At 65.6% G+C, this 56,087-nt stretch carries 52 protein-coding genes, 2 pseudogenes and 2 riboswitches (1 of these 56 running past the window's edge); of the genes and pseudogenes, 29 read left to right on the forward strand and 25 right to left on the reverse strand.

What is annotated here, in order from left to right:
• Both ACTDI4_RS00515 and scpB read left to right on the forward strand, forming a co-directional pair.
• Positions 1-669: the 3' portion of a DUF1403 family protein gene (locus ACTDI4_RS00515; protein ID WP_442839459.1), read on the forward strand. 300 nt of this gene lie to the left of the window's left edge; the window shows 669 of its 969 coding nt (coding positions 301-969); its start codon lies beyond the left edge, outside the window; its stop codon occupies positions 667-669.
• 2 nt (positions 670-671) lie between these two features.
• A complete protein-coding gene (gene scpB / locus ACTDI4_RS00520) occupies positions 672-1,382 on the forward strand; it encodes an SMC-Scp complex subunit ScpB (protein ID WP_442839261.1) in 711 nt (236 codons plus the stop codon).
• A 120-nt stretch (positions 1,383-1,502) separates the two neighbouring features.
• Here scpB and ACTDI4_RS00525 read toward each other — a convergent pair whose 3' ends face one another.
• Both ACTDI4_RS00525 and ACTDI4_RS00530 read right to left on the reverse strand, forming a co-directional pair.
• On the reverse strand, positions 1,503-2,333 hold the full coding sequence (locus tag ACTDI4_RS00525; protein ID WP_442839262.1) for an aldo/keto reductase: 831 nt from the start codon (positions 2,331-2,333) through the stop codon (positions 1,503-1,505).
• A gap of 11 nt (positions 2,334-2,344) precedes the next feature.
• Positions 2,345-2,653 carry a putative quinol monooxygenase gene (locus ACTDI4_RS00530; RefSeq protein ID WP_442839263.1) on the reverse strand — a complete coding sequence of 103 codons (309 nt, stop codon included), beginning with the start codon at positions 2,651-2,653 and terminating at the stop codon, positions 2,345-2,347.
• Positions 2,654-3,067: 414 nt separating this feature from the next.
• Here ACTDI4_RS00530 and ACTDI4_RS00535 point away from each other — a divergent pair, with 414 nt between their 5' ends.
• The 4 genes from ACTDI4_RS00535 (at position 3,068) to ACTDI4_RS00550 (ending at position 7,683) form a co-directional block, all read left to right on the forward strand.
• Positions 3,068-4,075, forward strand: a complete 1,008-nt coding sequence (locus ACTDI4_RS00535) for an ABC transporter substrate-binding protein (RefSeq protein WP_442839264.1) — start codon at positions 3,068-3,070, stop codon at positions 4,073-4,075.
• A 114-nt stretch (positions 4,076-4,189) separates the two neighbouring features.
• Positions 4,190-5,197, forward strand: a complete 1,008-nt coding sequence (locus ACTDI4_RS00540) for an ABC transporter ATP-binding protein (RefSeq protein ID WP_442839265.1) — start codon at positions 4,190-4,192, stop codon at positions 5,195-5,197.
• 24 nt (positions 5,198-5,221) lie between these two features.
• Positions 5,222-6,922 (forward strand): ABC transporter permease subunit, encoded by a 1,701-nt coding sequence (locus ACTDI4_RS00545; protein ID WP_442839266.1) that lies wholly within the window; start codon positions 5,222-5,224, stop codon positions 6,920-6,922.
• Positions 6,922-7,683 (forward strand): DeoR/GlpR family DNA-binding transcription regulator, encoded by a 762-nt coding sequence (locus tag ACTDI4_RS00550; RefSeq protein WP_442839267.1) that lies wholly within the window; start codon positions 6,922-6,924, stop codon positions 7,681-7,683. The genes ACTDI4_RS00545 and ACTDI4_RS00550 overlap by 1 nt, the downstream gene beginning before the upstream one ends.
• A gap of 14 nt (positions 7,684-7,697) precedes the next feature.
• Here the strand turns inward: ACTDI4_RS00550 and ACTDI4_RS00555 are convergent, their stop codons facing one another.
• The 10 genes from ACTDI4_RS00555 to ACTDI4_RS00600 all read right to left on the reverse strand — a co-directional run bounded on the left by ACTDI4_RS00555 (position 7,698) and on the right by ACTDI4_RS00600 (position 20,389).
• Positions 7,698-9,629: a helix-turn-helix domain-containing protein gene (locus ACTDI4_RS00555; RefSeq protein ID WP_442839268.1), complete on the reverse strand. Its 1,932-nt coding sequence runs from the start codon at positions 9,627-9,629 to the stop codon at positions 7,698-7,700.
• A 151-nt stretch (positions 9,630-9,780) separates the two neighbouring features.
• On the reverse strand, positions 9,781-11,277 hold the full coding sequence (locus tag ACTDI4_RS00560; RefSeq protein ID WP_442839269.1) for a sugar ABC transporter ATP-binding protein: 1,497 nt from the start codon (positions 11,275-11,277) through the stop codon (positions 9,781-9,783).
• Positions 11,274-12,323: a hypothetical protein gene (locus tag ACTDI4_RS00565; protein ID WP_442839270.1), complete on the reverse strand. Its 1,050-nt coding sequence runs from the start codon at positions 12,321-12,323 to the stop codon at positions 11,274-11,276. Before ACTDI4_RS00565 ends, ACTDI4_RS00560 begins: the two co-directional genes overlap by 4 nt.
• A gap of 9 nt (positions 12,324-12,332) precedes the next feature.
• On the reverse strand, positions 12,333-14,462 hold the full coding sequence (locus ACTDI4_RS00570) for an ABC transporter permease (protein ID WP_442839271.1): 2,130 nt from the start codon (positions 14,460-14,462) through the stop codon (positions 12,333-12,335).
• 79 nt (positions 14,463-14,541) lie between these two features.
• Positions 14,542-15,528, reverse strand: coding sequence for a sugar ABC transporter substrate-binding protein (locus ACTDI4_RS00575; RefSeq protein WP_442839272.1), 987 nt, complete (start codon positions 15,526-15,528; stop codon positions 14,542-14,544).
• A 31-nt stretch (positions 15,529-15,559) separates the two neighbouring features.
• Complete coding sequence (locus ACTDI4_RS00580) at positions 15,560-16,576, reverse strand: ABC transporter permease (RefSeq protein ID WP_442839273.1); 1,017 nt, start codon at positions 16,574-16,576, stop codon at positions 15,560-15,562.
• Entirely contained in the window at positions 16,560-17,531 is a 972-nt protein-coding gene (locus ACTDI4_RS00585; RefSeq protein ID WP_442839274.1) for a 3-keto-5-aminohexanoate cleavage protein, read from the reverse strand. The genes ACTDI4_RS00580 and ACTDI4_RS00585 overlap by 17 nt, the downstream gene beginning before the upstream one ends.
• Positions 17,531-18,328 (reverse strand): SDR family oxidoreductase, encoded by a 798-nt coding sequence (locus tag ACTDI4_RS00590; protein ID WP_442839275.1) that lies wholly within the window; start codon positions 18,326-18,328, stop codon positions 17,531-17,533. Before ACTDI4_RS00590 ends, ACTDI4_RS00585 begins: the two co-directional genes overlap by 1 nt.
• A gap of 236 nt (positions 18,329-18,564) precedes the next feature.
• Entirely contained in the window at positions 18,565-19,686 is a 1,122-nt protein-coding gene (locus ACTDI4_RS00595; RefSeq protein ID WP_442839276.1) for an NAD(P)/FAD-dependent oxidoreductase, read from the reverse strand.
• 1 nt (position 19,687) lies between these two features.
• Positions 19,688-20,389, reverse strand: coding sequence for a GntR family transcriptional regulator (locus ACTDI4_RS00600; RefSeq protein WP_442839277.1), 702 nt, complete (start codon positions 20,387-20,389; stop codon positions 19,688-19,690).
• Between the two features lie 135 nt (positions 20,390-20,524).
• Here ACTDI4_RS00600 and ACTDI4_RS00605 point away from each other — a divergent pair, with 135 nt between their 5' ends.
• Complete coding sequence (locus ACTDI4_RS00605) at positions 20,525-21,895, forward strand: aspartate aminotransferase family protein (RefSeq protein ID WP_442839278.1); 1,371 nt, start codon at positions 20,525-20,527, stop codon at positions 21,893-21,895.
• Between the two features lie 403 nt (positions 21,896-22,298).
• Here ACTDI4_RS00605 and ACTDI4_RS00610 read toward each other — a convergent pair whose 3' ends face one another.
• The gene (locus ACTDI4_RS00610) at positions 22,299-22,535 is read right to left on the reverse strand and encodes a hypothetical protein (RefSeq protein WP_442839279.1); all 237 of its coding nucleotides are present in this window, start codon (positions 22,533-22,535) and stop codon (positions 22,299-22,301) included.
• 378 nt (positions 22,536-22,913) lie between these two features.
• Complete coding sequence (locus ACTDI4_RS00615) at positions 22,914-23,147, reverse strand: WGR domain-containing protein (RefSeq protein WP_442839280.1); 234 nt, start codon at positions 23,145-23,147, stop codon at positions 22,914-22,916.
• Between the two features lie 448 nt (positions 23,148-23,595).
• Between ACTDI4_RS00615 and repA the strand changes: the two genes are divergently transcribed.
• The 3 genes from repA to repC all read left to right on the forward strand — a co-directional run bounded on the left by repA (position 23,596) and on the right by repC (position 27,511).
• Positions 23,596-24,837, forward strand: coding sequence for a plasmid partitioning protein RepA (gene repA / locus ACTDI4_RS00620; RefSeq protein WP_442839281.1), 1,242 nt, complete (start codon positions 23,596-23,598; stop codon positions 24,835-24,837).
• Positions 24,838-24,848: 11 nt separating this feature from the next.
• Positions 24,849-25,940, forward strand: a complete 1,092-nt coding sequence (repB, locus tag ACTDI4_RS00625) for a plasmid partitioning protein RepB (protein ID WP_442839282.1) — start codon at positions 24,849-24,851, stop codon at positions 25,938-25,940.
• Positions 25,941-26,305: 365 nt separating this feature from the next.
• Positions 26,306-27,511, forward strand: a complete 1,206-nt coding sequence (gene repC, locus ACTDI4_RS00630; RefSeq protein ID WP_442839283.1) for a plasmid replication protein RepC — start codon at positions 26,306-26,308, stop codon at positions 27,509-27,511.
• Between the two features lie 56 nt (positions 27,512-27,567).
• Here the strand turns inward: repC and ACTDI4_RS00635 are convergent, their stop codons facing one another.
• From ACTDI4_RS00635 to ACTDI4_RS00645, 3 genes are all read right to left on the reverse strand, one after another.
• Positions 27,568-28,587: an LLM class flavin-dependent oxidoreductase gene (locus ACTDI4_RS00635; protein ID WP_442839284.1), complete on the reverse strand. Its 1,020-nt coding sequence runs from the start codon at positions 28,585-28,587 to the stop codon at positions 27,568-27,570.
• Positions 28,588-28,810: 223 nt separating this feature from the next.
• Positions 28,811-29,152, reverse strand: a complete 342-nt coding sequence (locus ACTDI4_RS00640) for a zinc ribbon domain-containing protein YjdM (protein WP_442839285.1) — start codon at positions 29,150-29,152, stop codon at positions 28,811-28,813.
• Between the two features lie 186 nt (positions 29,153-29,338).
• A complete protein-coding gene (locus ACTDI4_RS00645; RefSeq protein ID WP_442839286.1) occupies positions 29,339-30,757 on the reverse strand; it encodes a tyrosine-type recombinase/integrase in 1,419 nt (472 codons plus the stop codon).
• A 313-nt stretch (positions 30,758-31,070) separates the two neighbouring features.
• On the opposite strand from ACTDI4_RS00645, the pseudogene ACTDI4_RS00650 reads away from it, so the two are divergent.
• A pseudogene (locus tag ACTDI4_RS00650) lies at positions 31,071-31,407 on the forward strand (DDE-type integrase/transposase/recombinase); the annotation flags it as partial.
• Between the two features lie 212 nt (positions 31,408-31,619).
• On the opposite strand, the gene istB reads toward ACTDI4_RS00650, so the two are convergent.
• Positions 31,620-32,354 carry an IS21-like element helper ATPase IstB gene (gene istB / locus ACTDI4_RS00655; protein ID WP_442839287.1) on the reverse strand — a complete coding sequence of 245 codons (735 nt, stop codon included), beginning with the start codon at positions 32,352-32,354 and terminating at the stop codon, positions 31,620-31,622.
• Positions 32,287-33,855, reverse strand: a complete 1,569-nt coding sequence (gene istA / locus ACTDI4_RS00660) for an IS21 family transposase (protein ID WP_442839288.1) — start codon at positions 33,853-33,855, stop codon at positions 32,287-32,289. The genes istB and istA overlap by 68 nt, the downstream gene beginning before the upstream one ends.
• Positions 33,856-33,930: 75 nt before the next feature.
• Between istA and ACTDI4_RS00665 the strand changes: the two genes are divergently transcribed.
• Positions 33,931-34,308, forward strand: coding sequence for an RNA pyrophosphohydrolase (locus ACTDI4_RS00665; protein ID WP_442839460.1), 378 nt, complete (start codon positions 33,931-33,933; stop codon positions 34,306-34,308).
• Positions 34,309-34,479: 171 nt separating this feature from the next.
• On the opposite strand, the gene ppa is transcribed toward ACTDI4_RS00665, so the two are convergent.
• Positions 34,480-35,013 carry an inorganic diphosphatase gene (gene ppa, locus ACTDI4_RS00670; protein ID WP_442839289.1) on the reverse strand — a complete coding sequence of 178 codons (534 nt, stop codon included), beginning with the start codon at positions 35,011-35,013 and terminating at the stop codon, positions 34,480-34,482.
• Between the two features lie 55 nt (positions 35,014-35,068).
• Positions 35,069-35,129: riboswitch (Fluoride riboswitch) on the reverse strand.
• 88 nt (positions 35,130-35,217) lie between these two features.
• Positions 35,218-35,278, forward strand: a riboswitch (Fluoride riboswitch).
• Between the two features lie 41 nt (positions 35,279-35,319).
• Between ppa and ACTDI4_RS00675 the strand changes: the two genes are divergently transcribed.
• The 10 genes and pseudogenes from ACTDI4_RS00675 to ACTDI4_RS00720 all read left to right on the forward strand — a co-directional run bounded on the left by ACTDI4_RS00675 (position 35,320) and on the right by ACTDI4_RS00720 (position 45,203).
• Positions 35,320-37,071 carry a dynamin family protein gene (locus ACTDI4_RS00675; protein ID WP_442839290.1) on the forward strand — a complete coding sequence of 584 codons (1,752 nt, stop codon included), beginning with the start codon at positions 35,320-35,322 and terminating at the stop codon, positions 37,069-37,071.
• A gap of 155 nt (positions 37,072-37,226) precedes the next feature.
• Positions 37,227-37,361: pseudogene (locus tag ACTDI4_RS00680) on the forward strand (3-oxoadipyl-CoA thiolase); the annotation flags it as partial.
• Between the two features lie 194 nt (positions 37,362-37,555).
• Positions 37,556-37,897 (forward strand): ArsR/SmtB family transcription factor, encoded by a 342-nt coding sequence (locus ACTDI4_RS00685; protein ID WP_442839291.1) that lies wholly within the window; start codon positions 37,556-37,558, stop codon positions 37,895-37,897.
• Positions 37,894-38,817 (forward strand): SRPBCC family protein, encoded by a 924-nt coding sequence (locus ACTDI4_RS00690; RefSeq protein WP_442839292.1) that lies wholly within the window; start codon positions 37,894-37,896, stop codon positions 38,815-38,817. Before ACTDI4_RS00685 ends, ACTDI4_RS00690 begins: the two co-directional genes overlap by 4 nt.
• A 365-nt stretch (positions 38,818-39,182) precedes the next feature.
• Positions 39,183-39,908, forward strand: coding sequence for an ABC transporter ATP-binding protein (locus ACTDI4_RS00695; RefSeq protein ID WP_442839293.1), 726 nt, complete (start codon positions 39,183-39,185; stop codon positions 39,906-39,908).
• 32 nt (positions 39,909-39,940) lie between these two features.
• On the forward strand, positions 39,941-41,095 hold the full coding sequence (locus ACTDI4_RS00700) for an ABC transporter substrate-binding protein (protein WP_442839294.1): 1,155 nt from the start codon (positions 39,941-39,943) through the stop codon (positions 41,093-41,095).
• Between the two features lie 13 nt (positions 41,096-41,108).
• Positions 41,109-41,807, forward strand: a complete 699-nt coding sequence (locus ACTDI4_RS00705) for an ABC transporter ATP-binding protein (protein WP_442839461.1) — start codon at positions 41,109-41,111, stop codon at positions 41,805-41,807.
• 4 nt (positions 41,808-41,811) lie between these two features.
• Positions 41,812-42,705 carry a branched-chain amino acid ABC transporter permease gene (locus ACTDI4_RS00710; RefSeq protein ID WP_442839295.1) on the forward strand — a complete coding sequence of 298 codons (894 nt, stop codon included), beginning with the start codon at positions 41,812-41,814 and terminating at the stop codon, positions 42,703-42,705.
• A 2-nt stretch (positions 42,706-42,707) separates the two neighbouring features.
• A complete protein-coding gene (locus ACTDI4_RS00715) occupies positions 42,708-43,790 on the forward strand; it encodes a branched-chain amino acid ABC transporter permease (protein WP_442839296.1) in 1,083 nt (360 codons plus the stop codon).
• Positions 43,791-43,811: 21 nt separating this feature from the next.
• Positions 43,812-45,203, forward strand: a complete 1,392-nt coding sequence (locus ACTDI4_RS00720) for a glutamine synthetase family protein (protein WP_442839297.1) — start codon at positions 43,812-43,814, stop codon at positions 45,201-45,203.
• Positions 45,204-45,240: 37 nt separating this feature from the next.
• Here ACTDI4_RS00720 and ACTDI4_RS00725 read toward each other — a convergent pair whose 3' ends face one another.
• The 4 genes from ACTDI4_RS00725 to ACTDI4_RS00740 form a co-directional block, all read right to left on the reverse strand.
• Complete coding sequence (locus ACTDI4_RS00725; RefSeq protein ID WP_442839298.1) at positions 45,241-45,978, reverse strand: glutamine amidotransferase; 738 nt, start codon at positions 45,976-45,978, stop codon at positions 45,241-45,243.
• Positions 45,953-46,546, reverse strand: coding sequence for a helix-turn-helix domain-containing protein (locus ACTDI4_RS00730; RefSeq protein WP_442839299.1), 594 nt, complete (start codon positions 46,544-46,546; stop codon positions 45,953-45,955). Before ACTDI4_RS00730 ends, ACTDI4_RS00725 begins: the two co-directional genes overlap by 26 nt.
• 85 nt (positions 46,547-46,631) lie before the next feature.
• Entirely contained in the window at positions 46,632-47,396 is a 765-nt protein-coding gene (locus ACTDI4_RS00735) for an N-formylglutamate amidohydrolase (protein ID WP_442839300.1), read from the reverse strand.
• A gap of 4 nt (positions 47,397-47,400) precedes the next feature.
• Entirely contained in the window at positions 47,401-48,789 is a 1,389-nt protein-coding gene (locus ACTDI4_RS00740) for an aldehyde dehydrogenase family protein (RefSeq protein ID WP_442839301.1), read from the reverse strand.
• A gap of 161 nt (positions 48,790-48,950) precedes the next feature.
• Between ACTDI4_RS00740 and ACTDI4_RS00745 the strand changes: the two genes are divergently transcribed.
• From ACTDI4_RS00745 to ACTDI4_RS00775, 7 genes are all read left to right on the forward strand, one after another.
• Complete coding sequence (locus tag ACTDI4_RS00745; RefSeq protein ID WP_442839302.1) at positions 48,951-49,709, forward strand: SDR family NAD(P)-dependent oxidoreductase; 759 nt, start codon at positions 48,951-48,953, stop codon at positions 49,707-49,709.
• A gap of 720 nt (positions 49,710-50,429) precedes the next feature.
• A complete protein-coding gene (locus tag ACTDI4_RS00750) occupies positions 50,430-51,269 on the forward strand; it encodes a transporter substrate-binding domain-containing protein (protein WP_442839462.1) in 840 nt (279 codons plus the stop codon).
• Between the two features lie 67 nt (positions 51,270-51,336).
• Positions 51,337-51,999 (forward strand): amino acid ABC transporter permease, encoded by a 663-nt coding sequence (locus tag ACTDI4_RS00755; RefSeq protein WP_442839303.1) that lies wholly within the window; start codon positions 51,337-51,339, stop codon positions 51,997-51,999.
• A 5-nt stretch (positions 52,000-52,004) separates the two neighbouring features.
• Positions 52,005-52,667: an amino acid ABC transporter permease gene (locus ACTDI4_RS00760; RefSeq protein ID WP_442839304.1), complete on the forward strand. Its 663-nt coding sequence runs from the start codon at positions 52,005-52,007 to the stop codon at positions 52,665-52,667.
• Between the two features lie 8 nt (positions 52,668-52,675).
• Complete coding sequence (locus tag ACTDI4_RS00765; RefSeq protein ID WP_442839305.1) at positions 52,676-53,446, forward strand: amino acid ABC transporter ATP-binding protein; 771 nt, start codon at positions 52,676-52,678, stop codon at positions 53,444-53,446.
• A 20-nt stretch (positions 53,447-53,466) separates the two neighbouring features.
• On the forward strand, positions 53,467-53,850 hold the full coding sequence (locus ACTDI4_RS00770) for a RidA family protein (RefSeq protein WP_442839306.1): 384 nt from the start codon (positions 53,467-53,469) through the stop codon (positions 53,848-53,850).
• 28 nt (positions 53,851-53,878) lie between these two features.
• Entirely contained in the window at positions 53,879-54,688 is an 810-nt protein-coding gene (locus tag ACTDI4_RS00775; protein WP_442839307.1) for an IclR family transcriptional regulator, read from the forward strand.
• A 118-nt stretch (positions 54,689-54,806) separates the two neighbouring features.
• Here the strand turns inward: ACTDI4_RS00775 and qhpR are convergent, their stop codons facing one another.
• Positions 54,807-56,045: an AraC-like transcriptional regulator QhpR gene (gene qhpR / locus ACTDI4_RS00780; protein ID WP_442839308.1), complete on the reverse strand. Its 1,239-nt coding sequence runs from the start codon at positions 56,043-56,045 to the stop codon at positions 54,807-54,809.
• Between the last annotated feature and the right edge of the window lie 42 nt (positions 56,046-56,087).

Genomic DNA, 56,087 nt, shown 5'->3' on the forward strand with positions numbered 1-56,087 from the left:
GGCGCGCTGCTCGCAGCCTGGCGGCTGCTGGCCTCACGCGCGCCGGGGCTGGATGCGGCCACGCTGGCCGCCGTTGCCGAACTGCTCGGCCTTGCCCGCGACGAGGCGCTGGAGGAGATCGCCCAATCCGTCTCCGCGCCGACGGCTTCACGGGACGGAAAACCGGCGCCCTTTGCCGCCGCTGCGGCAGCCGCGCAGGTCATGGCGCTGCGCCCCGACGCCGAACTGCTGGCCTGGTGGCTGGCCGATCTGGCCATGGCGCAAAGCCTGCACTGGCCGCGGCCGGTGCCGCTTTTGATGGCGCAGGCTTTTGGCCCGGCCTTCCGTGTCGAGGGCGGGCGCGGCCGGGGGGCCAGGCTGCGGCCGGGCGACGACGGCTTCGTGCGGGCGCTGAACCTGGCGCTGGCCGAGGGCGCGGCCGAAGCCTGCCGGCTGGCCGGCGAGATTTCGCGGCGCGCGGCGCGGCTTTGCGAGGTGACGCCGAAGCTGCGCGCCAAGGGCGCCCCGGATGCCGTCCGCCTGCTGCTGGACGACGATGCCGTGCCGGGCACGCTGACCACGAAGCGGCTGTCGCGCTTCGCCTCGCGGCGCCTGTTCGAGCGGCTGGAAGGGTTCGGCGCGGTGCGCGAGCTGACCGGCCGCACCAGCTTCCGGCTCTACGGGCTGTGACCATGGCCGGGCAGCAGGCGGAACCGGCAGCGGACGGGCAGGATCGGGCCCGGCGCGCCCGCGAGGCGGCGCAGCCGCATCTCATCGACACCGAACTGGAGCATCTGCCGCCGGAACTGCGCTGGCGCGAATGGATGGCCAGGGTGGAGGCGGTCATCTTCGCGGCCAGCGAGCCGGTGCCGCGCGAGGTGCTGGCCAGGGTGGTGGGCAAGGACTGCAACCTCGACCTGATCGTCGACGACATCCGCGCCGAACTGGCGGGGCGCCCCTACGAGCTAGTCTCGGTGGCCGGCGGCTGGCAGCACCGCACCCGCAAGGCCTATGCCGACATCATCCGCGTCGCGGCCGGGCAGGCAGCGGCGGAAAAAGCCCGGCCGTTGTCGCAGACCGAGGCGCTGGTGCTGCTGTGCATCGCCTATTTCCAGCCGATCACCCGCGCCGAACTGTCTTCCTTCTTCGGCAGGGAGGTCAGCCGCGACCTGATCGGCGCCCTGCGTTCCAACGACTTCATCGCCTCCGGCCCGCGCAGCCCTACCCCGGGCGCACCCTACACCTATGTCACCACCAGGACCTTCCTGTCGCATTTCGGCCTCGACACGCTGCGCGACCTGCCCAATTTCGAGGCGCTGGAGGATGCGGGCCTGCTGTCGAGGGAAAAGCTGCTGGCGGGAGACATCCCGGCCGGCCTGGCGGGCGGGGAAGACGAAGGCTGAACCCGTCGCAGCGGATTCGGCTTGGAGCGGGTGATCTCCGGAATCCCCGTTCCGATCCAAGCCTTTGTTTCTGGAGCACGATCTTGCCCGAAAAGCCTGCGGCTTTTCGGGGTCAGCCGCCTAAAACAGGAAAGACGCCGTCGCCGGGTCGGAACCGATGCGTCCGCCGGGGCTGTCCATGGCGGCGATCGTGCGCATGTCCTCGTCGTCAAGGGTAAAGTCGAACACGTCGAAATTCGCCGCGATACGGTCCTTGTGGACCGATTTCGGGATCACGATCAGGCCCTCCTGCAGGTGCCAGCGGATGATGGCCTGGGCCACGCTCTTGCCGTGCTTTGCGGCGATGGCCTCGAGCGTCGGGTCCTGAAGCAGGCGGCCGCTGCCGAGCGGGCTCCAGCTTTCGATCCGGATGCCGTGCCGGGCGTGGAACTCGCGCTTGTCGCGCTGCTGGAAGCGGGGGTGCAGCTCGATCTGGTTGACGACGGGCACGACCCCGGTTTCGCCGATGATCCGCTCCAGGTGATCCTGGTTGAAATTGGAGACGCCAATCGACCTGACGCGGCCCTGCGCACGCAGCTCGACCAGCGTTTTCCACGCTTCCACATATTTGTCCCGGCTCGGCACGGGCCAATGGATGAGAAACAGATCAAGCTGCTCGATGCCGAGGTTCTTCATCGTCTCGTCGAAGCTTGCAAGCGCCTTGTCACGCTCATGCGCGCCGTTGCGGAGCTTGGAGGTGATGAACAGCTCGGGGCGCGGCACGCCGGCCTCGCGGACCGCCTGGCCGACGCCCTGCTCGTTGTTGTAGCCTTCCGCGGTGTCGATCGACCGGTAGCCTGCCCGGATACCGTCGGTGACGACACGGGCGGTGATGCCGGGGTCAACCTGCCAGACCCCGAGACCGAGTTGGGGGATGCCGGCGCCGTCGTTGAGCTTGATCTGATCTACCATCGTTCTTCCTTTCAGTGCGGCAGCTTGTCCGCCAGGATTTCGATCTTGTGAATCTGCGGAGCCTTGGCGAACAGGTCGCCCCCCTTTGCCTTTTCCATGAGGGCGGCCGCCACCTTTCCGCTGAGGTGCGCCTCGCGGCCCGCTTCCTCGTCGAATGTGTCGAAAATGGCAAATTTCGACGGGCCTTCCTGCAGGGCGAACCAGGACACCGTGCCGGGTTCGGCATCGACCACCGGCACCGCCGAGCGCAGGAAGTCCGCCACCTCCTTTTCCTTGCCGGGCTTGGCTTCCAGCGGAACGTAAAGCGCGTATCTGGACATCTTCTTCTCCCTTGGCCGACGGCCGAATTGCCGATTGCATGCGCATAATAGCTAGGACGCCGTCGGGGCACAGAAAGACCCGCCCGCGCCGCCGCCCCTGGGGCGTGGCCTTTCCCGCATGCGAGGGCCGGATGGCGGCTTTGACGATTCGCGAAAGTCGAGGCTGGACAGAAATGCAGTTTTTTGCAAATCTGCACAAAATTACAACTTCGTCGGCTCGGCGGCCAGGCGACCAAGGGGAACATAAAAGGGTTCGCGCCTGGGCCAGGAGCGGTTTCTCAGACGGGCATGCGCGTGGCGACACCATGCGCCTGTCGGGGCGTTGGCGGCTGCCTGCAGGGCGGGCGCCGCGGCAGACGGCAGCCTGGCTGTGGCCGGGTCGATGTCGGGATTGGCACCAAAGGGGAGGAAGACATGAAGAAATTGGCAGGTTTCACCGCTGCCGCCGGCTTGCTGGCGGCATTTGCGGCCACCGCGCATGCGGGTTCGGTCACCGTCTACACCGCGCTCGAGGACGACGAGATCAGCGCCTACATGAAGGACGCCAAGGAAGCGCTACCCGACGTCGACATCAATGTCCTGCGCCTGTCGACCGGCGACCTCGGCGCGCGGCTTCTGGCCGAGGCGTCGAACCCCCAGGCCGATGTCGTCTGGGGCTTTGCCGTCACCAACATGCTCGATCCGCGCATCGAGGACCAACTCACCGCCTATGAGGCCAAGGACGAGGACAAGCTGCCGGCGCAATATCGCGATGCCGGCGGCAAGTGGTTCGCCGCCACCGGCTATATGGCGGCCTTCTGTGTCAACACCGAGCGGCTGGCTTCCAAGAACCTGCCCATGCCGGCCTCGTGGGAGGACCTGACTAAGCCCGAATACAAGGGCGAGGTGGTGATGCCGAGCCCGGCCTCGTCCGGCACGGGCTACCTTCAGATCGCCGCCATCCTGCAGGGCCTTGGCGACGAGAAGGGCTGGGACCTGCTCAAGCGCCTCAACGAGAACATCGCCCAATACACCGAATCCGGCTCCAAGCCCTGCAAGCAGGCGCGCGGCGGCGAATACACGATCGGCGTTTCCTTCGCCTTCCCGGCCATGCAGTCGATCGAGGCCGGCTATCCGATCAAGATGGTGATCCCGTCCGACTGGGTCGGCTACGAGCTGGAAGCGTCGGGCCTGATGAAGACGGCCAAGAGCCCCGACGACGCCAAGCGCTTCCTCGACTGGACGCTGTCGCCGGGCGTGGCCAAGATCTACGGCACCTACAAGGAGATCGTCACCATTCCGGGGACGGAGCCGTCCAAGGCCTCGATCGAGGCGGGCCTGCCGGCGGACCTGACCAAGGTTCTCTACCCGCTCGACTTCCCGGCCTCGGCCAAGACGCGCGGCGATACCCTCAAGACCTGGCAGGAGATGACCAAGCGCTGACGGGCAACCGGACGGGCGGCCGCGGCAGCGGCCGCCTCGATCCGGCCGCGGCCGGGACGGCCGGGCGTGCCCGGCCGCCGCCGTCACAGTTCACGTAAAGGGCATGGAACCGGCATGTATCTGAATATCGAGGGTATCCGCAAAACCTTCGGCGAGTTCGTCGCGCTCGACGATATCGACCTGGCCGTCGGCGAGCATGAGTTCGTGTGCCTGCTGGGGCCGAGCGGATGCGGCAAGACCACGCTTCTGCGCATCGTAGCCGGCCTGCTGGAGGCCGATGGCGGGCGCATGATGATGGGCGGCCGCGACCTTGCCGCCTTGCCGGCGCGCAAGCGCGGCTTCGGCATTGTCTTCCAGTCCTATTCGCTGTTTCCCAACATGACGGTGGCGCGCAACATCGGCTACGGCCTGAAGATCCGCGGCGAGGCGCCCGGCCGCATCGCCGAGCGCGTGGGCCATCTGCTGGAGCTGATCAGGCTGTCGCACCTGGCCGAGCGCTATCCGTGGCAATTGTCCGGCGGCCAGCAGCAGCGCGTGGCGCTGGCGCGCGCGCTCGCCGTGGACCCGGCGCTGATCCTGCTCGACGAGCCGCTGTCGGCGCTTGACGCGCGGGTGCGCGTGGAGATGCGGGCCGAAATCCACGAGGTGCAGCGCCGGCTCGCCATCCCCACCATCATGGTCACGCACGATCAGGAGGAGGCGCTGACGCTGGCCGACAAGATCGTGTGCATGAACGAGGGGCGCATCGTCCAGGTCGGCACGCCGAAGGACCTTTATCTGCGCCCGCGCACGCGGTTCGTCGCCGATTTCGTCGGCGTTAGCAACCTTCTGCCCACGCAATGGGTGCGCGAGGCGATGCCGCATCTTCTGGCCGGCAGACCGGACGGCGAGGAGGCCGGCTACGAGGCCTGCATCCGCCCGGAAAACCTCACCGTCAGCCGTGATGCCGGCGCCGACGGGCGTGTCCTGGACGTGACCTTCCTCGGCAATCTCAGCCAATTCCGCGTCGAGTGGCGCGGGCGTCAGCTCGTCGCCGAATGCCATCGCCTGGCCGACCTCAACCCCGGTGACGCCGTGCGCGTGGAGGCCGATGCGCGCGATTGCGCCTGGGTGGCGGCATGAGGGGCGAGGCATGAGGGGCGGGGCATGAGCGCGATAGAGGCTTCCGGCCGGCCGGCGGGCGGCGCCGAATGGCTGTCGGCGCGGGCTGCGCAGAAGCTGCTCACCACGGTCTCGGTCGTGGTGCCCATGGCGGGGCTGGTCCTGTTCTTCGGCTATCCGCTGCTGATGATCGCCTGGCAGAGCCTGCTGGCCAAGGACGGCACGGTGGGCCTTGCCAACTACGCGGCGATCGCCACCACGCCCGGCCTCATCACCGCCACCGTCAACAGCCTCGTCGTTTCCGCCGCCACCATGCTGGTCAGCGTCGTGCTCGGCTTCGTCATCGCCTATGCGCTGGAGCGCTCGGCGCTGCGCACCAAGAACCTGATGCGCGCCGCCCTGGTGCTGCCGCTGCTGGCGCCCTCGCTGGTGCAGGCGCTGGGCCTTTTGTTCATTCTCGGCCGCAACGGCCTGGTGCACAAATGGACCGGCTGGGACATCGACATCTACGGCTTCTGGGGCCTGCTCATCGCCAATGTGTTCTACGCCCTGCCGCAGGCGGTGATGATCCTGCAGGCGGCGCTGCGCAACGCCGATTCGCGCTACTACGACGCGGCCGAGGTGATGGGCGCCTCGGGCTGGCGCCAGTTCGTCGACATCACCTTGCCCAACACCAAGTTCGGCCTGCTCTCCGCCGCCTTCGTGGTCTTCGTCATCACCATCACCGATTTCGGCAACGCCATCGTCATCGGCGGCAACTACCGGGTGCTGGCCACCGAGATCTACAGCCAGGTTTCCGGCCAGATGGATTTCGGCATGGGCTCGGTGGTGGGCATGCTGCTGCTGCTTCCCTCGCTGGTGTCTATCTATATCGAGCGCGTCGCCTCGCAGCGCCAGTTCGGCGGCAGCTCGGAGAACCTGATCCCGGTAAGCCCGAAGCGCGCGCCGCTCAGGGATGCGCTGGTCGGCGGCGTGTGCCTGCTGGTCGCGGCGGCCATCGTCGCCATCGTGGCCGTGGTGGTGTTCGCCTCCTTCGTGAAGCTGTGGCCCTACAATCTGAGCTTCACGCTGAAGAACTACAATGTCGACACCAGCGACGGCTACGCTTCGCTGTGGACCACCCTGAAGATCTCGCTCATCGCGGCCGCCTTCGGCGTGGTGTCGCTGTTCATGCTGACCTTCGGGGTCAGGCGGCTGGGCGGCGGCATGGCCAAGGCCGTCTACCTGGTGGCGGTGCTGCCGGTCGGCGTGCCGGGGCTGGTGCTCGGCCTGTCCTACATCTTCGCCTTCAACATGCCCAATTCGCCGCTCTACATCCTGTATGGCAGCGCGATCCTCATCGCCATCTGCAACTTCTACCACTACCACACGCAGGGGTTCCTCACGATGATGACGGGCATGCGGGCCGTGCCGGCCGCGCTGGAGGAGGCGGTGAGCTGCTTCGGCGGCAACCTGCGCTGCGTGCTGCGCGATGCGGTGCTGCCCTTCATGGCGCCGACGGTGCTGTCGGTGTTCTTCTTCCTGTTCATGCGCTCCATGGTCACGCTGTCGGCGGTCATCTTCCTCGTCACGCCCAAGGTCAACGTCGCCTCGGTGGCGGTGATGCGGCTGGACCAGGCCGGCTTCGTCTCGCAGGCCGCCGCCTTCTCGACCTGGATCATGCTGATCGTCGGCGGCGCGCTGCTGGCCATGCGGCTGATCCTCGGCCGCGTTTCCCGGCGCCTCGGCTATCTCGGGCAATCGTGATGTGGCAGGAGGACCGGCACCAGCGCATCCGCGGCCTGCTGTCGACCTTCAAGCGGGTGACGACGGACCGCATCGCCGACGAACTCGGTGTGTCGCGCGAGACGGTGCGGCGCGACCTGATCGAGTTGGAGACGCTGGGCGAGCTGCGGCGGGTGCATGGCGGGGCGGTGAAGGTGCATGACGAGCCGCCGCTCGACAAGCGCTCGCATCTGCGCGTGCAGGCCAAGCGCGCGCTGGCGCGTGCGGCCGTGCGCGAGGTGGAAAGCGGCCAGATGCTGTTCATCGACGCCGGCAGCACCACCGCCATACTGGCCGACGAGCTTGCCCGGCTTTCCGGGCTCACCGTCATCACCAATTCCTTCGACGTGGCATTGCGCATGAACGGCGGCGCGCGCGCCAACCGCGTCGTCGTGCTGGGCGGCGAGCCGGGCGCCGACCTGCCAGCCACCTTCGGCGAGATCACCGTGGCGGAAATCCAGCGCTACCGCGCCGACCTGGCGCTGCTGTCGCCCGTCGGCATCGACGCCGTGCACGGCGCCACCAGCTTCGACCAGGGAGAGGCGGAGGTGGCGCGCGCCATGGTGGCGGGCGCGCGGCGCGTCGTCATCCTGGCCGACCACGGCAAGATCGGCATCGCCAGCCGGGTGAGCTATTGCCCGGTCTCGCGCATCGACCGGCTGGTGACCGACGCCAAGGCGGCCGCCAGTCCGGCCTTCGGCGAATTGCGCGCGTGCGTCGCCGACATCGTGCTGGCGGAATAGAGCCGCTTCGGAGGTCAGCGCAGGATCTCGTCCAGCCTGAGCGCGATGTGAAGCTCCAGCGCCTTGACGGGGTGGTCCCATCCGCCGGTGATCCCGCGCAGCGTTTCGAGCCGCTGGCGAACCGTGTTGATGTGCAGGCCGAGGCTTTCGGCCACGCGTTTGAGGTTGTGCTGGTTGTCGAAGTAGCAGAGCAGGGTCCGCTTCAGCTCGATCGCCTTCTTCGGCGTCTCGTCGTCGATCGGCCCCAGCGTCTCTTGCAAATAGCGCGCCAGCCGGGCGGAATCCCCCGCTTCGAAAATCTTTGCGAAGAGATTGACCTCGGACTGCTCGAGGAAACGGTCGAGCGGCTTCATCTTCCGTACGACCTGCATCGCCTTGCTGATGCGGGCGAACTGGCCCGGCGCCGCGTTCAGGTCGGCGAAGGGCTCGGACAATATGCCTCCGGCCACCCAGCCCGACCGGGCCTGGGCCAGGTCGCGCAGGAAGGCTCGCAACGCCGCTTCCGGGCCGATGAAGAGATAGGTGTCGTCGAACAGGTCGACCAGCAGGTCGAGCCCGGAAGCGCATTCGCGGATGGTCGCCGTCTGTGCCGCGCGGTCGAGCCCGGAAATCGCCGCCAGGCCCATCATGACGGGCTGCTCCACGCCCAGGTCCAGCCGGTCGCGGATGGCCGAGATCGTCGCCGGATCGGGCGGGGCGACCAGCGCGAGATGACGCAGCAGGGTGGACGAGGCGATCAGCTTTTCGGCTTCCCGCTTTTCGTTCCACAGCTTGGCGATCGAGAGCGCGACGGCGTTGCGCTCCAGATTGCGGATCTCTATGGCGTCGAGTTCGCCCTGGTGGCAGATGACCAGGCTTTCGCCCCGGCCGGTTCCGCCATGGAGCGTGATGGTGCGGCACTGTTCGTTGCGGGCGCTCACCATCACCACCGACCTGCCCGTGTGCCTGGATTGTGAGTTGGCCGTGATGAGCAGCGCCGGGTCGAGCCGGGCTGCCTTCAGCTCGTCGGCGAGCCTGCCGCGATACCGGTCGGAGGTGAATTCCTCGCGTATCCTCAACTCGTGGTCGTAGAGGAAGATCGCGCCGCTGATCTGATTGGCCATGCGCTGGAGGAAGTGCTGCAGCCGGGCGCCGGATGCGAGCAGCGAGGTCATTTCGTCGTGCGCGGCGGCCGAGGCCTCGACGCGCTGGATATGGTCGATCAGAGCCTTGCGGTTGCGCTGCGCCTCGTCCAGCGCTTCGGAGAGCAGCTTGAAGGCGTTGGCGTTGCGCATGGCCACGCCCGCATGGAGCGCGAACGAGCCGAGCACGGAAATCTCGCGGCCGCTCAGCTTGCGGCTGTAGCGGTCCGCCACGAACAGGAAGCCGTGGACAGCACCGTCGGCAAGCATGGGAAAGCCCGCCAGCGAGACGATGTTCTCGGTCTGGAAGACCCGGTCCAGATCCGGCAGGTGCCGGAAGCGCTTGTCGTTCAGATAGTCCTGGGTCGCGAAGAAGCTCTTCGACTTCATTATGAGGCTGACCGCGCCGTGATCGATATGGCTTTTCATGGTCGCAGTCTCGGGCGAGAGATAGCCTTGCGCCGTGACGGTGGTGAACTGCCCGCTCTCGTCGTCCAGTATGGTGACCCAGGCGACGTTGGCGCCCACCAGGTTCCTGGCGCGGGTGACGATGGTCTGCAGCAGATCGCTCAGTTGCAGGGTGCTCGACAGATCGTGCGTGGTGTCGATGAGCAGGTTCAGGCCCCTCTCCGCCACAGCGCTGCCTTGCATGCGCCGGGATATCTCGTCGACCTGTTGCCTGAACCGGGCGAGGCCCTCGTCGTCTTTCACCGCGTGCGGGATCGCCTCGACGGCCGCGATGGCGTCCTGCACCTCGCTGTCGCCGGCGCCCTGGGCGATCTTGCGCAGGACCGCGGTGGCGGCGGAGAGAACGTCTTGCGGCAAGGTCGGCCTCCTTCGCGGTCGCTGTGTCCGGACCCGTGCGGACGACGGCCGCCTGTTTGCGCGCCGGCTCCCCGTCCGGGAAGCGGCCCATCCTATCAGAGCTTTCGCCGGTGCGTATCTTGCCGTTCCGAAGGCCCCGGCAGGGCCCGCATCAATGGATCGCCGCGTGGAGGATCCTGGTGGCGCTTGCCTCCGACCGGGTGAAGTCGGCAACGATGGTTCCACTCTTGGCGACGAGGATGCGGTCCGAAAGGCTCAATATCTCGGGCAGGTAGGACGAGATCAGGATGACGCCTGCGCCGCTGTCGGCGAAGTCGCGGATGATCTGCCGGATTTCGGCGATCGCGCCGACGTCGACCCCGCGCGTTGGTTCGTCGAAGATCACCAACCTTGGCTTCTGCGCCAGCGACTTGGCGATGACGACCTTCTGCTGGTTGCCGCCGGAAAGGTAGAGCACCGACTGGTCGGCGCCGATGCGGCGGATCGACAGGGCCTCCTCCCATTCCTTCGCCACGTCGTGCATCTTGCGCCGCGGCGCCCACAACCGCCGCCTGCCGAATTTGGCGAGCCAGCCCAGGCCGATATTCTCGGCTATGCCGAGCGTGTCGAAGAAGCCGTCGAGCTTGCGGTCCTCGCTGACATAGGCGATGCCGTCGGCTACGGCTTGCGCAGGCAGGCCGTAGCGGATCTCACGGCCATCGAGCCAGATGCGGCCGCCGCCGAAATTGCGCTTGGTATGGCCCATGATGACCCTGGCCACCTCGCTGCGGCCGGAACCGATCAGCCCGGCCATGCCGGTGATCTCGCCCGGGAAGATCGAGAAGGACATGTTGTTGACCATGCTGCCCATGCGGATGTTCTCCACGCGAAGCACCGGCCGCGCCGATTTCGGCACCCGCCTAGCCGCGGCAGCGTCGGCCTGCTCCTTGAGATCCTCGCCGATCATGTGATGGATCAGCCGGGCGCGGTCGAAATCCTGCGCGGGTCCCGTCGTCATGATGCGGCCGTTGCGCAGCACGGTGATGCGGTCGGCGTGGTTGAGGGCCTCCTCCAGCGCATGGGAGATGAAGATCATGGCCACGCCGCTCTGCCGCAGCGACCGCATCAGGTCGAACAGGTGGTCGGTCTCCTCCGGGGTGAGCGCTGCGGTTGGCTCGTCGAAAATGATGACCCTGGCGCGGTTCAGCACCGCGCGGGCAATCTCCACCATCTGACGCTTGGCCGCCGAGAGCGATCCGGCGAGCTGCGAGGGGTCCACCTTGAAGTTCAGGCGCTGGAGCACCTGGCGGGCGGCGCTGCGCACCCGCCGGACCGAGTTGAACGCCCGCTCGTGGCCGAGCACGATGTTTTGCGCCACCGTGAGCTGCGGCACCAGGCTGGTTTCCTGGTAGACCATGGAGATGCCGTGCCGGCTGGCATCCTTGGGGGCCGAAAGCACCACCGGCTCGCCGTCGATCTTCAGCACTCCTTCCGAAATCGGGATGACGCCGGCGATCAGTTTGCACAGTGTGGACTTGCCCGCGCCGTTCTCGCCCACCAGTGCATGGATCTCGCCCGGATAGAGTTCGAAATCGGCCCCGGCGAGCGCCGGCACCCCGCTGTAGCGCTTCGTCACCTTCTCCAGGCCGATGATCGGCTGCACCGTCATGCCAGGCTCCCGCAACCCAGGTTCAGGATCTCGTGGCTGGCCGTGCTGACCGCCACCAGCGTGCCGTTCCACAGGACGATATCGCTTGCCGCATGCCGCCGGCCATTGGCGCGCGAGTGGGCCGAGCCGACAGGCGCCAGGTCATCGTCCAGTTCGATCGCGAGCCCGTAGGAGAAGGACGGCGCCCAGGGCTTGATCTCGCCGAACAGTCGCGTCGCGCCCAGCTCGATGGGAAAGTCGTGGCTGAACTCGGGCGTGCGGCGCGGCGAAATCCAGTGGTGCGGCTCGATCGTCGCCTTCATTTCCTCTACGAAGGCCCGCTCCGTCTTCAGGAATTCGATCAGCGGGTCGCGCCGCGCAAGGCATGCCATGACGTAGCCGGCCGCACCTTTGCGGATGCGGCCGAGATATCCCGGGTAGCCGGTCTGCCGCACCCCGCCCGACGCATCGACGATGCGCGCCTCTTCCATCTCGGTCACGATCAGGCTGCCGTCCGCGTGAAGGCACAGGCCCATGGGGCAGTTCAGGCCGCGCGCCAGGCTGCGCGAGGCGCCCGACCGCGTCACGGCGACGAGCTGGCCCTGCCCGTTCTTCTCCCAGGTGGCTCTGGCGAGCGCGTCCTCTTTCGAGGCATAGCCGCAGTCGAGGATGACCAACTGCTCGCCCGGGAGGAAGACGCAGTCCGCCACCGACTGGATATGGATGCCGGTGGGCGCCGCCCATCCCTCCACGGCCAGTCCGGCCGCGTCGAACACGGCAAGGCCGCCGCCGGCAAGGCCGGCAGCGACGAGGCCGCCCCCGCTGCAGAGCGCGGTCACCGGTCTTTCGCAGGCGGCCCACAATTGCGGCGTCTTTCCCCAGCCGTCGAGGCTGAATATCCGGTTTGCACTGGAGTAGAGCAGGCGCCCGTCGGCGGCCGCGCATAGCGCGTCGGGTGCCTCCACATGCATGCCTTCGGCGTCGTCGAGGCGGCTGTTGGCCGCCAGCACGCCTTCCAGCGTCATGCCCGGCGATTCCTGCGGCTTCGACCTGAACAGCGACTTCAACAGCATCGCCTACCTGTTCCACCAATAGCTGCGAGGCCCGCTCCAGCTCCTGTCCGCGCCGGTGAGCGCAAGCCGCCCGATCTTGTTGTTGGTGACGCCGCCGAGATAGAGGAACCCCTCGTGTTCGCGCATCGAGGTGATCATGTAGAGCGGCCCGTCCGGCGCATCCCACAGCGCGTCTGCGATCCTGCCCGAGCCGTCGATCTTGAGCACGCCGCCGATGTTGAGGTTGCCGAACAGCCAGTTCGTCGGCGGCACCTGCCGGGTCATGCGCCGCCGCAGGCCCGGATGCCGCATGGCCTGGTCGAACACGGGATTGCGCATGCCGGCAAGCGCCACCCAATAGCCTCCGTCGGAAGCCCGGTTGATGTTGTCGGGATAGCCCGGCAGGCCGCTCGCAAGGACGCGCGGCCCCGCCGACAGATTGGCGAGATCGAAGATCAGGATCGAGCAGTTCCAGGTGCTGGCCACCAGCAGGTGTCTTGCATCGTGCGCCAGGCAGACGCCGTTGGGAAATACGAGGTTGTCGCACACGGTGCGGGTCTTGCCCGCCTTCGGGTCGTAGCTCAGCAGCCGGCCGTTGGGGCGCCCCTCCAGCAGGTCCATCCCCCAGTTCTCGATGTCGTAGCGCTTGGTCGCGTCGGTGAAGAAGATCGTCCCGTCGGGCGCGATGTCGAGGTCGTCGGCCATGCGGATCGTGGTGTCGTCCTGGACGCTGAAGACGCTGCGCGCGGTCTGGTCGGTCAGTAGCTCGACGGCGCCGTCCATCGTCACCCGCAGCAGGCCCATGCCGGCAACGCAGGTCACGAGGCGTCCCTGCGGGTCGAATGCGAGGCCGAGCGGGCGCCCGCCGATCTTGGCCAGGACGCCGACCTGCCGGTAATCGGGGGCGGCGATGCGCAGGATACGCCCGTCGCGGTTGCCGCAGTAGAGATTGCCCTCCGCGTCGAGAATGACGTCCTCTGGCCCGTCGACCTGGCCTGCCGCCAGGATCTCCGCCTCGCTCAGCCTGGGCGGCGTTTCGCCGGGCATGAGGCCGGCCATGCCTTCGACCTTGCCGGCGTCGAGCCGGACCGGATCGACATAGGTGGATGCCAGCAGCCGGTGGCGGTTCTTGCGGAATTTCACGTCGATCGCCAGGATCACGACGATGATCGCGCCCAGGCTTAGCTGGACGAAATCGCCGCGATAGCCGGCGTTTATCAGCGCGTTGTTCAGAATGTAGATCGTGGCGAAGCCGATGAGGGCGGCCACCACCGCCCCGCGTCCCGGCACGAAGCCGCCAAGCCCGACCACCAGCGCGGTGAGCGCGAAGAACTCCATGCCGATGCCGGTATCGGCGCTGATGCTGTTCTGGCGGGCGGCGAAGAGAAAGCCGGCGATGCCGACGATCACCCCGGCAAGCACATAGGCCAGGAACACGGTCAGCTTGACGTGGATGCCGCCATGGCGGGCCGCCTTGCGGTTGCCGCCCACGGCAAGGATATGCCACCCGAACCGGGTCTGGCGGAACATGAAAAACACCGAGACGGCCACGGCCGCCAGTGCCCAGAAGCCGATCGGCAGCGTCAGCAGCCGCTCGAAGCCGATCCAGTCCCACAATTCGTCGGCGCGGGTGCTTGCCGATATCTCGACGAGCTGGGCCTGCGAGGCCAGCGTGAACAGGCCCCGCACCGTGATCATGGTGCCCAGCGTGGTCAGCAGCGCGCCGCAGCCGAACAGGCCGGCAAGCGTGCCGTTCACGACGCCGACCACCGCTCCGGTGGCGACGGTGAGGGCGAATACCGCAGGCACCGGCAGGCCCAGTATGTGGAAACAGTAGAGGGCGGCCAGGGCCGACATGGCGAAGTTGGAGCCGACCGACAGGTCGATGCCGCCCACCGCCACCACGATGAGGAGAGCCAGCACCACCAGACCGCCGTCGGTCGCATAGGCGGCCAGGTTGCGCAAATTGTCGACGCCGAAATAGCCTTCCGTCGTCAGCAGGATTCCGATCACCACGCAGACGAATGCGAGGAACGGGATCGTGCTTTCGACCCATCCCCTGGACAATATGTCAGCCAGGACCCGGCGCGGCGAAAGCACCAGAAGCGGGACGCGCTGCCTGCGCAGGCTGTTGAAATCGATCTCGGCCGACATGTCGAACTTCCAGATTCCGAAGCCCGCGGGGCCGGATCGCCCCGCGGATCATCGCATCACCTGCACCAGGGGCTGCCGGTCACATCTTCCAGCAGAGGCTCGCATCGTAGGAGGGGCCGGCCTTGATGATCTTCAACGGCGATTCGACCATCAACATCGAGTCGTCCGACGACTTCGCGCCCTGCAGCAGCAGGTCGATCATGGTGGCGGCGTCGCGGCCCTGGCCGTCCGCGTCGTAGCTCCAGACGCGGTCGAGCACCTTGTCCTCGACGGCCTTGCAGGTGACGGTGTCGCCGCCGCCGGTGGCGTAGACGAGCACCTTGTCTTCCGCGCCCGCATCCTTGACCGCGTTGCCCGCGCCGATCGTGTGCACGTCCCAGTGGCCGAAGATGGCGCACAGGTCGGGGTTCTGCTGCAGCACGGTCGCCGTGATCTGGCGCGCCTTCTCCGGCTCCCAGTCCGAGGCCTGGTTCGAGACGACGTTGATCTCGGGGTGCTCATTGAACACCTTGAAGGCGGCGTCGTTCATCATGACGCTGTCGGCCGCGGTCAACTGGCCGGGGATGATGGCCACCTTGCCGGACTTGCCGCTGCCGGCGCCGCATTCCTTGACGATGTCCTCGGCGATCTCGGTGCCGATCCGCTCCCAATTGGCGCCGACAAAGGCGCTGGAGGGCTGGTTGGACTGCAGATTGAGCTGAAGCACCTTGATGCCCTGTGACTCGGCCTGCTTGATCTGCCGCGCAAGCAACTGCACCGTGGGGTTGTGGACGACCAGCACGTCCGGCTTCTCGCTGATGGCCTTGGCCAGCAGTTCGGCCATGGAGCCGGTGTTGAAGGCGGCGTCGCGCACGTCGAAGCTGTAGCCGAACGTCGCTGCATGCTCCTTCATGCGGCGTGCCCAGCCCTCCGTCAGCGAAATGCCCATGGAAATCGGCACGAAGACCACCTTCTTGCCGGCAATGTCGCTGTTGGCCTGCGCCGGGGCGCCTAGGCCCGTCAGGCAGGCGCCCGCCACGATGACCTTCGCCAGATTGCGAAGCTTGCCCCCGATTGCATTCGTCATGTTCTCCTCCTTGGTTGTTGTCAGGGTGGTGTCAGAGATCGCCGACCGTGTCTGTTTCGGTGTCCCTGGGATTGAGGTAGTTGTCGGCCACGATAGCCAGGACCAGCACGAGGCCCTTGATCACGTCCTGGGTCTGCGTGGTGAAATCGAGCAGCGTCATGCCGTTGCGCAGCACCGCGATCAGCGCCACGCCGACGACGATATTGCGCAGGCCGCCGCGGCCGCCCCTGAGTGGAATGCCGCCGAGCACCACGACGAGGATCACCTCGAACAGGAGCGTGCCGTTGGTTACGGTGCGGAAGTCGACCGTGCCGCTGGCAGCCGACATGACCAGCCCGGCAAGCAGCGCGGTGAGGGCGGCAAATACGTAGACCAGGATCGTGGTGGTCCGCACCGGAAGGCCGGTCAGCCGGGCCGCCTGGAAATTGTCGCCCATCGCATAGATGACGCGGCCGGCGGTGGAGAGGTTGAGCAGGAGCCATGTTACCGCCAGCGTCGCCACCATCAGCGCGACCGGCACGCTCAGCCCCGCAACGACGTTGCCCGACAGGAAGACCACGGCCGGGTTCGTCTTGGGCAGCAGCAGCAGGAACTCGCCGCGCAGGATGGCGAAGCGGAACAGGCCGGTTATGAGCATGGCCGAGGCAAGCGTGGCCAGCATCGCCGGTATTTCGGCATAGGCGATGAGCCAGCCGTTGACGAAGCCGACCAGGACCATCACGGCCACCGTAAGAAGCAGCGCGGCCGGCGCCGGCATGCCGGCCCCGATCAGGATGCTGAAGGTCGTTGCGCCGGCGACCATCCCGGCGATGATCGACAGGTCGAGGCCGCGCGAGATGATCACCACGGCCATGCCGCAGCTCAGCATGACCAGAGACGTCGAATTGGACAGGACGACCTTGAGGTTCCCGAGGCTCGCGAAACCGTCGATGGTAACGGAAAAGACCACGATCATGGCAATCGTCACCGCCATGACGATCAGTTCGAGCAGGTTCTTCCTGCCCCGCCGCGACTGCGGTTTGCGGACGTGGTCAGCCGTCGAAGCCAACTTTTCCGGCTCCCTTGGTTTGCAGGATCTCACGCGCCTCGGCGGGGCTGGCGATCTCCAGCGACAGCTCTTCGAGGATCCTGCGGATCTTCAGCACCTGCGCCGAGCATGAAGTGGCCAGCAGGCCGCGGCCGAGGAACAGGCTGTCCTCCAGGCCGACCCGGACGTGGCCGCCCATGATGGCGCCCATGGTCACCAGCGGCATCTGGTGCCGCCCGGCGCCCAGCACGGAGAACTCGTAGTTCTCCCGGCCGAACAGGCGGTCGGCCGTGCTGCGCATGAGATGAAGGTTTTCGGGATCGGCGCTCAGCCCGCCCAATATGCCGAGCACGCATTGCAGGAAGAGCGGCCCCTTGACGAGCCCTTCCTCGACGAAATGCGCCAGGTTGTAGAGATGGCCGACATCGTAGCACTCGAATTCGAAGCGGGTGCCGTGGGCATCGCCCAGGCTCGAAAGCACGCTCCTGATATCGCTGAACGTGTTGCGGAAGATCAGGTTCTCCGATCCCTCGACGTGAGGCTTCTCCCAGGCGTGCTTCCATTCCTTGATGCCGCGCCCGGCCCGATGGAAGGAGAAGTTCATGGAGCCCATGTTGAGCGAGCAAAGCTCCGGCCGCGCCTTCAGGGGATAGGCCAGCCGCTCCTCCAGCGTCATGCCGGCGCTGCCGCCGGTGGTGATGTTGATGATGGCGTCGGTTTCGGCCGCGATCCGCGGCACGAAGCGGTCGAAGACGGCCGGATCGGGTGTCGGGCGGCCGTCGTCGGGATGGCGCGCATGAAGATGCAGCACCGCCGCCCCCGCGCGGGCGGCCTCGATGGCCTGCTCCGCGATCTGCGCGGGCGTCACCGGCAGATATTCCGACATGGACGGCGTGTGCACCGAGCCCGTCACCGCGCAGGTGATGATGACTTTGCGCTTTCCGGTCTTCGTCCGCACAGATTCCTGCTCCCGCATCACAGATACTCCACGTTGCCGTCGACGCTGATGGCCTGGCCGTTGATGTTGCGGGCCCAGTCGGAGCTGAGAAAAAGGGCGAGGTTGGCGACGTCCTGCGGGTCGACCATGCGCCGCAGCGAGATCCTGGACAGGTAGGAGTCGCGCATCTCGTCGAAGCCGACGCCCATGGCCCTGGCCCGGTCGGCGATAACCTTGTCCATGCGCGGGCTCTTCACCGCCCCTGGCAGGATCGCATTGGCCCGGATGCCATGCGGCCCGAGTTCGCTCGCCAGCGACTTCACCAGGCCGACGATCGCCCATTTCGTGGCCGAATAGGGCGTGCGGAACCCGTAACCGAGCCGCCCGGCCACGGAACCTATCGCCAGTACGGACGGGTTGGAGGCGGAAGCCTTGAGCAGCGGCATGCAGCGCTTGAGGAAGTAGAAATGCGATTTCAGATTGGTGTCGATGGTCCGCTCGACATCGGCGTCGGCATAGCTTTCCACAGGCCCGGTCGGGCCGGCGATGCCGACATTGTTGACGAGCACGTCCAGGCCCTGGAACCGCTCCGACATGTCGGCGACGACCCGGTCCACGTCATGCGCGGCCGCGGCGTCGCCCTGGCTGCCCGTGAGGCCGGGCACTTCCTTGCAGGCCAGTTCCAGCGCTGCGGCCGACACGTCGGTGATGTGCACCCGGGCGCCGGCCTCTATCAGCCTTTCGGCGATGGCACGGCCGATGCCGCTGCCGCCGGCCGTGACCAGCACTTTGAGATCACGCACGTCGACCGTGCACGATAGCGCGTCAGCTTTCACCAGGCATCCTCCCGAGGCGCGGTGGAAAGCTCCGCAACCCCCCGGACAGTTGGATACCTCATCTGGCGGGCGCGTGGATATATATTCAAGATCTATATTTATCGATATTTTAAGTGCTTATCACACATATCGCGCGCATTGGGCGGGGCGGACGCGCGGATGGGCTCGTCATGCACCAGGGCGAGGCCCGTGCCGCGCCTGTTTTCCGCCGGATGCGGGTCCGGGGCGTCGCCGGATCAGCGGCCGGCGGGCGAAAGACGTTCGCCCACCCGTTCGGCGATGGCAAGGCAGGCGGTGAGGCCGGGGCTTTCGATGCCGAAAAGGTTCACCAGGCCGGGGATGCCATGGTCCGACGCGTCCTGGATGACGAAATCGGCGTCGGGTTCGCCCGATCCCGAAAGCTTTGGCCGGATGCCGCTATAGGCCGGCCGCAGGCTGCCGTCCTCAAGCGCGGGCCAGTAGCGGCGGATGGCGTGGTAGAAGCGTCCGGCGCGGGCCGGATCGACATGGTAGTCGAGCGCGCCGGTCCACTCCACGTCCGGACCGAAGCGGGCGACGCCGCCGAGGTCGAGCGTCAGGTGCACGCCCAGCCCGCCGGGTTCCGGCACCGGATAGACCAGGTGCCGGAAGGGCGTTCGGCCGGCCACGGAAAAATAGTTGCCCTTGGCGTAACGCAAGGCCGGGACGAAACGCGGGTCGAGCCCCGAAATGGAGGCGGCCAGCGCCGCCGCGCCCAGCCCCGCCGCGTTGACGAAGCGGCGGGCGGCGATCTCGAATTCTTCACCGCCGGCACCGTCCCGCGTGGCCAGCACGATGCGGCCGGCCTCGGCACGGGCGGCGACCACGCGCGTGTCGAGGCACAGCACCGCGCCGCGCGCCTGGGCGTCGCCGAGCAGGGCCAGCATCAGGCCGTGGCTGTCGATGATGCCCGTGGCGGGCGAGAACAGCGCGCCCGTGCAGCGCAGCGCCGGCTCCAGCGCCAGCGCCTCGGCGGCGGAAAGTCGCGCCAGTTCGCCGGCGCCGCAGGCGCGAGCCTTGGCGGCGATCGCGTCGAGCGCGGCTTCCTGGCCGGGGGCGGTGGCCACGATCAGCTTGCCGCAGCGCGCATGCGCGATGCCGCGCGCGGCGCAATAGGCGTAGAGCCTGTCGCGGCCGGCCACGCAGAGCCGGGCCTTCAGCGAGCCGGGAGCATAATAGAGGCCGGCATGGATGACCTCGGAATTGCGCGAGGAGGTGTGGGTGCCGATGGCGCTTTCGGCTTCGAGCACCAGCACGTCATGGCCGCGGCCGGCCAGTTCGCGGGCGATCGCCAGGCCGACGACGCCGGCGCCGGCGACGATGCAATCGACTTCCTCCATGTCAGCCCCCGCCGCGCTCGGTATCCTGCCTGGCGCACAGGCGCTCGAGGATGACCTTGCCGGCCTCGCCGATGTCGCGGCCGATGGCGCGCTCGGCAGCGTCGGGGTCGGCCGCCTCGATCGCCCGCAGCACGGCGTGATGGTGGTCGATCATGACACGGCCGCCAGCCTGGTAGGATTCGGCGATCAGCGGCCCCATCTGCAGCCACAGGCGATGCAGGATGCCGCGCAGCACGACCATGTCGGCAATGTCGGCCAGCGCGAAATGGAAAGTCTGGTTGAGTTCGAGCGCGGCGGCCCAGTCATGGCGCGCGATCGCTTCCTCGTTGCGTGCCACCAGGTCGCGCAGGCGCTCGAGGTCGGCCGGCTGCGCCTTCACGGCCGCCTCGCGGGCGGCGAGGCCCTCGAGCTTGAGCCGGATCTGGCGGATTTCGCGGTAGCGCGCCGGCGTTATCACCGGCACGCGCACCTCGCGCGCCGATTTCTGCACCAGCGCCTCGTCCTGGATCAGGCGCAGAATGGCGTCGCGCACCGGCGTGACGCTGGTGCCCAGCGACTGGGCGAGGTCGCGGATGGTGAGCCGGGCGTCGGGGGCGAAGCGGCCCTTCATCAGCGCCTCGGAAAGCCGCGAATAGATCGTCTGGTTCAGGTTCTCCCGTTCCAGCGCGTCGAGGCGGAAAGCCGGCCGGCTGCGGTCGTCCATGTCGCTCCCCCCGGATCTGCCGTGCCTTGACAAGGCATCATGCAAGAAACATGATGCATCATAACACAAATTGCAAGCACCCTCCCCTGCCCCGCGCCCGCCGGGCAGAGCCGGAAAAGCGACAGGAACCTCCCGATGGACGCCCAGCCCAATTCTCCCGAAGCCCGCGACATTCGCTACCACCTTCACCCCTACACCAATGCGCGCGCGCTTCAGCAGGCCGGGCCGCTGATCATCGAGAAGGGCGACGGCATCTATGTGGAAGACAATGCCGGCAACCGCTACATCGAGGCGATGGCGGGCCTGTGGAGCGTGGCGGTGGGCTTTTCCGAGCCGCGACTGGTCGAGGCCGCGACCCGGCAGATGGCGAAGCTGCCCTTCTACCACAATTTCTCCTCCAAGGCGCATTCGCCGCTGATCGACCTTGCCGAAAGGCTGGTCGGCATGGCGCCGGTGCCGATGAGCAAGGCCTTCTTCACCAATTCCGGCTCCGAGGCCAACGACACCGTCGTCAAGATGCTGTGGTACCGCTCCAACGCGCTCGGCCAGCCGCAGAAGAAGAAGATCATCAGCCGCAAGCGCGGCTACCATGGCGTGACCGTCGCCTCGGCGAGCATGACCGGCCTGCCCAACAACCACATCTCCTTCGACCTGCCCATCGCCAACATCCTGCATACCGCTTCGCCGCATCATTGGCGCGACGCCCTGCCCGGCGAAAGCGAGGAGCAGTTCTCCACGCGCCTTGCCGGGGAGCTGGAGCAGATGATCCTAGCCGAGGGCCCCGACACCGTGGCCGCCTTCATCGGCGAGCCGCTGATGGGCGCGGGCGGGGTGATCGTGCCGCCTGCCGGCTATTGGGAGAAGATCCAGGCCGTGCTTGCCAGATACGACATCCTGCTGGTCGCCGACGAGGTCATCTGCGGCTTCGGCCGCACCGGCAACATGTTCGGCTCGCAGACATTCGGGCTCAGACCCGACATCATGGTGATGTCGAAGCAGCTTTCCTCCTCCTACCTGCCGATTTCGGCCTTGCTGATCAACGACAAGGTGTTCGAGCCGCTGGCCGACGAGAGCAACCGCATCGGCACCTTCGGCCACGGCTTCACCGCCGGCGGTCACCCGGTGGCGGCGGCCGTGGCGCTGGAGAACCTGAAGCTGATCGAGGAGCGCGATCTGGTCGGCAATGCGCGCAGCGTCGGCGCGCGCATGCAGGCGCGCCTGCGCGAACTGGCCGGCCATGAGCTGGTGGGCGAGGTGCGCGGCGTCGGCCTGATCGCCGCGGTCGAGCTGGTCGCCGACAAGGCCGGCAAGGCGCCCTGGGGCAAGGCGGGCGCGCTGGGCACGCTGGTCAACGGGCTGCTGCAGAACAACGGCGTGATCTCGCGCAACATGGGCGACGCGCTCGCCTTCTGCCCGCCGCTCATCATCACCGAAGCTCAGGTCGACACCATGGTGGACGCCCTGCGCCGCGCGCTGGATGCGGCCCTCCCGCAGGTGCGCGGCTGACCGGCAGTCCCCTGCCCCGGCGGCGCGGCGCGCGACGGACCCGACCCGGGCGCCGCCTCTTCACCCCGGGAGCCGGGAGGCCGGCAGGACCTCCCCTCCCCTCGCCTTTCCGAAGCCGGCGTATGAGGAACGCGGCTGCCCGAATACGGCCGCGTGTCGCCTATGCGTCGTATGGACATATGCACAGGCGCCGCCGCTTCGGCCGTTTATGGGCAGGGGAACTGCGGCAGCGCGCGGCGGTCATCAGCGAGGAGCGGCAGGCACGAAAAGCGCAACCTGTCCCAGCGCCCGCCGGAACTCTCCGGGCTGCCTCTGCACTTTGCCGGGTCGCGCCATCGCGATGGCCTGCCGCCATGACGGCCTGAAGGTGGTCGCGATGCGTCGTCACCTGCTGCCGGCGACCCTATCGAGGGTCGGCGGCCTGGCGCACCAGCTCCAAAACCTCGGCCTGCGAGAGGATGATGTCGTAGCGGTAGCTGGAATTGTCTCGATAGCGCGACTTCTTGTGAAGCGCCTCGGCCGTGATCGAAATGGCGATCCCGGCGTCAGGATCCAGGCGTATTTCCTGGCGGCTCAGTTCCTGGTCGAAAATCACCCGGTCGGCGCCCTCGCGCTTTGCCGGTCTAACTCTTACGCGCATGCGTGCCCCCATCAATAGTGCACGGGAACGGATACTGGACGAAGCGGGGTCGGATCTATTCGGCGAGCCGAGCCTGCGCAAATGAACGACATTTGCGTCCAGGCCCAGGCCGGATGAACTGCCTCGCCGCAGCAAGGCCCACGTACATCTGAGCGGCTTGATCTTCCACCTTTTCCGGGAAGAAGTCAATCTGCGGTTGTTTCGAGATGCATCCCGGCAAGTCTGCGCGCGAGGTCGCGCCTCGCCTGCGCCCGCCCGGGGCAGCGGCCGTTGCGCCGGCGCGCGCCGCCGTTTTCCCGCCCGCGCTCCCTCCCCCTTTGTTCCTCTGCTCTCCCCTGCTCCCGGTTGCATGAAGGCGCGCCGGCCCCGCGCGGGCGCCTATTCCACGTTGCGATAGCCGCGCCGGCGCTTGGATGCCTCCAGCCGCTCCAGTGCCGCCCTGGCGGCGCCCTCGGACGTGTGGAACTCGACCAGGCAGCGGCCGCCCGTGCCGATGCGGCCCCAATTGCGTGCCACCGAGACCTCCCCGAACAGCGTCGGCTGCAGCGACAGAAGGTAGAAGCGCGCCATGTTGCGGGCGGGATCGATGCGGTGGAGGATGTGCTGGGTCATGGCGCGATTCTGGACGCTCCTGCTCCGCGCCGTCCAACGCTTCTTTTGAATCGATGATGCCGCACCGATTCACGAAGCTGATGGCTGGGCGTCCGGTTCGGTTGACAGGTGTCAACAACCCCGGCGGGGACGGCGGAGAACGAGATATATCTAAATGAGATCAAGCGCCTGGCGACGCTGTCTCTTGTTCGGGGGAGCCCGGCGCGGTGGCGCGAAAAGGTTAATGCGCGTTAACCATAAAGTGCTTGACGCGACTCGCCCTCTCGCCGATCCTTACGGAAGTTTTCGTACAAAAGCGGGCTGGGCGTAACTGGTCGCCGCGGACGTTAGTTCCGGGCGACGCCGTTATGAACAGGCTCGCCGTTAGCCGGATTCGGAGATCGCGGCGAATCGGCGCATATATGCACAGGGTGCGGACCTCCATGGGTCTGCGGAGAGAGGTTTTGCGGTGTCGGCAGCGGCTGCGGAGAGAGACGGGGGCGAGCGGGACGTGGCATGGTCGACCGACCGGGCCATCGCGCAGGACGCCGAGATGCTGTCGGCGCAGCTTCAGGCGATGCGCGACCGGCTCTATGCGCCGGCTTCGCGCAAGGTGCTGCGCCGCTTCTCCAGCGGCGAGGCGGCGCGTCTGATCGGCGTTTCGGACGGCTATCTGCGCCAGCTTTCCATTGCCGGCGAAGGGCCGCAACCGGACACCGGTGCCGGTGGGCGCCGCTATTATTCGCTGGAGGACATCAACGGGCTGCGCCGGCATCTGGCCGAGCAGAACCCGGCCAAGGCGCGCATCTACCTGCCCCGCCGCGACGAAGCGAAGGCCGAGCACCTGCAGGTCATCGCCGTCACCAATTTCAAGGGCGGCTCCGGCAAGACCACGACCAGCGTGCATCTGGCCCAGCATCTGGCGCTTGCCGGCTACCGGGTGCTGGCCGTCGATCTCGACCCGCAGGCGTCGCTGTCGGCGCTTTTCGGTTACCAGCCCGAACTCGACCTCGACGGCAACGACACGCTCTATGCGGCGATCCGCTACGACGACGCCAGCCGGCCGCTGGCCGAGGTGATCCGCCCCACCTATTTCGACGGGCTGGACCTGGTGCCCGGCAATCTCGAGCTGCAGGAGTTCGAGCACACCACCCCGCAGATGCTGGCCACGCGCCAGGGCGCTGCCGGCGAGGGCATGTTCTTCGCCCGCGTGCAGACGGCGCTGGCAAGCGTGGCCGACCGCTACGACGTGGTCGTCATGGACTGCCCGCCCCAGCTCGGCTTCCTCACGCTTTCGGCGCTGTGCGCGGCGACCTCGGTGCTGGTGACCATCCATCCGCAGATGCTGGACGTGGCCTCCATGAGCCAGTTCCTGTTCATGACGGCCGACCTGCTGTCGGTGGTGCGGGAGGCGGGCGGGGCGCTGAACTTCGACTTCATGCGCTATCTCGTCACCCGCTACGAGCCGAATGACGGGCCGCAGACGCAGATCGTCGGCTTCCTGCGCTCGCTGTTCGGCGAGAGGGTGCTGACGGCGCCGCTGGTCAAGTCCACCGCCTTTTCCGACGCCGGCCTGACCAAGCAGACGCTTTACGAGGTGACGCGAGAGAGCTTCAGCCGCGCAACCTACGACCGGGCGCTGGATTCGTTGACAGCTGTCAACAGCGAGATCGAGGGCCTTATCCTGAAAGCCTGGAACAGGCAGGCGTAAAGGAGACCGCCATGGCAGCACCCAACCGCAAGGACCAGCTCAGGGCACTTTTCGGGACGATCGATCCGGCGGCGGACGCCCGGCCCGCCGAACCGCCCTCCCCGGCCCCGGCCCCGGCTCCGACCTCGACCTCGGCCCCGGCGGTTGCCGACGCCGCCGCGCCGCAGCCTGCACCGGCGCCGCGCAGCCGCAGCGCATCCGGCGCGGTCAAGGCCATGGGGCTGTCGCTGGGTGGCCTGTCGCGCGAGATCGAGGAAGCGCGCCGGCTGAAGGAAAGCCTCGGCGCGGGCGAGCGTGTGCTGGATGTCGAGCCGGATCTGATCGATTCCTCTTTCGTCGCCGACCGGCTCGGCCGCGACGAGGCCGACGAGAGCCTGGACGAGCTGGTGCGCAGCATCGAGGCCAGCGGCCAGCAGGTGCCGGTGCTGCTGCGACCTCATCCGGAACGCCCCGGCCGCTACCAGACTGCCTACGGACATCGCCGCGTCCGCGCTTCCGCGCGGCTTGGCCGCCCGGTGCGCGCCATCGTGCGCGAGCTTTCGGACACCGAGCTGGTGCTGGCGCAAGGCAAGGAAAACACCGAGCGCCGCGACCTGTCCTTCATCGAGCGCGCCTTCTTTGCCCACGCGCTGATCGCACGCGGCTTCGAGCGCGGCGTGGTGCAGGACGCACTGTCGTTGCACAAGGCGGAGATGACGCGCTATCTGCAGGTGGCCGAGGCCGTGCCGCGCCACATCGCCAACGCCGTCGGCCCGGCGCCCAAGGTGGGCCGTCCGCGCTGGATGGCGCTGGCCGAGCTGCTGAAGAGCGAGGCGGCGCAGGTGAAGGCGCAGGACGAGATCACCAGCGGCCGCTTTCGCGCCGTCGGCAGCAACGAGCGCTTCAACCTTCTGTTTTCGCGGCTGAACCGCAAGCCGAAGCCGGCGGGGCCGCTTGCCGTGCATGACGGGCAGGGCCGGCCGGTGGCGCATATCGCGGCCGTGCGCGGCCGCGCGCGGGTGGAATTCGTGGATGAGATGGGCGACGCCTTCGCCGAATATCTGCAGGCGGAGCTGCCCAAGCTGTTGGAAAGCTTCGTCCGGCGCGGCGGGGAGGGGACATGAGACGGAAATTCTGTCCACAGCCCCTGCCGATGGGCGGAACATGAGTGAGACGGCGGCACCGGGGCGAATCGAACCGCTCCCGGTTTCGCCGGGGCAACGGGCCGGAGGCGCGTAGCGGCTTTCGGAGGCTCCCGGTGCCTGAACAAGGAGACGGGCCGCCGCTGCGTGCGTGAGCACGTGCGAAGGCCGCAAACAGGAACCAGGACGAAAGGAAAACCGGCAAGAAAAAAGAAGGCCCCCGAAACGTCGCCATTCCGGAAGCCCTCGTCAATGTAGCGATTGGGAGAGAATCACTTCCGGGCCGAGAAGTCAAGACCGGCACGTTCCGGCACGGGCTCTGCTTGCCTCTGAGAGAGGTTGAAGTGATGATCGAGCATATGACGACGACGCCCTTTGGGCGGCGGCAGCTTTCTGCTGCCATGATCGCGGGCCAGAAGGCGGCTCGCAGCGTGGCCGCCGACGCCAGCGCCGACAAATGGCACATCTTCCGCGCCGTCTGCGAGGCGCGGGATCGCATCGGCGCGAGCGACCGGTCGCTCGCCGTGCTGGGCGCGCTGCTGTCCTTTCACCCCCAGGGCGAGCTGGCGGCCGGCGAAAAGCTGGTGGTGTTCCCCTCCAACGCCCAGCTTGCGCTGCGGGCGCACGGCATGGCGCCGGCCACGCTGCGCCGGCATCTGGCCGTTCTGGTGGATTGCGGCCTGGTCGTGCGCCGCGACAGCCCCAATGGCAAGCGCTATGCGCGCCGCGGGCAGGGCGGCGAGATCGAGCAGGCCTTCGGCTTCGACTTGACCCCGCTGCTGGCCCGGGCGGCCGAGTTCGAGCGCCTGGCCGAAGAGGTGCAGGCCGAACGCCTGGCCCTGCGGCTTCTGCGCGAACGGCTGACGCTGCTGCGGCGCGACATCGTCAAGATGATCGCCTTCGGCGCGGAGGAGGGGGTCTGCGGCGACTGGCATGCGTTCCAGGCCGAATATCGGGCAATCATAGGCCAGCTTCCGCGCACGCCGGATCCGGTGATGATGGCAGAGGCGGAGGCGGGGCTGCTGCGCCTTGCGGCACTGCTGCGCAAGCTGCTGGAAACGCATGCGGATTCGACAGATTCAAGCGCCAATGAGTCTCAAAACGAGCGCCATATACAGAATTCAAAACCCGACTCTCATGAATTTGAACCTCGCTCCGAAAAAGAGCAGGGGGCAAGGGCCGCACCCAAACTGGAAACCAAGAGCGCCCCGCCGGGCTATCCGCTTGGCCTGGTGCTGCGGGCCTGCCCCGACATCGCCGAATACGCCCCCGACGGCATTCGCGACTGGCGCGATTTCGTGGCGACGACCGCGCAGGTGCGGGGCTATCTGGGGGTTTCGCCCTCGGCCTATGCCGATGCGCTCGACGTTCTGGGGCAGGAAGACACGGCCATCGTCATCGCCTGCATCCTGCAGCGCATGCAGGAAATCCAGTCTGCCGGCGGCTATCTGCGGGCGCTGACGGAGAAGGCGAGGGCAGGGGCGTTTTCGGTCGGGCCGATGCTGATGGCCGCGCTGAAAACCAATGCCCCGGCCGGCAGGAAGGCAGGGTAGGGGCCTTGGCTGCCGGCGCGGGGAAGATGAGAAGGCGGGCCGGACGGCCTCGCGGCTCAGCGCCAGCCGAGCGCGGGGGCGACGTGGGTCAGGATCGCCTCGATGACATGGGCGTTGTAGTCGACGCCGAGCTGGTTGGGCACGGTCAGGAGCAGCGTGTCGGCCTCGGCGATCGCCTCGTCGCCCTTCAACTGCTCGACGAGCACATCCGGCTCGGCGGCATAGCTGCGGCCGAACACGGCGCGCGTGTCCGCCTCGATATAGCCGAAATGGTCCTGGCTGTCGTCGCCGCCGAAATAGGCGCGGTCGCGGTCGTCGACCAGGGCGAAGATCGAGCGGCTGACCGACACGCGCGGCTGGCGCTGGTGGCCGGCTGCCGTCCAGGCGGCGCGGTAGGCGCGGATCTGCTCGGCCTGCTGCACATGGAAGGGCTTGCCGCCCTCGTCGAACTTGAGCGTGGAGCTTTGCAGGTTCATGCCCAGCCTGGCCGCCCATTCGGCGGTGGCGTTGGTGGCCGCCCCCCACCAGATGCGCTCGCGCAGGCCTTCCGAATGCGGCTCCAGCCGCAACAGGCCCGGCGGGTTGGGAAACATCGGCCGCGGGTTGGGCTGCGCAAAGCCCCGGCCGCGCAACACCTCCAGCAGCACTTCGGCGTGCCGGCGGGCCATGTCGGCATCGGTCTGGCCTTCCTGGGGCACATGGCCGAAATAGCGCCAGCCGTCGATCACCTGCTCGGGCGAGCCGCGGCTGATGCCGAGCTGCAGGCGGCCGCCGGCGATGAGGTCGGCGGCTCCCGCGTCCTCGGCCATGTAGAGCGGATTCTCGTAGCGCATGTCGATGACCGCGGTGCCGATCTCTATGCGGCTGGTCCTGGCGCCGATCGCTGCCAGAAGCGGGAAGGGAGAGCCGAGCTGGCGTGCGAAATGATGCACCCGGAAATAGGCGCCGTCCGCCCCCAGTTGCTCGGCCGCCACGGCCAGCTCTATGGATTGCAACAGCGCGTCCGAAGCCGAGCGGGTCTGCGATTGGGGCGAGGGCGTCCAGTGCCCGAACGACAGGAAACCGATTTTCTTCACGAGCATGGCCCCGGTTGGTGCAAACCGGTCATATATGGGCCGGGCCGGCAGCCATGCAATGGGAGAGGGTCCGCGGACCGATCTGCCGCCGTCGGCGAAACCGTCGGTCGCGCCCGCGAAGCCGTCTGCGGGGCCGAGCGAGGCAGCCGCGCGCCAGGCGGGGCAGGGGGCTTTTCTGCGTGGGTCGAATGAAAACCCGGTCGTTGCGGGTTCCGCCGTGTGCCTATTCCGAGACCTTTTTGACGAACTGGGATTTCAGGCCGATCTGGCCGAAGCCCGGGACCTTGCAGTCGATGTCGTGGTCGCCGTCGACGAGACGAATGCCGCGAACCTTGGTTCCGACCTTGATCGTCGAAGACGAGCCCTTGAGCTTCAGATCCTTGATCACGGTCACGGTGTCGCCGTCCGCAAGGACGTTGCCGACGCTGTCACGAACCTGATGCGCGTCGTCGGCCTGCGTTCCGGGGGACCATTCGTGGCCGCATTCGGGACAATTGAGAAGCGCATCCACCTGATAGGCGTAGGCGGAGGAACAGGCGGGGCAGGGAGGCAGGCTGTCGGTCATGGCTTCAGCCTATAGCCCGTCGGCCGCTTGCGAGCTACCGCAAGCGTGGGCGACATTCTGCCTCCCTCGGACGCGCCGACCTGGAGCGGGATGCCTTGTCCCGGGCCTTTCGTCTCGCGCCGGCATGTTGTTCATGGCGCATGGCTCGTCGAAAAGATCTGCAGCGTTTCGCGATCAGGTCCCGCTCTACAGCCCGCTTGCCTTGGTCAGATTCACCCGGAAGCGGTCGCGGCGGCGCTGGTATTTGCGCGTCATCTCGGCGCTGGCGTGGCCGAGCTGCTTCTGCACGTAGCGCTCGTCGACCTCGGCCGAGGAGGCGAGGCCGGCGCGCAGCGAATGGCCGGCAAACAGCCTGCCACGTTCGCCCTCGGCCAGGTCGCCGCGCACGCCGGCGGCGAGCGCCGTGCGCTTGACCAGGCGGGCGACCTCCTGGGCGTTGAGGCGCTCGGGGCCGACATTCTTTCCCTGGCCGGTGACGCGGCGGAACAGCGGCCCATGTCCGATCTTCGCGAGCTTCAGCCAGGTCTGCAGCGCGACGACGGGGCAGGTCGCGTCCGCGGACCCCCGGCCGACCTCGACCTCGCGCCAGCCGGTCTTGCCGCGCACGGTCACCAGCACGCCCTTGCCGGGGAAGACTTCGATCCAGCCGCTGCCGTCCCCGGTCTGGTCTCGGCCGACATCGAGCCCGACGAGCTCGGAGCGGCGCAAGGCCCCGGCAAAGCCGAGCAGCAGCATGGCGCGGTCGCGCAGGCCGCGCAGCGTGCCGCGGTTCAAGGTCTCCAGCATGGCGATCAGGTCCTGCGGCAGGATCGCCTCCTTCTGCCGCGGCGGCGCGGCGTGGGTATTGCGGATGCCGGCCATGACGGTGGCGATGGCGCGGTCCTGCCGGTCCAGCCGCTGGCCGCGCTGGGCAAAATTCCAGGCCAGTGCCGACAGCCGCCGCTCGATCGTCGCCACGGATTTTTTGGCCCCCGAAGCCGCGGCCGCGGCACTGCCGGAGGCGAGCGCGGTGATGTAGAGCCCGACCACCTGCGGATCGGGCGGCAGCGGATCAAAACCCTGGCGCCGGCACCAGCCGGCAAAATGCTTCCAGTCGGCGGCGTAGGCGCGCCGCGTGTTGGCGGAACTGGCCGCCTCGACATAGGCGCGCGCCTGCTCGGCCAGGCCGTCGAGATGGGCGGGCAAGGCAGGCTGGACCGGCGCAGGGACAGCGCCGCCGGGCCGGCCCTCGCCGGCGGCAAGTCGATGATCTGGCCGATGGTTTGGCCAATGGTCTGGCGTATCGCGTGCCGAACGCGGCGCAGCCGGACCGCCTTCGGGCGCAGCGGAAGCCGCGCCGGAGCTTTCGAAGGATGGCGAAGGCCCGACGGGCCGGGCGCCGGAGCCGCGGGCTTCGGTTGCCGGCGCCTGCGGCGCCCGGCCCATGTCCAGCACCATGTCGACGATGTCGGGCAGGTCGGCGGCGCGCGGCGTATCGTGCCCGGCCGAGCCCGCCAGCGCTGTCTGGTCGACAGCCTGCCGATCGGCCGGGGGTGGCGTTTCCTGTGCTCGGGCGGAGCCGTGCCGAGCCCGCTTTTCGGGGTTTTGATCGACGAGAGAGGCCATTTTCCCTATAAAGCAGATAACGAACGATAAGGCAACATTATCGGTCGTTGTGTAGAAGCGACAGGACGTGCGGATAAGAGCGAAATATCTCGATTACACCGCACATCGCGTTGAGGCTGCACACGATGAATCGGCAGCTCCGCCCGCCTCCTACATCACCATCCCGGTCCCGCGCGTGCCGGCATCGGCGACGCCGCGCGCCAGGAACGGGGTGGGGGTCGAGGACCCAATCGAAGCCGCCTTCCTGGCCGGCAGCGCCTTGAATGCGCTGGACAATCTGGTGCAGGCCGATCCCGAATGGGGCGGCGCCTGGCGTCATGGCCGACCAGATCGTATTGTGATCGATGGTAGCCAGACAAACCGGGAGGCAATCATTGCCAGCGATGGCAAAGGCCCTCCGAGATCGATCACGGGGATCGCTGAAACCAATCAGCATTCGGCAGAGCCAGTACCTCAACAATCGCATCGAACAGGATCATCGACGTATCAAGCGCCGGATCCGATCCATGCTCTGCTTCAAACCGATGACCTGCGCCGCGACGATCCTGTCCGGCATCGAGATGGTTCACGTGATGCGCAAACGATAGGCAAAGTACTTCTGCAATCCGGCACCGTCACTTGCCGAGCAGTTCGATATCCTCGCTGCATAGCGGCATCGGGCATTGGGGTTAATCCGTCCCCCCGAAGATGAGTTTGCGACAGAACCCAAGCTGTCAATGACCGTGGAATCGGGACCCTGTATTTTCGTGCAAAAGGGACCCCGGTTTTGGGGTTGATGAAGGGCACGGCGGTTAGCGCCCGATCAGGCGAAGCTGGTCGGGGTTGCACAGCCTGATCGGGTGCGGTTCGTTGGTTTTTGGCTTTAGCTTTGAGAGCGGCTCTTGAAGCGCCAGGATTCGTTTCCGGTCTCGACGATCTCGCAGTGATGCGTCAGGCGATCGAGCAGCGCAGTGGTCATCTTGGCGTCGCCGAAGACGGTGGGCCATTCGCCGAACGCCAGATTGGTGGTGATGATGACGCTGGTGCGCTCGTAGAGTTTCGAGACGAGATGGAAGAGCAACTGCCCGCCGGCCTGGGCGAAGGGCAGATAGCCCAGTTCATCGAGCACGACGAAGTCGAGCCGGGTCAGGTGATCGGCAATGCGCCCCTGGCGGCCGGCACGGGTCTCGGTCTCCAGCCTGTTGACCAGGTCGACGACATTGAAGAAGCGGCCGCGCGCGCCGTTGCGGATAAGCGCCCGGGCAATGGCGATGGCTAGATGGGATTTGCCCGTGCCGGTGCCGCCGACCAGGACGACGTTACGCTGATCGGCGACAAAGGCTCCGCCGGCAAGATCGCGGATCAGGCTCTCGTTGACGGGCGTGCCGGTGAAGTCGAAGTCATCGACGTCCTTGGCCAATGGCAGCTTGGCGACGGTGAGCTGGTATTTGATGGAGCGGGCCTGCTTCTCCGATATCTCGGCCTGCAGCAGATCGCCGACGATCTTCGGAGGTTCGTGCTGCCGCTTGATGGCGACGCCCATGATCTCGTCATAGGCTGATCGCATCCCGTAGAGCTTCAGCGTGCCCATCAGTTCCAGAACCTCGGTGCGTTCCATGATTATCTGCTCTCCTTAGACGGTCATAGCGGGCGCAGTCGGCGATCGGCTCGTGAGCCAGCTTCAGCGCCTGGGGAATGGAAAGGATCGTGCCCGGCGCCGGGTCGCGGCGGCGGGCCAGGATGTTGAGGATCACCGCCGCCGACGAGACGCCGTGATCGAGCGCCTCCTGACAGGCCGCCTCGACCGCGTTCAATCCGTCGCTCAGCACACAGGTGAGGATCGACACCATCTGCCGGTCGCCGTCATCGGCGGCCTTGAGCTTGCGGCGCACCTTCTCCATGGCCGACGGCAGAACCCAATTCTTGAACGGTGCGCCGTTGCGCAGTCCACCGGGCTTGCGGGCCAGCACCGGGACGTAATGCCAAGGGTCGTAGATCACCTCGTTGCGGCCGAAGCAGCGGGCATGTTCGCCCACGACCACGCCGTCCTGGCGGATGACGATCCGATCGGCATAGGCATGGATCTCGACCGGCCGGCCGACGGCGCTCGACAGCACCGAGTATTTGTTGTTGTCGAAGCGCACCGTGCAGGTCTTCGACACCGAGGCGGGAATGCAGTGGAAGCCGTCGAAGCGCCCGGCATAGGGGATGAAGCTGCCGCGCTCCTCCTCGAACACCTCCCAGATCGTGCGGCCGTCCTGTTCGGGGTGCCGGTGCGCCTTGGCGTAGGAGACGCATTTGTCGGCCAGCCAGCCGTTCAGGTCCTCCAGCGTCTTGAAGCGCAGCCGCGGCGTGAAGAAGCGCTCGCGCACCAGCCCGACCTGGTTCTCGACCTGGCCCTTCTCCCAACCCGACGCCGGCGTGCAAGCTTCCGGTTCGACAAGGTAATGTCCGCACATCTGCGCGAAGCGGCGGTTGTAGCGGCGATCCTTGCCGATGAAGATCGCGTCCACCGCCGTCTTCATGTTGTCGTAGATGCCGCGCGTGCAGGTTCCGCGGAAGAAGGCGAAGGCCCGATCATGGGCGTCGAACACCATCTCCTGCGTCTCGCGCGGATACGCCCGAACAAAGAACATGCGGCTATGACAGAGCCGCATGTGCGCCACCTTCACCGTAACCGTCACGCCGTCCAGCAGGACGACCTCGTGACTCCAGTCGAACTGATAGGCTTCGCCGGGCGCAAAGCTCAGCGGGATATAGGCCTCGGCCGCGGCGCTGCCGCGTTGCTCTTCCCAATCCTGCGCATGCCGCCACACTGAGCTGTAGCTGCCGTCATAGCCGAGGCCGCGAAGCTCCTCGAAGATCCGGATCAGCGTCAGCCGTTCCCGCTGCGGCTTCGCTGCATTCGCCGACAGGAGCCCGTCCAGCTTCTCGCGCCAGGCCCCCATGCGAGGATAGGACTGATGCTTGCGCTCGTACCGGAACTCCGTCTCGTCCGAGCGCAGCACCTTGCGGACCACTTTCCGCGAGATCTTCAGCTCCCGGCAGATCGCCTTGATCGACTTCCCCTGCACCAGCGACAGCCGGCGTATCTTTGCAATCGTCTCCACAACCAACATCCAAAACACAAATGCCTCCGATCAAACCGGAGGCACTTTGATGACCCCACGTTAAGGGGTCCCGTTTGGACGAAAATTACCCCTCAAACAGGGTCCTCATTCCACGAAAAATCACAGGAAAGCCCGACGCACGCCGCACTACGTGAACTGCAGGAAGAACTCGGCACGAAACTGGTCGAGATCGTGACGAGCACCGGTTCCTGGCTTCAATATGAACTGCCTGACGACGTGGTGCGCGGCGCAACTCACGGCCGCTGGCGCGGACAACTGCAGAAATGGTTTCTCATGCGCTTCACGGGCCGGGACACGGATATCGACATCGCCACCGAACGTCCCGAATTCTCGGACTGGAAGTGGGTTTCTCCGGCGGAACTGGTTCGATTGATCGTACCTTTCAAACGCCCGCTCTACCTTGCCGTCCTTCAAGAGTTCGATGCCCAAATGCCGAGATAAGGTCCGGTTTGCCCCAAGCGTGAAAGGCATGTGCGGTTCATAGCCCGAACCTGGAGCACCTATGTCATGCCGGCGGTCCGTTGGCGCTCCCGAGCGCGCGCCAGCTCGATCTGGCGGCGCGGCAATGAGGCGGGGAGGGGGCTCCGGAACGGGCGATGGCGATTTGCCGCCTCACACGGCGCTTCGGTAGCGCGCGTGCGCTTCGGCGATCAGCTTCCGCGCCTCCGTCACACCGCCCCAGCCGATGATCTTCACCCATTTGCCGGGCTCGAGATCCTTGTAATGCTCGAAGAAGTGCCGGATCTGCTGCAAGGTGATCTCGGGCAACTGCCGCGCCTCTTCCACATGTTCGTAGCGGCGTGTGATCTTGTTCGTCGGCACCGCTATGATCTTCTCGTCGGGGCCGGCCTCGTCCTGCATCAGCAGAACGCCGATCGGTCTCACGGCGATCACCGCGCCTGGCACGAGCGCGCGGTTGTTTGCAAGAAGCACATCGCAAGGATCGCCGTCGGCCGACAGCGTCTTGGGAATGAAGCCGTAGTTCCCGGGGTAGCGCATCGGCGTGTACAGGAACCGGTCAACGACCAGCGCGCCCGATTCCTTGTCCATCTCGTATTTGATCGGCTCGCCGCCGATCGGAACCTCGATGATGACGTTCACCTCGTCGGGAAAACGGCTTCCAATCGAAATGGCGTCTATATTCATGACCTGCCTCGCTCGGTTGCCGGACCCGCGTCGCAAGACGCGATCCGCGGACAATCAGGATGCAGGAGTCATCAGCCGGGCGGCGGTTACGGGGGAACTCCATCCCCGCGGATATATTTGGCGCACATTCCGCCCGTCGGCAAGTGCGCAGGGCCCGGACGCGCAGCTGCGGAGAGACGATTGCCGCGCACCGCACGCACCCTATCTTCTGCGGGGGATGGAGTTCCCCCGTAACCGCCGCCCGGCTGATGACTCCTGCCGTTCAACGGGCGAACCGATGCCGGTCGCCGTGGCAGGGTGGTCGCTATGGATTTGCGCGAGTACGAGCAGGCCAAGTTCGGCTTGGCGGAGATTCTGCGGTCGGCGGCGCCGCTGGCGGGGGCGGATCGGGACGGCGGACAGAAGGATCGTTTCCAGGATCTGTTCGCTCGGCTGGCGGAAGACCGCTTCAACCTGGTCTTCATAGGCAGGTTCAACCGCGGCAAGTCGTCCCTGATGAACGCCATGCTCGGCACCGGCCGGCTGCCGACCGGCATCGTGCCGCTCACCTCCGTCATCACCACGGTCCGCTATGGCACCCATGAGAAGGTCACCCTCGCATATCGGGGGACGCATCTCGATATCGAGATCGCCATGGAGGATCTGGCCCGATATGTCACCCAGCAGGGCAACCCCGCAAATGCGCTCGGCATCGCCGCCGCCAACGTCGAGCTGCCCGCGCAGATCCTGCGCCGCGGCTTCTACTTCGTCGATACGCCCGGGCTGGGTTCGGCCATTGCCGAAAACACGCTGACGACGGAAACGTTCCTGCCGGAGGCCGACGCGCTGGTGCTGGTGACGAGCTATGAAAGCCCGCTTTCGGAGGAGGAGATCCGGCTTTGCCGGGCGGCGGCCGATACCGGCCTGCGCGTCTTCGTCGTCATCAACAAGCACGATATCGTGTCGGACGACGAACGGCGCGAGGTCGGGGACTTCGTGCGCGGACAATTGCGGGCGCGTTTCGGCGACGCCGTGCCGCCGGTCTTCTCCGTCTCGGCCCGCGACGGACTGGCGGCGAAGCTGGGGCACGATTCGTTCCTGCTCGCGTCGAGCTGCATGCCGGAATTCGAGGCGCACCTGACCAGCTTTCTTCTCGAGCACAAGCAGAGCCGGTTTCTGGCGCGGATGTGCGGCCGGATACGCGACCTGTTGGAGCCGCATGCGCACTCGCAGGGTATCGCAGACCTGCTTGGGCGGGTCGACTCGCTGGTCCGGAGGTTCGACCGGCGCAGCGACAGGGTGTCATGCGCGGATCCGCCGCTGGAAGCGGAGGAAACCGCTTTCACCTTACGGCAGCTCCGCTCCTGCGAGATCTGCGCGAAGGTTGACGATGCCATGTGGGAGTTTCTGCGGCGCTATCAGTACGACCTTGTCGCCGATGGCGCCCAACGGGCGAAATTCGCCGCACGATCGGGTTTCTGTGTGTTCCACACATGGGAATATCGATCGATCGCCTCGCCCTACGGCGCCTGCGTCGGCGTGCCGCCGCTGCTCGACCGGCTGGCGGAGCAGTTGCGGACGGTGGCAAACCCGGAACGGCGGCTCTCGACATCGAAGGGGATTGCGGCGGCGCAGCCCGCCTCGCATGACGAATGCGTTCTTTGCGGCGTGCGCGACAAGGCCGAGGCAAAGGCCATCGCGGCTCTGGCGGAGCGCATGCGCAACACCCCGGCCGAGACGCTTTCGCGGCTGTCGGCCATATGCCTGCCGCATCTTTCCATGCTCGCCGCCGCAAGCCAAGACGATCCTGTGGTGCTGCGCGCGCTGGCTGCGCATCATGCGGCCCTTCTGGAACGCGTCTCGGAAGACATGCGCAGCTTCACGCTGAAGCACAATGCGGTTCGCCACTATCTGGAGACGAAGGAGGAGCAAACTGCCGCCGAGCGCGCGTTCCTTTTGCTGGCCGGCTACCGAAACGTCAATTTCGAGACGGGGGCGATCGCTTCGAAAGCGCACCGCCCGAAGCCTGCGGCACGCCCCGCTATTATCGATGCCGACCATGTCGAGCCCGAGGCCTGACATCGAGGCCGCCATCGGCTTCTTGTGCCCGTTGCACGAGGGCGACAGCGGCGTGCCGGCAGCTTTCGCCTGTGGCCAGGAGCGCGTCCCCTCCAGTCATGGGAATTCGGCCATCTATGGCGGATCGTATGGATGGGCGAGCGCAGGCCGGTTCCGCCATGGAAGCTGCGATCAGGAAGTATGGCCTGACGCCGATCGCGCGCGTCATCGGCGGCGCCACCGCCGGCGTTGCCCCGCGCATCATGGGCATGGGCCCGGCCCCGGCGACCAGGAAGCTGTGCACGCGGCTGAACTGGGAGCGGCGATGCAATGTCCAACCCATATTACTGGCCAATCCGAAGACGCCCAGCGTCTCCGACCAAATACCGGAGTAAGCCCCCATACCGGAACTTCGCTCAGTGAACTCAAGGCTACAATATCAAAACTTAGCAACTTGACGAAGTTTTCTCTTGTGCTGTCGGCAAATCGTATGATAGTTAGCGACATGGCTAAGCATGATCCCGATCTCTCGCTGCTCTTCCACGCTCTGGCCGACCCGACCCGTCGATCGATCCTGACCCGGCTCGCCGAAGGGCCAGCGCGGGTGACCGATCTGGCCGGCCCCACGGGCCTGCGTCTGCCCACGGTGATGCGGCATCTTTCCGTGCTGGAGGAAGCAGGGTTGATCGCCACGTCCAAGGACGGGCGGATACGCACCTGCGCCGTCGTACCCGAGGCCCTGGACCCGGTGCGGACTTGGCTCGAGGAACAGCGGACCATCTGGGAAGCCCGGCTCGACCGGCTGGATGCATTCGTGATGAACGTGATGAAGGAACGCGCAGAATGACACCGAACCTGAATCCCGACAACATGCCTGCGGCGCGTGATCATGCGCAGGGCCGCTTTGCGACGCTGACTTTCGAGCGGGACGTGGCCGCGCCCTTGTCGACGCTGTGGCAGGCCTGGACTGCCCCGGCCGCACGCGCCGTCTGGGCCGCGCCGACGCCGTCGGTGAATGTGGAATTTCTGGAGGCCGATACCAGGATGGGCGGACGCGAGGTCTCGCTCTGCAAGGTCAAAGGCCAACCGGACATCCGTTGTGAATGCGGTTGGCTGGAGTTGCAACCGGCGGTGCGCAGCGTGAACTACGAGGTCATCTCGTCCGAGGGCGTGACCCAATCGGCGGCGCTGGTGACGGCCGACTTCTCGGGCACCAACGAGCGCAGCCGGCTGACCGTGACGGTGCAGCTTTCCTCGCTGGGCGAGGATATGGAGGCCGGCTATCGACAGGGCTTCGGCGCGGGACTGGACAATCTCGCCTCAGTCGCCGAGCGGACCATGGTGCTGCAGCGGGTGATTCAGGCGCCTCGGTCCATCGTGTGGGGCGCGTGGATGAACCCCGAGGCGCTGCCGCAATGGTGGGGGCCGGACGGATTCTCCTGCCGCACGAAGAGGATCGACCTGCGAACGGGCGGCGAGTGGGTATTCGACATGATCGCGCCTGACGGCACTGTCTTCCCGAACCATCATCTCTACGTCGAGGTCCGGCCGGAAGAAAAGATCGGCTATACGCTGCTATGGGGCGAGAACGGGCCGAAACATGCCGACGCCTGGGCCTCGCTGGAAGATCAGGACGGAGCGACGAAGGTCACGCTGGGCATGGTGCTCAACACGGCTGCCGAGTTCCAGGAGGCGAAGGGCTTCGGTGCCATCGAACTGGGTCTGCAAACCCTGGGCAAACTGGAGCGCTTCGTTACATCGCGCTGACGTGGTCAGGTTCGCGCCGGTTCGGAGAGAGACGCAGGCTTCCTCGAGTATGGCCGCGGCAGGCTTCCGCCGTATGAGAGGCCACCGCAGCGGGAGGCAACCTGCATCGATCAGGCTTCGGTAGACAAGAAACCATACGCCGACGTCTTGCCGGGGATGCCGAACTTTGGAGGGCTGGGATCGGGCCGGCCAAGACGTCAACATAACGGAAATCGCAGAATTGCCCGAAATAGCGGTATTTTCTATCGAAGACAAAAATTGCTATAATCGAAAATTCATGTTGTGGCTTTGCATTTAGCAGCCTAACCTCTTTCGACAAACATCCGGCGTACAGCCGGAGCTTTTGGGGAACGAGGAGATCGGGCGTGCTGTCCGCTACGGGGATCGAGAAGGCATTTGGCGGGGTGCGTGCCCTTTCCGGCGCGACGCTGGAATGCTCTGCCGGCGAAATCGTCGGCCTGATCGGACCCAACGGCGCCGGCAAGTCGACCCTCGTCAATGTCGTCACCGGCTTTCTCAAGCCAGACATGGGCAGCATCGTGCTGGATGGGCGCGAGATCGCGGGTCGCGATCCGCAGCGGATTTCCGATGCCGGCATCGCCAGGACGTTTCAGAACCTGCGCGTCTTTCGCGAACTCACCGTCCGCCAGAATGTCGAGGTGGCATTCCTGCGCTGCCGCCAGTTGCGCCCGCAAAAGGCTGCCAATGTAGATGTCGACGTCCTGCTCGCCGAGTTCGGGCTTGCCGAACTGGCCGACGCTGCGGCAGGCAGCCTGCCCTACGGCACCCAGCGCTGGATGGAAATCGCGCGCGCAATGGCGACCGCGCCCGACATCCTGATGCTGGACGAACCCGCAGCCGGCCTCAATGACGAGGAGACCAAGCGTCTGGGGCAGACGATTTCCGCCATTTGCGAAAGGACAGGGGCCGGTATCGTGGTGATCGACCACGATTTGCGCTTCATCAACAGCATCTGCGCACGGATTTTCGTGATGGATCAAGGGCGATCGATCGCCGTGGGCGAACCGGAGGCGGTCTGGAAGGACCCGAAGGTGATCGAGGTCTATGTGGGCCCGGAAGCGGCAGTGTGAAGACCAACAGCTTGGCTAGGGGAGATGAAGACATGAAACGCATTCCAACGATAGGCATGGCGCTGGGCGCTGCGCTGGTTTTGTGCGGCGGGGCTTTCGCTGACGACGCCGAGATCAAGATCGGCCTGGCTGCTTCGCTGACCGGGCCATACGCGCCATATGCCGAGGTCGAGGGCGCGCGCTGCATGGCCGACAAGCTGAACAAGGCCGGCGAGGGCCCGAAGATCACGCTGCTGGTGGAGGACACCCGCTCGGAGCCGCAGCTTTCCGTCTCCATCGCGCAGAAATTCCTCGATCAGGGCGCACAGGTCATCACCGGCATCCCGTTCCCGGATTCGCTCATTCCGCTGTCGCAACTCGCCGCGAATTACGGGGCGACCGTGTTCTCGACGCCGAACACGCAGGTCGAGATGCAGGTCGCCGGCTTCGACAATTTCCTGGCCGGTGCGGTTCCCGATCCGGTCAACGGCGCGGCCACGGCCGAAGCCGTCTACAAGGCGGGCGCACGCACGGCCGTCATCGTCACCTCGGCCGATGCGGGTTCCTGGTCCGAGATGCTGCCCCGCTGGTTCGGCCAGGCTTTCGAACATCATGGCGGCAAGGTGGTCGGCGAACTGACCCATTCGCTCGGCACCACGGACTGGTCGCCGCAGATCGCGCGGCTCAAGGCGATGGACCCCGTGCCTGACGTGTTCATGATTTCCTCGATGCTGCCGGATGTCGGCATCCTGATCCGCCAGTTGAAGGCCAACGGCTATGACGGCTGGATCGTGGGCACGGACGGTTTCGACGATCCCTCGCTGGAGGGCTCTGTCGGCGACGCTGCGGCGCTCGAAAAGGTGATCTTCGCCACCCATGGGCCCACCGGCCTGGACAGTGAAATCGATGCCTTCCTCGCCGGGTGCAAGGCGGCCGGCTTCAAGGTGCAGGGCATCTTCGATGCGTTGGGTGCCGACATGGTGCTGGAAACGCACGCTGCAGCGGTCAAGGCCGGTTCGGTCGATCCCGTGGAGATCCGCAAGGCCTTGCGGGCCGAAGGCGGCAATCCGGGCATAACCGCGCCGGTGATCTCCTATGCCGAGAATGGCGGTTTCCCGGTCAAGACCGTGCCCGTGATCGGATTCAAGGACGGCAAGCGCGTCCTTGTCTCGGACTCCAACCCGTCTTTCGTCCCCTCCTGGCGATAAGCGGATGAGCGCCTTGCTGCGGCTGGAAGGATTGACTGTCGACTACGGCCCCGTGCGGGCCGTGCACGGTCTCGACCTGACGGTCGCGGCAGGGGAGCTTGTTGCGCTGCTGGGGCCCAACGGCGCCGGCAAATCCTCGACCATCGGAGCGATCACCGGCCTGGTGCCGTGCAGCGGCAAGGTGATGTTCGACGGTGCGGACATAACGCGGATGCCGGCCGAAATGCGGGTCGAGCGCGGCATCGCCGCGTCGCCGGAAGGGCGCCGCGTGTTCGCCAACCTGTCGGTGGCCGAGAATTTGCGCCTCGGCGCGGCCACGCGGAAGGATTCGACCGCGATGCGCGCCGATATGGCGCGATATCTTGAGCTGTTTCCCGTACTTGCCGAACGCTACGACCAGCCGGCCGGCACGCTTTCCGGCGGTGAGCAGCAGATGCTCGCGATTGCGCGCGCCCTGATGAGCCGCCCGAAGCTCCTGCTCCTGGACGAACCTTCGCTCGGCCTCGCGCCGCTGATCGTCGCCCGTATCTTCGATTTCATCGGCCGCCTCAAGGCAGAGGGCATGACCGTGCTTCTTGTGGAACAGAACGCCGCGCAGGCGATGCGCTTCGCCGATCGCGTCTATGTGCTCGCCACGGGACAGACCTCCTATGCGGGGCCCGCGTCCGAACTTGTGGGGTCCGACCTCATGGCCATGTATCTGAGAAGTTGAGACCATGGAATATCTGGTCCAGCAACTGGTCAACGCGCTTGCCTTCGGCTCCGAATATGCGCTCGTCGCACTCGGCCTCGCAGTTGTCTTTTCCATCATGGGGCTCGTCAACTTTGCCCATGGCGAGGTCATCGGCGCCTCCGCCTACACGGTATTCCTGGCCGCGGGCCTCGGCTCGCCGGGCGCCGCCGTCGTGCTCGCGGTTCTGGCGGCGATGGTCGTCTCCGTCGCCCTTGAACGCGTCGCGTTCCGTCCCGTGCGCAACGCACCGACGACGACGGGCCTGCTGACCGCGTTTGGCGTCAGCATCTTCCTGCAGAACCTGTTCCAACTCCTGATCTCGCCGCGCCCGCAGGCATTCTCTCTGTTCAACGGGATGAGCACGACCTGGCATCTGGGCCCCTATGCCGTTTCCTCGTTGCAGGTGATGGAATTCGTGATCGCGGCCGTCGCTATGGCCGCTCTGGTGCTTTTCCTCAACCGCTCGACGCTGGGCATCGCGATGCGCGCGGCCTCGCGCGACTTCTCGACCGTGCGCCTCATGGGCATCCGCGCCAACCGCGTGATCGCCGCCGCCTTCGCCATTTCGGGCGCTCTGGCGGGCATTGCCTGCGTGTTCATACTGGCGCGGCGGGGCGGCGTAACGCCGGACATGGGTTTTTCACTGGTACTGAAGGCTTTCGTGGCCTGCGTCATCGGGGGTTTCGGCTCGCTTGTCGGCGCCGCCGCCGGCGGCATACTTCTGGGCTTTATCGAGGTCGGCCTGCTTGCGGCGCTCCCCCAGGAAATGGGCGGCCTGAAAGAGGCGCTCACCTACGTCATCGTGACGCTGATCCTGCTCTACAAGCCGGAGGGCCTGTTCGGCGCGCGGCGCGAATTGGGCGACAAGGAATTCTGAGCATGGTCGATGCGGTTTCCAGCATGTCCGGTCGGGCGGCGCCAAGAAGGCCATGGTGGCTGACGGGTTTTGGCGGCGGGCTTGTCACTGCGCTGCCGGTGCTCCTGATCGGCCTGGCCGTCATGATGCTTGCGCCGAACTACCATCAGAACCTTGCCGCGACCGCGGCCATCAACCTCATCATCGTGGTTGGCCTGCAGGTGTTCATGGGCAATTCGGGAGTCGCGCATCTCGGCCACAGCGCGTTTGTCGGGCTCGGCGCCTACGGCATGGCCATCTTGGCCACGCCCGTGATGATGAAGCGGCTTTCGATCCCGAATGCGCCGCTTGGGCTGGCGCAGGTGCAACTTCATCCGCTCCTCGCGGTCGCCGTTTCTCTCGCTATCGTCGCCATCGTGGCCATGGCTTCCGGACGGGTGATCGCGCGCCTGTCCGGTATTGCCGCGACCATCGTCAGCCTGGCCTTTCTCATCGTCGTGCATTCGATGTTCCTGCATTGGCCGGCCCTGTTCAAGGGCAATCAGGGTTTCTTCGGCATACCGCAGGTCGTCGGCCTGCCCGGCGTCCTGGGCTGCACGGTTGCCGTCATAGTCATCGCGCGTCTGTTCCGCGAAAGTCCCAACGGGCTGCAACTGCGCGCCACGGCGCAAAACGCGCAGGCGGCGGACGCGCTTGCCATCGATGCCAGGGCGCTGCGGCGGCAGGCTTGGCTCTTGTCGGCGCTGATCTGCGCCTTGGCGGGCGTGCTCTACGCGCTGCTCGCCGGCACGATCAGCCCGCGCATCTTCTACTTTCAGCAGGTGTTCATGACGCTGGCCATGCTGATCCTTGGCGGCATGGGTACGGTGACCGGCGCCGTCGCCGGCACGCTGATCCTGTCCATCGGGCTGGAGATGATCCGCAGCCTCGAAAGCGGCGTCACGGTGGCCGGCATCGAGCTGCCGGCAATGCTCGGCCTTTCCGGCGTCGCACTCGGCGCGGTGATCGTCTTGTGCATGTCGCTGCGCCCGCAAGGCATCTGCGGTCCCTATGAATTGGATGAAATGCTGACCAGAGCGCTCAGGCGCGTTCGCGGCGGCCGGTGACCGAACAGGAGAAAAGAAAGCATGAACCTAGCCGAGCAGGCGGCGGCCCACGCGGCCGCGTATGAAGCGCAATACAAGCGGCTCAAGGCGGCGGGGGTGAAGTTTTTGCAAGGTCACATGGTCGATATGGCCGGTGGCTTTCGTTCGAAGATCTCGCCGCTCAAGTTCTCCGCTTCCGGCGATGCGCTCAACGGCATTCTCTACTGCGTCTCGCATGGCGATGGCCAGCCGACCGGCGACACCGTCTTTGCCTCGCCGATCGCACATGAGGGCAACGGCTATCCCAACATCCAGGCCGTGGCCGACCCGGCGTCGATCCGGCACCATGGCTGGCGTCCGGACACCGCGTCGGTGATCTCCACCGGCTACATGCTGGACGGCACGCCCTGCGTGCTGGACCCGCGTTACATACTCCAGCAGGCGGATGCGCGCCTGCGTGCGCAGGGCTATACCGCCAAGGTGGCGCTCGAATACGAGTTCGGCATCTTCCATGTCGATGAACCGCTGATGCAGCACGGCCGCCACCGCGAGCTGAAGCCCTGGGGTCATTCGCTGGTGAACTACAACCTGGTGCGCGGCGGCGACTATCAGGATTTCGTGGCAGAGTTCATGAAACGCATGGAATCGCTGGGCATCGGCGTGGCTTCCTTCGTCACCGAATATGGCTACGGCATGTATGAATTCGCGCTGACGCCGAAGCCTGCGGTCGAGGCGGCCGACGACGCCGTGCGCGCCAAGGTGCATCTGCAGGAACTGTGCGCCGAGCGCGGCCTCGTGGCCACCTTCATGACCCGCTTCCAGCCGCCCGGCCGGGAAAGCGCCTGCGGCGCGCATCATCATCTCAGCCTGTGGCAGGACGAAAAGCCGGTCATGGCCGCCGGCGTCAACGCGCTTTCCACGGTCGGCGACCAGTTCCTTGCCGGCCTCCTGAGGCGCATGCGCGAGACGCATGTTTTCTTCCGCCCGACCATCAACTCCTATCGCCGCTTCGACCGTTTCGCCTGGTCGCCGACGGATGTGAGCTGGGGTTATGAGAACCGGACCGCGGCCATCCGCGCCATCACGACGCCTTCCCCCTCGGCCTGCCGTTTCGAGCACCGGGTCCCGGGAGCGGACGTCAACCCGTACCTGGCCATCGCCGCGATGCTGGCGGCCGGTGCGGAAGGCATCGAGGAGCGGATGACGCCGCCGCCGCCGCAGACCGGCATCGCGCCCGACGGCGCGGTGGAGCAGTTGCAGTCGACCTTGGCGGCGTCTGTCGAGGATTTCGCAGCCTCCGGCTTCTGCGCCGAGGCGTTCGGCGAAACGTTCCGCGACCACTACGCGGACAGCCGCCGCAACGAGGTTGTCGCATTCGAGACCTGGCAGTCCCAGCGGATCACCGATTTCGAGTGGCAGCGCTACTTCGTGTGACCTGAAAAGGGCCGGCGAAACTCGGCCCTTTCTGCGTTCAGCCGCGCGCGAAGGAAACGAAGCGCCGCAGCAGGTTCGGACCTTCCGGCGTGGGCCGCAACGTATCCCGCATTTCGGCATGGCCGTGCGGGTCGTCTTCGGTCGCCAGCGTGTCCATCAGCATTTCCATCATCGGCATGGTCAGTTCGGGATGGAACTGCACGCCCCAGGCGCGGGGAGCATGGCGCAGAACCTGGAACCTGTCCCGCTCGCTGCGCGCGAGCACCTGCGAGCCGGCGGGCGGTTCCAGGACCGTCTCGTAGTGGTGCACCTGTAAATCGGCGCGGCCGGGCATTGTCCCGAACAGCGGGTCCTCGCCTGTGTCGAACTCGACCTCCACCGTGCCGCCTTCGAGCCCGGCGGGGTTTTTTCCGACGATGCCGCCAAGGGCATGCGCCAGCAATTGATGACCGAAGCAGATGCCGAGAACCGGGACATCCTGCTCGATCGCCCGACGCAGCCACCTGCCGCTTTCGAGCATCCAGGGGGCCTCGGTGCTGACCATCGCCGCCGAGCCGGACACCATGATGCCGGCAAAGTCGTGCGGCGATGCGGGAAGCGCCGCACCGGCTTCGATGTCAACGGTACGGGCGGTGTGTTCAGTCAGTCCCGAACTGGACAGGAAAGTGTGCTCGGTATCGCCGAACATTTCCACGAACGATGGGCAAAGGGGCCTGAGCGAGCCCGCCTTGAGGATGAGGAACGGTTTGTCAGTTTTCATGAGGCACCGGAACATCCGCAGCGAGCGGTGAAATCATCGAATTGGACATGAGAAGGACGGCCGGATCGTCGCCGGCGCAGACATAGCCATGGTCCATCTCGCCATCGAACAGGATGCTGTCGCCCTTGTTCAGGATAAGCGGTTCGTAATAGCGGGTGTGAAGTTCGAGCGAGCCGGACAGCACCTGCAGGAATTCCTCGCCCGAATGCGAGCGCCACCCGCCGGTCTCGTCCAGGGTCCGGCCCGTGACCGTCACGGTCCAGAACAGATTGCTCTTGTCGCGGAAGTCGCTGCACAGGACCTCGAAGGTAAGGCCTCTGGTTTCGTGGAGCGTTCCGGTTCCCGCGCGGGTGATCGACCGGCGCGCCTGCGGGGTGGCGCGGGGCCGGGCCAGAAACGACGTGACCGGCACCTGCAGCACGCCGGCGATCTTCAGCGCGAGGTCGACGGAAATGCGCTGCTTGCCGTTTTCCAGTTTCGAAAGTTGTGAAACAGGAAGCCCGGAGCGCTCGCTCAGATCGCGCAAGGTCAGCTTCAGACGCTTGCGCGTCTGGCGTATGGCCTCACCCAGATCGTGCGTCATTCCACCTTCCGACATAGTTGCGATTCCAGAAACTACGTATGACAATCAAGAGCGTCCATCAATCGCGGAAGCTCTGCGCGTCCCCTCATAGGTCGTCGGCCAACGCAGCACGAAGCACTTCTCCAACGAGATCCGTTACCAATGCGGAAGTTTCCGGCCTGGAAAATAGCGCGTTGTTCACCTCCAGGTAGAAGCACGGTAGTCCGTGGTCGAGCGCATGCACCTGCAGGCTGTAGGCCGTGACGGCACGCCAGTCATAGGGTTCGTTGTCGCCGATGCGCAGGCCGGATACCGCGCCACGCGCCTTCAACTCCCGCAGCGCCGCACGAACGAACGGACCGTCCTCGCGCCACAGGAGGCCGATGTCGACCGGCCTGCGATGGCCGGCCATCACGGGGGTGAAGGAGTGGACCGACACCACGGCCTTGCGGCCGCGGACCAGCGGGGCGATCGCGTCGTCCAGCGGTTCCACGGCGATTTCCCGCCGCAACCTTCTCTCCGCTTGTGCGATGTCCATGTTGCCCGGCACCGGTACGCCGCCGAGGTCGGGGCGCATGTGGTCCCAGTCGCCGTCGAAGCGGTTGTAGTCGGCAAAGACGCGCGAATATCGCGCCAGCACCGCCGGCGCATCCAGACGCTCGGACAAGGCGCGCGTCAGGCCGTCGACACCGGGGTCGTAGGCATAATGCGTGTCCAGGAAGGGGGAGGGCAGGCCAAGGCCGTTCCACGGCGCGGGAACGATATTGCCGGCATGTTCGCACAGAAGCAGAAGCGGGCCCGTGGAGCCCGCCCGCAAAGTTTCCACCGCGCCGGCCCTGAGCGCTGCGACCGTCTCGGCGCCGAGCCTCATCGCCCTATGCACCCAGGTCGCGGATGTGAAATGCCTTCGTCACCGTCGTTTCCAGCAGGCCGACCTGGCCGTTCGTGCGTCCCAGCCCGGAATCCTTGATGCCACCCCACGGCAGATAGAGATCGGCATGGTCGCAGCGGTTGAGATAGACCGTGCCTGCCTCGACTTCACCGAGCAACTCGACCCCGCGCTCGATGTCGCGCGTCCAGATGCTGGCCGAAAGACCGTATGCGCTGTCGTTCATCAGCGCTATGGCCTCCTCGTCGCCGGAAACGGCCTGCACGGCGGCCACGGGGCCGAAGAGTTCCTCGCGCATGATCGACATGGAGTGATCGAGCCCGGTCAGAACCTGCGCGGGAACGTAGGCCGCGCCCAGGCCGGCCTTCGATCCGGCATCGTGCACGACCTTCGCGCCTGCCGCCAAGGCGCGGTCGATCTGGCCGCGAATCCGGTCCGCGGCGCCTGCATTGACGACGGGGCCGATCATGGCCTTTTCCTCGAGCGGATGGCCGATGGTCCATTTCGCCGCCTCGGCGACCAGCGCATCCACGAAGCGATCGTGGACGGAGCGGTCGACATAGATGCGCTCGACGGAGCAGCAGCTTTGGCCGGCATTGGAAAAGCAGCCTTCCGCAATATCGGCGGCCAGCCTGTCGATGTCGGCATCGGCGCGGATATAGGCGGGGTCCTTGCCGCCAAGTTCGAGGTGCACGTTGGTCATCGTGCCACCTGCGGCCGCATGCACGCGCTTGCCGCCGGCAACGGAGCCGATGAAGTTCACCGCATGGAACGTGCCGGCGGAGATCAGCCGTTCCGCATCCGAATGCGACAAATGCAGGCTCTGGAAGACGCCGACGGGGCCGCCGGCCGCTCGCCACGCTTCCTCCGCCAACTCGGCGACCAGCGGGGTCTGCGGCGAATGCTTGAGGATCACGACATTGCCCGCGATCAGCGGCTGGCTGACGAGATAGCCTAGCATCGCCGTCGGATAGTTCCACGCGCAGATCGACAGGTGCAGGCCGCCGGAAACCGGACGGGTAAAGCGGCGGATTGTCTCGTCGCTCTCGAAAACGCGGTCGGCCAGCGTCTTGGTTGCGCCCTGGGCCAGCAGGTCGCCAACCATGGCCAGCCTCGGCGTTTCATCCGCTTGCCAACGCGGTCGGCCGATCGACCATGCAACGGTATCTCCCAGAGCGTCGGCGCGCGCCTTCATCTGTTCGCCGAACCGCTGCACAAGCGCGACGCGTTCGCTCAACGAGGTTCGTTGCCAAGGTTTCACGGCGGCGCGGGCCGCATCTATTTTCGATGTGATTTCAGTGGTTTCGGCATAAAGGCGAGTTAGATGGGTCAACCCGTCGACCGGTGAGACCACGTTGAAGCTGCTGTATGACATCTGCGCCTGACACTGAATGAGGGGATTTCGCCGACCTTATATAAATTTTCTATTCTAGCAACTTTTTTCCATTTGCGCTTGATGTTGGCATCCAGACGACTAGTCTTGGCCGGGATCGCGGGCCGCTGGTTCGCATGCCGCTTCACGAGGAAGGAAAATCCATGCTCACCTATGACTTTTCAGGGCGTCACGCCGTCGTTACCGGGGCCGGTGGTGGCATGGGCGAGTCCATCGCGCTGTCGCTGTTGAAAGCCGGCGCGGCCGTGACCGCGATCGACCTGAAGCCGCAGCCTGAGACCCTGAACGGTTTCGACGGCCGCCTTTCGTATCAGGTGGGCGACCTTTCGGATTCGGCCTTTATCGAACGGACGTTTTCGGATGCCGGCGAATCGCGCGGCGGCATCGATTATCTGGCGAATGTCGCGGGCGTTTTGTGGTTCGGCCGCGACAAGTCGATCATGGATATGGATATGGCCGTCTGGGACAAGGTGTTCGCCATCAACCTGCGCGCCGTGGCGCTGACATCGCGCGCGGCAGTGCCCTTTATGCGCAGGACCGGCCGGGGCGGCGCCATGGTGCATTTCTCGACGATCCAGTGGCTGCGCGGCGATCCGCAGCCGCAGGACGCCTATCAGGCTTCCAAGGCCGGCGTCTGCGCCCTTTCGAAATCCCTGGCCATGCAGCTTGCGGCGGAAGGCATCCGCTCGAACGCGATCTGTCCGGGCATGACGCTGACCCCGCTTCAGGCGCGATGGGATACGGACGAGGTCCGGCAGGCGGTGGCCAGCTACGCGCCGCTGGGGCGAATCGGCACGCCGCAGGAGATGGCGAACGCCGCCCTATTCCTTCTTTCGGATGCCGCCAGCTACATTACCGGCATCGAACTCGCCGTAGACGGCGGCCTGCTCATGCGCATGTGATGCGATAAGCCGGGCCCGGTCTTCCGGTCCCGGCTATTCGGAAGAGCCTGCGAGATTGCACTGCCTGCGAAAGTCTTCCGGCGCGTTGCGGCGGGCAGACTGAAGAAAGCCGACACCCACGCGGAACGTTAGGTGGGCATTAGCCTTCCATCGCGACATATTCGAACTATGGCCGATCCCAAGGCTGGATTTCCGATCGGGAGAGGCTGGGATCACCCCATTCCCCGACCATCGCTGCGACACGGCACCTAGAGCGGCGCCACGCGGGGATGAGATTGATGATTGATGCAAGCCGACCGGTAGATGCCAGTTCATGCGCTTGCGCTGCGCCGGCGGCAGCGACGAAGCGGTCTACGGGAAGGGCTGGTCGCGCCCAGCCTTAGCATATCAGGTCGGCGATATTTTATGCCGTGCTTGCTGGCGGGCAACGGCAATCGATCCCGGGGACTACTGTGCGACCGCACGGTATCTTTGGATACTGGCCCTCATTTATCTCGCGGGGACATCGACTCCCAGACTCCGGACGCGGTTCTTCGGGACTGGCGAATTGCTTTGAATCGCATCGTCGACGTCGGTGCTCCAAAATGCCCTAATCGGGCACCTTGAGCCGAGCCGCTTGACAAAAAATGCGACGGGGCCTTTGATACGTCAATCCAGTATTGAAGACCAATGTACGGTATATTGGATTTCGTTGGGAATCTTTCCAGGAGGGAATGTGTGATGAAAGCAACCGTCATGGCGGCCGTTGCCGCGCTGGCACTGATGCAGGCTGTGCCTGCGAGCGCCCAGCAGGCCCAAAGCAAGCTTGATGAGGTTCTGGCCAGGGGCCATCTCGTGCTCGGTACCGGCAGCACCAATGCGCCGTGGCACTTCAAGAGCGCCGACGACAAGCTTCAGGGCTTCGATGTCGATATGGGCAGGATCGTCGCCAAGGCGCTGTTCGGCGATCCCGACAAGATCGAATATGTCAACCAGTCTTCGGACGCACGCATCCCCAACATCACCACCAACAAGGTGGACCTGACCTGCCAGTTCATGACGGTCACCGGCGAGCGCGCGCAGCAGATCGCCTTCACCATTCCCTATTACCGCGAGGGCGTCGGGCTGATGCTCAAGGCCGACAGCAAGTATGCCGACTACGCGGCTCTCAAGGCGGCGGGCTCCGCCGTCACCATTTCCGTGCTGCAGAACGTCTATGCGGAATCGATGGTTCACGCCGCGCTGCCCGAGGCCAAGGTCGACCAGTATGATTCGGTGGACCTGATCTATCAGGCGCTGGAATCGGGCCGTTCCGATGCCGCCGCCACCGACCAGTCCTCGCTCGCCTGGTACATGAAGCAGAACCCCGACCGCTATAAGGATGCGGGCTATGGCTGGAACCCGCAGACCTACGCCTGCGGCGTCAAGCGTGGCGATCAGGATTGGCTGAACTTCGTCAACACCGCCCTGCATGAGGCCATGACCGGAGTCGAGTTCGATTTCTACGCCGACTCCTACAAGACCTGGTTCGGCAAGGACCTGGCTCCGCCCCAGATCGGCTTCCCGGTCGAATACAAGTAAGCTTCAGGACGGCGCGGCCACCGCATGGCGGACGCGCCGTCCTTTTCAGTCGGAGCCTTTCGGGACAATGGGCTACACCCTCAATTTTGCGGCTGTCTGGCGAAGTTTCCCTCTTCTGCTTGAAGGGCTGGCGCTCAGCCTGGCGCTTGCGGTGGTGGCGATCCTCATCGGCTGCGTGATCGGCCTGTTCACGGCGTTCGCGCTGATGTCGAAGTCGGGGTGGCTGCGCCATCCTGCGCGGCTCTATGTCACCGTCATCCGCAATACGCCGATCCTTGTGCTCATCCTCTTCACCTTCTTCGCGTTGCCGCAACTGGGCGTCAGGTTGGGCAAGATCGAAAGTTTCGTGGTCACGCTGGCCATCTATTCGGGCGCCTATCTCGCCGAGATTTTCCGGGGTGGCTTATTGTCGGTGCCGCATGGCCTGCGGGAAGCCGGCCTCGCGATCGGCCTCACCGAGATGCAGATCCGCAGCTCGATAATCGTGCCCCTGATGATCCGCAATGTGCTGCCGTCGCTGAGCAGTACCTTGATCTCCTTGTTCAAGGATACCTCGCTTGCCGCCGCCATCGCCGTGCCTGAACTCACCTTCGAGGCGCGCAAGATCAATGTGGAAACCTTCCGCGTCATCGAGACGTGGATCGTGGCCAGCTGTCTCTACGTCGCCACCTGCTCGGTTCTCGCTGCGCTGTTGCGCCAAGTCGAGCAGCGCCTGAACATTCCGCGGTGACGGCCATGGAGCTCCTTGCATTCTTCGATCAGCTTTGGCTCGCGCGCCTTCCTATTCTCAAGGGTATGGGCGTAACGGTCTCCATCTCGTTGCTGGCCATCTGCGCCGGATCCGTGCTCGGGCTCGGCGTCGGGCTGGCGCTGACCTATGGGGTGCGGCCCGTGCGTTGGCTGGTGCGCGCCTATACCGACTTCATCCGCGGCACGCCCGTTCTCGTTCTCGTGCTCGCCAGCTATTATGTGCTTAGTGCGGTAGGGCTCGACCTCGGCCCCTTCCAGGCCGGCGTTCTGGCTCTGGCCGTGTTCTGCAGTTCTCATGTCGGCGAGATCGTGCGCGGTGCGCTGCAATCCATTCCGAAGGGCCAGTCGGAAGCGGCCAAGGCGATCGGGCTCACTTTCTCTCAGACCTTCACTTCGGTGCTGGCGCCGCAGGCGTTGCGGCTGGCGCTGCCGGCCTGGGTCAACACCGCCGCCGAGATGGTTAAGGCATCGACGCTGTTGTCGATCATCGGCGTGGCCGAACTGCTGCTGCGCACGCAGGAGCTGATTTCGCGGACCTTCCTGAGTCTCGAGTTCTATTTCTTTGCCGGCTTTCTGTATTTCGTCATCAACTATGGCATCGAGCGTTTCGGCAAATATGTCGAGCGCAAAACGTCCACCCCATCGTGAGCCCGTCCATGTCCGGCAACCTTCTTGAAATACGCGATCTGCACAAACGATATGGCGCCACTGAAGTCCTCAAGGGCGTCGACTGCACCATGCGCCAGGGCGACGTCATCTCCATCATCGGCTCCAGCGGGTCGGGCAAGACGACCATGCTGCGCTGCATCAACATGCTGGAGGATTTCCAGGGCGGAACCATCCGCATCGACGGCGAGGAAATCGGCTACGAGACGGCGGGCGGGGTGCGTCGTCGCAAGAAGGAAACCGAAATCGCTCGCCAGCGTGCGATGACCGGCATGGCATTCCAGCAGTTCAATCTTTTTCCGCATCTGAGCGCGGCCCGCAACATCATGCTCGGACTGGTCAAGGTGAAGCGGATGGGACGCGACGAGGCGCGCGCGGTGGCCGAGAAATGGCTTGAGCGCGTCGGGTTGCGCGACCGGGCCGACCGCTTTCCCGGCCAGCTTTCGGGCGGTCAGCAGCAGCGCGTCGCCATCGCCCGCGCCATCGCCATGAACCCCAAGCTGATGCTGTTCGATGAAGTGACCTCTGCACTCGATCCCGAACTGGTCAGCGAGGTGTTGCAGGTCATCAAGGACCTGGCACGCGACGGAATGAGCATGCTTCTGGTCACCCATGAAATGCGCTTTGCCTACGAGGTTTCCTCGCGTGTCATTTTCATGAATCAGGGACGGATCGGCGAGGAAGGCGATCCGCGAGAAATGTTCCACAAGCCGCAAACCGAGCGGCTGGCGGAATTCCTCAAGACCTCCACTTTCAACTGACAGCATTCGGAGAATTCAGCATGTCCATCAAACGTTACGGCGCCGGCGAGACCGGAGCGGGCAAGCAGGCCCTGCCATTTGCACGTGCGGTGGAAGCGGACGGCTGGCTCTACGTGTCTGGCCAGGTCGCCATGGAAAATGGCGAGATCGTCGGCGGGGGCATCGTTGCGGAAACCCGCAAGGCGATCGAGAACATGATCGCTATCCTGAAGGAAGCGGGCTACGGCACGCAGGATCTGGTCCGAGTGGGAGTCTGGCTGGACGACCCGCGCGACTTCTGGACCTTCAACGGCATCTATGCCGAGTATTTCGGCGCAAACCCGCCGGCACGCGCTTGCGTCCAATCTTCGATGATGGTCGATTGCAAGATCGAAATCGACTGCATTGCCTACAAGGCGAAATGACTGGCAGCACAAGCGCCGGGAGGCACCTATGGACGACATTTCGATAGGCATCACCCGGCGCGAGCGCGGCCTTGACCGCGCTTTCGAAATCCTCAATTTCCTGCGTTTGAAGCGCCGGCCCATGCGTCCCAACGAGATCGCCTTGGCGGTCGGCGCACCGCGCTCCTCCGTCTACGATCTCGTCAACCTCATGGTGCGGCAAGGCATACTGGAATATCGCGGCGAAGACGGGCGCGTCTTTCTCGGCCGGAAGCTCTATTTCCTGGGCGTCGCCTATGCCGAGCAATTCGACCTGATGCGCGAATGCGACAAGCTGCTCGCAGCGATCGCCGAGGAAACGCGCGAGACGGCGCAGATGTGCATGCTGGAAGGCAACCGGTATACCGTCGCCCAGATGAAGGAAGGCCTGCGGCCATTTCGGATTTCCTCCAATATCGGCGAGCTTGTTTCCATTCCGTGGACGGCGTCAGGACGGCTTCTGGTGTCGCATATGAGCGATGCCGAGATCGTGGATTTCATCCCGGCTCAGGATTTCAAAATGCCGGATGGCCATTGGCTCGATCCGGCCGTCTTCATCGCCGAAGTGCGCGAGGCCGCTCGAGTCGGCTACTTCACGTTCAACAGTGTCGTCGAAACCTTCACCCATTGTTTCGCCGTGCCGGTCTATAGGGCCGATGGCATATGCGTGGCGACGCTTTGCCTGGTCACGCCCAAGGAAGACGGGTTGAAGAACCACGCGAGCTATCTGAAGACCTTGATCGATGCCGCGGCTGATCTGTCGAGCCGTCTCGGCCATATGCCCGAGGAAGACGACTGCCGTTTGGCGGATCAGCGGTAACGGCACCCGACGAAGCTTGTTCGGTTCGCGCTGCACCGCCGTTGGAATGGTGAACGTGGCGCTGGCGAGCATCTTTATGGGGTTGAAACAGGGCAGGGACGGGCAAAGCCCGGCTGCCCTATATCTGGAACGTCCCGATCCGGCGGAATCGGTGGGGGCTCATTCCGGTCCAATTCCGGAACGCGCGGGAAAAAGCCGACAACTCGGAATAGCCCAGGCACAGGGCCACGTCGGTGAGCGGCATATCGCTGTTCTTCATGTAGTGCAGTGCCAGCTCTTCGCGAGCGGAGCGCACTATGTCGTTGTAGGTAACGCCGATTTCCTTGAGTTGCCGCTGCAGCGCGGCGCTGCTCATGCCGAGGATCACGGCGATATCGGCGATGCCCGGCGTGCGTTCTCCGAGATGCATCTTAATCTGGTTGCGGAGCACTGAGACGATGTCCTGGGGGTCGCCCGTGAAATCGCGCCTCGACCGCAGCAGGGCCTCGATGATGGCGAACAGATAGGGGTCGGGCTCGGGCATTTTCGTGCCGAGAATGTCGCGGCGAAACGCAAAGGCGTTTGTGCGCCGGGCGAACTGGACCGGCGCGTTGAAATAGCGGGAGTGGTCGCTGGCCCCGTCCGGCTTGGCGTGCTCGAACCGGACCTCCAGCGGCGACCAGCTCTTTCCCAATGCGGTACGGAAGATGTTGCAGAACATGCCCAGCGACAGTTCCGCGTCCTGGCGGCGATCGGCGATGCGCGGATCGGTGATCTGGTAGCTCAGCCAGACGATGTCGCCTTCGGGGATGAAGCTGAATGTCAACTGGCCCTGATGAGCCGGGAAATAGGCCTCGACGTTGCGCAGCGCGGCGCCGAGCGTCGGCGACGAGGTTGCAGCATAGCCCAGCGGGCCGAGCTCCCTCGGCTGGAACTGCGCACCGAACTCCAGGCCGAAATTGTCGTTTCCCGTCTGCCGTGCGGCCTGCTCGAACAGGTTGCAATACTGGTGCAGGTTGAGCTCATTGGTCGGGCAGCCTACGTCCGACATGCGGATCGAAGCGCTGGCGAAGACGGCCTCGGCGCTTCCGCCCTTTCGCCGGATCATGTCGATGACGCCGTTGGCGGCCGATGCCAGGACCTTCGGCGGCGTGAATGAACGAGCCTCGCCAGCCTCTAGCATAATGCGGCCCCTCCCAAGTGTCGCAACTGCCATTGAAAAGTTGAGCCGATTGTTCGTCGGACTCCGGAATTTGCAAATCATGCAGACTTCACACGGCAACGCAAGACTTTGCCGACAACACTGCCCCGACGTCCCAGCTACGGACGCCATCGCTTTTTGTCGCTCTTTTGTCAAATCCGGGCTGGTCGATGTCAAGCACGGTTCTTGAAGTGAGGCGTAGGCTGCAGCCAAGACCCG

This window comes from Mesorhizobium sp. PUT5, from assembly GCF_052216645.1.
Classification (GTDB): Bacteria; Pseudomonadota; Alphaproteobacteria; order Rhizobiales; family Rhizobiaceae; genus Mesorhizobium.

What these genes read in the sequence shown, in the direction of transcription:
- scpB (WP_442839261.1), top strand. Translation starts at nt 672, where the DNA reads ATGGCCGGGCAGCAGGCGGAACCGGCAGCGGACGGGCAGGATCGGGCC.
- ACTDI4_RS00525 (WP_442839262.1), bottom strand. Translation starts at nt 2,333, where the DNA reads ATGGTAGATCAGATCAAGCTCAACGACGGCGCCGGCATCCCCCAACTC.
- ACTDI4_RS00530 (WP_442839263.1), bottom strand. Translation starts at nt 2,653, where the DNA reads ATGTCCAGATACGCGCTTTACGTTCCGCTGGAAGCCAAGCCCGGCAAG.
- ACTDI4_RS00535 (WP_442839264.1), top strand. Translation starts at nt 3,068, where the DNA reads ATGAAGAAATTGGCAGGTTTCACCGCTGCCGCCGGCTTGCTGGCGGCA.
- ACTDI4_RS00540 (WP_442839265.1), top strand. Translation starts at nt 4,190, where the DNA reads ATGTATCTGAATATCGAGGGTATCCGCAAAACCTTCGGCGAGTTCGTC.
- ACTDI4_RS00545 (WP_442839266.1), top strand. Translation starts at nt 5,222, where the DNA reads ATGAGCGCGATAGAGGCTTCCGGCCGGCCGGCGGGCGGCGCCGAATGG.
- ACTDI4_RS00550 (WP_442839267.1), top strand. Translation starts at nt 6,922, where the DNA reads ATGTGGCAGGAGGACCGGCACCAGCGCATCCGCGGCCTGCTGTCGACC.
- ACTDI4_RS00560 (WP_442839269.1), bottom strand. Translation starts at nt 11,277, where the DNA reads ATGACGGTGCAGCCGATCATCGGCCTGGAGAAGGTGACGAAGCGCTAC.
- ACTDI4_RS00570 (WP_442839271.1), bottom strand. Translation starts at nt 14,462, where the DNA reads ATGTCGGCCGAGATCGATTTCAACAGCCTGCGCAGGCAGCGCGTCCCG.
- ACTDI4_RS00575 (WP_442839272.1), bottom strand. Translation starts at nt 15,528, where the DNA reads ATGACGAATGCAATCGGGGGCAAGCTTCGCAATCTGGCGAAGGTCATC.
- ACTDI4_RS00585 (WP_442839274.1), bottom strand. Translation starts at nt 17,531, where the DNA reads ATGCGGGAGCAGGAATCTGTGCGGACGAAGACCGGAAAGCGCAAAGTC.
- ACTDI4_RS00595 (WP_442839276.1), bottom strand. Translation starts at nt 19,686, where the DNA reads ATGGAGGAAGTCGATTGCATCGTCGCCGGCGCCGGCGTCGTCGGCCTG.
- ACTDI4_RS00600 (WP_442839277.1), bottom strand. Translation starts at nt 20,389, where the DNA reads ATGGACGACCGCAGCCGGCCGGCTTTCCGCCTCGACGCGCTGGAACGG.
- ACTDI4_RS00605 (WP_442839278.1), top strand. Translation starts at nt 20,525, where the DNA reads ATGGACGCCCAGCCCAATTCTCCCGAAGCCCGCGACATTCGCTACCAC.
- ACTDI4_RS00610 (WP_442839279.1), bottom strand. Translation starts at nt 22,535, where the DNA reads ATGCGCGTAAGAGTTAGACCGGCAAAGCGCGAGGGCGCCGACCGGGTG.
- ACTDI4_RS00615 (WP_442839280.1), bottom strand. Translation starts at nt 23,147, where the DNA reads ATGACCCAGCACATCCTCCACCGCATCGATCCCGCCCGCAACATGGCG.
- repB (WP_442839282.1), top strand. Translation starts at nt 24,849, where the DNA reads ATGGCAGCACCCAACCGCAAGGACCAGCTCAGGGCACTTTTCGGGACG.
- repC (WP_442839283.1), top strand. Translation starts at nt 26,306, where the DNA reads ATGATCGAGCATATGACGACGACGCCCTTTGGGCGGCGGCAGCTTTCT.
- ACTDI4_RS00640 (WP_442839285.1), bottom strand. Translation starts at nt 29,152, where the DNA reads ATGACCGACAGCCTGCCTCCCTGCCCCGCCTGTTCCTCCGCCTACGCC.
- ACTDI4_RS00645 (WP_442839286.1), bottom strand. Translation starts at nt 30,757, where the DNA reads ATGGCCTCTCTCGTCGATCAAAACCCCGAAAAGCGGGCTCGGCACGGC.
- istB (WP_442839287.1), bottom strand. Translation starts at nt 32,354, where the DNA reads ATGGAACGCACCGAGGTTCTGGAACTGATGGGCACGCTGAAGCTCTAC.
- istA (WP_442839288.1), bottom strand. Translation starts at nt 33,855, where the DNA reads ATGTTGGTTGTGGAGACGATTGCAAAGATACGCCGGCTGTCGCTGGTG.
- ppa (WP_442839289.1), bottom strand. Translation starts at nt 35,013, where the DNA reads ATGAATATAGACGCCATTTCGATTGGAAGCCGTTTTCCCGACGAGGTG.
- ACTDI4_RS00675 (WP_442839290.1), top strand. Translation starts at nt 35,320, where the DNA reads ATGGATTTGCGCGAGTACGAGCAGGCCAAGTTCGGCTTGGCGGAGATT.
- ACTDI4_RS00685 (WP_442839291.1), top strand. Translation starts at nt 37,556, where the DNA reads ATGGCTAAGCATGATCCCGATCTCTCGCTGCTCTTCCACGCTCTGGCC.
- ACTDI4_RS00690 (WP_442839292.1), top strand. Translation starts at nt 37,894, where the DNA reads ATGACACCGAACCTGAATCCCGACAACATGCCTGCGGCGCGTGATCAT.
- ACTDI4_RS00700 (WP_442839294.1), top strand. Translation starts at nt 39,941, where the DNA reads ATGAAACGCATTCCAACGATAGGCATGGCGCTGGGCGCTGCGCTGGTT.
- ACTDI4_RS00710 (WP_442839295.1), top strand. Translation starts at nt 41,812, where the DNA reads ATGGAATATCTGGTCCAGCAACTGGTCAACGCGCTTGCCTTCGGCTCC.
- ACTDI4_RS00715 (WP_442839296.1), top strand. Translation starts at nt 42,708, where the DNA reads ATGGTCGATGCGGTTTCCAGCATGTCCGGTCGGGCGGCGCCAAGAAGG.
- ACTDI4_RS00720 (WP_442839297.1), top strand. Translation starts at nt 43,812, where the DNA reads ATGAACCTAGCCGAGCAGGCGGCGGCCCACGCGGCCGCGTATGAAGCG.
- ACTDI4_RS00725 (WP_442839298.1), bottom strand. Translation starts at nt 45,978, where the DNA reads ATGTTCCGGTGCCTCATGAAAACTGACAAACCGTTCCTCATCCTCAAG.
- ACTDI4_RS00730 (WP_442839299.1), bottom strand. Translation starts at nt 46,546, where the DNA reads ATGACGCACGATCTGGGTGAGGCCATACGCCAGACGCGCAAGCGTCTG.
- ACTDI4_RS00735 (WP_442839300.1), bottom strand. Translation starts at nt 47,396, where the DNA reads ATGAGGCTCGGCGCCGAGACGGTCGCAGCGCTCAGGGCCGGCGCGGTG.
- ACTDI4_RS00740 (WP_442839301.1), bottom strand. Translation starts at nt 48,789, where the DNA reads ATGTCATACAGCAGCTTCAACGTGGTCTCACCGGTCGACGGGTTGACC.
- ACTDI4_RS00745 (WP_442839302.1), top strand. Translation starts at nt 48,951, where the DNA reads ATGCTCACCTATGACTTTTCAGGGCGTCACGCCGTCGTTACCGGGGCC.
- ACTDI4_RS00750 (WP_442839462.1), top strand. Translation starts at nt 50,430, where the DNA reads ATGAAAGCAACCGTCATGGCGGCCGTTGCCGCGCTGGCACTGATGCAG.
- ACTDI4_RS00755 (WP_442839303.1), top strand. Translation starts at nt 51,337, where the DNA reads ATGGGCTACACCCTCAATTTTGCGGCTGTCTGGCGAAGTTTCCCTCTT.
- ACTDI4_RS00760 (WP_442839304.1), top strand. Translation starts at nt 52,005, where the DNA reads ATGGAGCTCCTTGCATTCTTCGATCAGCTTTGGCTCGCGCGCCTTCCT.
- ACTDI4_RS00765 (WP_442839305.1), top strand. Translation starts at nt 52,676, where the DNA reads ATGTCCGGCAACCTTCTTGAAATACGCGATCTGCACAAACGATATGGC.
- ACTDI4_RS00770 (WP_442839306.1), top strand. Translation starts at nt 53,467, where the DNA reads ATGTCCATCAAACGTTACGGCGCCGGCGAGACCGGAGCGGGCAAGCAG.
- ACTDI4_RS00775 (WP_442839307.1), top strand. Translation starts at nt 53,879, where the DNA reads ATGGACGACATTTCGATAGGCATCACCCGGCGCGAGCGCGGCCTTGAC.